Source organism: Kitasatospora sp. NPDC087271 (assembly GCF_044744605.1).
Taxonomy (GTDB): Bacteria; Actinomycetota; Actinomycetes; order Streptomycetales; family Streptomycetaceae; genus Kitasatospora.
Genome location: NZ_JBIUYQ010000005.1, coordinates 139,878 through 196,905, shown reverse-complemented (window position 1 = coordinate 196,905; position 57,028 = coordinate 139,878). Strand labels below are relative to the sequence as shown.

Here is a 57,028-nt window from a genome sequence, read left to right as displayed (position 1 = left end):
CCTCAAGCCGGTCGGACTGATGGGCCGGGCCGAGCGCTGGCGGATGCTCGCCTCGTTCCTGCCGTACTTCAACGTCATCCGGCGCTCGATCACGGTGCTGATGAGCGACTACTCGGCGCGCTTCCGGAGCCCGCTGCTGCGCGAGGCGTTCAACTTCGTGCTCTACGAGAAGCACCCCAACTTCCCGGTGCTGCCCACCTACTTCCAACTCGCCTCGCACGCAGGGCAGTCGGCCGGGGTGCCGGAGGGCGGTTCGCTCGGGCTGGCCCGCTCGATCGAGCAGCGCTACCGGCGGCTCGGCGGTGAGATCAGCTACAACACCAAGGTGGCCGAGATCCTGGTCGAGCAGGACCGGGCCGTCGGGGTGCGGCTGAGCGACGGCCGGGAGATCCGGGCGGACATCGTGGTCGCCGCCTGCGACGGACGCACCACCATGCTGGACCTGCTCAAGGGCCGCTACCTGAACGACACCTACCGCCGGTTGTACACCCGGACCATCACCGAGCCCGGCATGGTCTTCCCCGGCTACCTCACCGTCTTCCTCGGCCTGCGCCGCCCCTTCCCGGCCGGGGACCCGTGCACCACCTACCTGCTGGAGGACGAGGTCGCCGACCGGCTCACCGGCATCCGCCACCCCAGCATCAACGTCCAGTTCCGCAGCCGCCACTACCCCGAGCTGTCGCCCGCCGCGACGACCGTCGTCTACGCCAGCTACTTCTGCGACATCGCCCCCTGGCGGGAGTTGAGCACCGGCCCGGAGCAGGCGCCACGGTTGCGGCGGGGCGAGGAACTGCACACCCTGCCGGTGGGGCGCGGGCGCGAGTACCAGCGCGAGAAGCGCCGGGTGCGGGACGCCATCGTGGAGTTCCTGGACGGGCACCACCCCGGTCTGAGGGACGCCGTCGCCGTCAAGGACGTGTCCACCCCGCTCACCCAGGTCCGCTACACCGGCAACTACGACGGCACGGTGCTCGGCTGGCAGCCGTTCGTGGAGAGCGGCGAGACCCTGGAGGACGAGATCAAGCGCAACGGGCCCGGGCTGCCCGGCCTGGCGAACTTCTACCTCTCCGGCGTGTGGGCGACCACGGGGGGACTGATCCGGGCGGCCGCCGCCGGCCGGCACGTCGTCCAGTTCATCTGCCGCGACGACGGTCGGCCGTTCACCGCCGCCGTGGACGACAGCGCGCCGCCGCCCACCCTGGTCATCGAACCGGTCGGGCCCGCCGACCGGCGGTTTGGAGTCACCTCATGAGGGTCGAGAAGTGGGTCGTCCGCGAGCACGTGGACGGCGTGCCGGACGTCGAGCGGATGTACCGGAAGGTGGTCGAGGAGGTGGACGTCCGCCTCGCCGCGGACGAGATGCTGCTGCGGACCAGGTACGTCTCGGTCGACCCGTACCTCCAGGGGATCGCCCTGGACACCCCGATCGGCGACCACATGGGCGCGGACTCCATCATGGAGGTGGTGGAGGCCGGGCCGGACGCCGCCTTCGCCGTCGGCGACCTCGTGCAGGGCTTCGGCGGCTGGCGCACCCACGTGATCAGCAACGGCGCCCCGGCGTTCTGGCAGACCGGCACCTTCCCGATGGTCTTCCCCGCCTACCGGCGGCTGGACCGGAGCGACTACGACGACGCCCTGCCGATCTCCACCGCCCTCGGTGTCCTCGGTGGCCCGGGGATGACCGCCTGGGGCACGGTCGAGAAGTTCCTGGAGGTCCGGCCGGGGGACACCGTGCTGGTCAGCGGGGCGTCCGGGGCGGTCGGCTCGGTGGTCGGACAGCTGGCCCGGCACCGGGGGGCCCGGGTCATCGGCACCACGGCCACCCCGGCCAAGGCCGCCCGGCTGCGTGAGCTGGGCTTCGACGCGGTCCTGCTCTACCGCGACGGCGACGACCCCGAACGGCTGCGGGAGGAACTCGCCAAGCTCGCCCCGGCCGGCATCGACCGCTACTTCGACAGCCTCGGCGGAGCGCTCACCGACGCGGTCTTCTCCCTGCTCGCCGTGGACAGCCGGGTCGCGGTCTGCTGGCAGTGGGGCAGCCAGGTCGGCGGCGACTGGGCGGGCCCGCGGCTGCTGCCGATGATCATGTTCCCGCGCACCACCATCCGCGGCATCTTCTCGCTGGAGTGGTTCACCGAGGAGAACTGGTCGGCGCTGCGGCAGGAGCTGGGCGCCCTGGTCCGCAGGGGGGACCTCGGCTACCAGCAGACCGTCCACCGGGGCTTCGACAACATCCCGGCCGCCTACCGCAGCCTGTACGTGGACCGCTCCGCGAGCCGGGGCAAGGTGCTCGTCGAACTCTGAGCCGGGCGGTCGGCGGGGCCCGGCCGGGGCGGGCGGTTCGTGTGCCCGCCCCGGCCGGGCACAGGTCAGTTCAGGGTGAACCAGGTGGAGCGGGACTTCTTCCACTCCGGCTGGGCGAGGTCCTTGGCGGCGGTGCCGTCGCCGTACAGGTCGGCGGAGCCGTCGTCGGTGATCAGCTGGGCCCGGGCGCCGGGGGCGTCCAGGTTCGGCACGTCCGGGACGGCCTCCCAGGCGCCGGCGTCGCTGGTCGGCAGGTCGACCAGCTTGACCGGCTGGGAGCCCGGCTGCCCGTTCCAGCGGTAGAGGGCGTACGGGGCGGAGTTGTCCTCGGCGGACCAGGAGCCGGCCACGATCAGGTACTGGCCGAGGTCGTTGCGGCGCAGGTCGCGGATGGAGAGCCCGCCGAGGTCCAGCTCGACCGGCTCGCCGAAGGTCGCGTGCGAGGCCGAACCGGACAGCAGCGACGGGAGGTTGGTGACCGGGACGAGCAGCGCGCGGCCGCCGGTGACCGCCGGGGTCAGCGGCGCGCGGAAGCCGATGTACGCGGTGGTGGTGCTGCCCGGGGCGAACTCCAGCCCCTCGACGTTGAATCCGTCGATCTGCTTGGGCGCCTGCCCGTCCGCCGCGCCCGCCGCGAAGCCGTAGCGGTCGCCGTGGGCGCCGTCCCAGGCGATCAGGTCGTCGCGCAGGCCGTGGTACGAACCGGCCAGCGAGAGCTGGGTGTCGGCGCCCGAGCCGGTGACCTTCGTGGTGAACACGGTGTGCCGGTCCGGCTTGACCTTGCCGTCCTTGTTGTTGCCGAGCGAGCCCGTCCAGTAGATCGTGTCGCCGACCCGGGCCGCGGCCTCGATGTCGATCTCCTTGGAGACGCCGAGCGCGGAGCTGAAGTCCCAGGTGCGGACCGGCGCGCCGGAGGCGTTGCGGTCGTACAGCCGCAGCACGTTGGACTCGTCGTCGCCGACCAGGATGTAGCCGCCGCCCGCGTCCACCGCGGCGGAGGCGTCGCTGGAACCGGTCAGGTAGCGGCTGGCGGCCGGGAACCGGACGGCGGGGGAGGCCGCGTAGTGCAGGGTGCGGGTCGCGGTCTTGCCGCCCAGGCCGGTCACCTTGATGGTGAGGTCGGTGTAGCCGACGCCCTGCGCGGCGACCGCCAGGGTGCGGGTGCCGCCGGTGCCCGTCACCGCCACGTCGCCGGTCCGCGCGACGGCACTGCGGGTGCTCGCCGAGGCGGCGACGGTCAGCGCCGAGGCCGCGGCCCCGCTCTGCGCCACCGCCACGGACACCGTCGGATCGCCGGTGGCGCCGACCGCGCCGGACAGGTAGCCGGCCGAGAAGGTGATCGTCGGAGTGCCGTACGAGGCCGCGGCGGCCGGGACCACCGGCAGGGCGAGCACGGGCACCGCCGCGACGGCGACGGCCAGCGGGAGCAGACGGCGGGGGGAACGGGACACGGTGACAGCCCTTCGACGCACGGAGAGGAGCGGGGGCGGTGCGGATCCGGACCAGCCTGGGCGGCCGCGGCGAACGCCAACCCTACGCCGGAGAACCGGACGGCGAACAGCAGGCCTCCAACGCCGGGCGTGAGTCGGGGGAGCCCCGTTAGCCGCGGATTCCGGCCGCGTGCAGCCGGCGGCGGACCTCCTCCCACTCCGGGGTGACCGGCGCGGTCGACCGCGCGCCGACGCCCCGGTCCTTGAAACCGCTGGACGTCGACACGCACACCACCGACCCCTCGGCCTCCCCGAGGCCCTCGACGCCGCCGAGGCTGCGCAGCCCGGCGAGCCCGGCCGCCGCGGACAGCTCCGTCCAGAGCCCGGAGCGGGCCAGTTCGGCCTGGGCGGCCGCGAGTTGGCCGTCGTCCAGGGTCAGCACCCGGCCGCCGCTCTCGCGGACCGCGACCACGCCCCGGTAGCCGCAGACCGGGGAGGCGATCGAGTACGCCTCGCTCGGCCCCACCGTCACCCGGGCCGCCGGCAGGCCCTGGCGGACGGCCAGGGCGAGCGGCGCGCCGGACGCGGACTCGCAGGCGACGATGCGCGGCACCCGGTCGGCCAGGCCGAGCCGGTGCAGTTCGCTGAAGCCCTTCCAGACGCCGAAGAGCAGCTCCCCGTAGCCGGTGGGCACGAACACCGAGGCGGGCACGCCGATGTCCCGGAAGATCTCGTACGCGACGGTCTTGTAGCCCTCGGGGCCGTACGCGTGGCCGGTGTGGGTGGTGGTGAGGTTGCTGACCGGGTGCAGGCCCAGCCGGTCCACGACCTGCCGCAGCAGTGGCCAGCGGGCCTCCCACGGCACCGGCAGCACGACGGCGCCGTAGGCGTTGAGGAACGCGTCGACGGCCGGCGGCAGGTCGGGCCCGGTGATCACCACGCAGCGCAGCCCGGCCCGGGCGGCGTAGGCGGCGGCGGACGCGCCGTGGTTGCCGGAGGAGGCCACCGCGATCCCGGGCGCGCCGACGCCCACGGCGGCGCTGGTGGTGCAGCGGTTCAGCCGGTCCTTGTGGCTCCAGGTCGGGTTGCGGGCCTCGTCCTTGACGTACACCCCGGGTTCGAGCTCGACCAGCGGCGTGCCACCCTCGCCCAGGCCCGGCGCGAGCAGCGGCGGCAGCAGGGGGGCCCACCGCTCCAGCCCGCCGCGCGGCGCCCCGGCGTCCGCGCCCGGGGCGAACAGGGCGGCCGCGTCGGCCTCGCGGTAGGCGTAGTCGACCTCGACGGGGTAGGAGACGTCCTCGGTGCCGGTGCGGGGACAGCCCGCGGTGAGCGGGGGCCACAACGGGTAGTCGAGGGTGGGATCGCCGAGGGAGCGCTGGCCGGTTGCGAGGGAGCCGTCTGTCGCCATGTCAGGAGCCTAACCGGGCCTGCGCCGCCCGGTCCGGCGGATTCCGGGGCCCGGTGGGCCGCTCCTGGCTCCTGCGGCCGCTACTGGGCCTGTCGGACGGCCGAGACGTCGAACTCCAGGACGACCTTGTCGCCGACCAGGACGCCGCCGCCCTCCAGGGCCGCGTTCCAGGTCACCCCGAAGTCCTTGCGGCTGATCGTCACCGAACCCTCCAGGCCCACCCGCAGGTTGCCGTAGGGGTCGACGGCGTTGCCCGTGTACTCGACGTCGATGGTGACCGGGCGGGTGACGTCCTTGACGGTGAGGTCGCCCGTCACCCGGAACTCGCCGTCCCCGCGCGGCTCGACCGCCGTCGTGGCGAAGGCGATGGTCGGGAAGTTCGGCACGTCCAGGAAGTCGTTGGTGCGCAGGTGCTGGTCGCGCTGCTCGACGCCGGTGTCGATGCTCTCCGTCCGGATCGTCACCCGGGCGGTGGAACGGCCCGGGTCGGCGCCGTCCAGGTGGGCGCTGCCCTCGAAGGCGGTGAAGGAGCCGCGGACCTTGGTCACCATGGCGTGGCGCGCCACGAAGCCGATCCGGGTGTGGGCGGGGTCGAGGACGTAGTCCCCGGTGAGCTCGGACAGGGAGACGGTCATGGTCGGCTTACCTCCTGGGCGGGTGTGGGGCCTCTCCGGGGAATCGCGGGGGTCCTAGGGGGCCGCTGACGCCTGGGTCGGCCCCGGACCACGCTAGGTGCTGCGCCCCGTCCCCGCCCGTCGGGCCCGGGCCGCTGTCTTCCACGCGGGTGCCCCCGCCCGGGTGGACGGGGGCACCCGCGGCCGTTTCAGGGCACGGGCTCAGCGGTGGCTCGGGAACTGCACCACCTGCTGGTAGGTCGGACGGTTCTGCCAGGTGGTCTTGTCGTCCGTGACACCGCCGAGCGGGCGCTGGATGATCGTGTCGGCGCACCACTGGTCGCCGGCGGAGCAGTCCGCGTCGCCCGGGTAGACCTGGGCCGGGGTCTGTGCGGCCGCCCGCTTCAGGGTGTCCAGCAGCACGCCCCGGCAGGCCGCCAGATCGCCCCCGCCGCAGTACGGGCGGGCCAGCGGGCCGGCCACCTGGTCTCCCAGGACGGACCGCAGGTCCTTGTCCAGGTAGCTCCACCAGCCGTACTGGAAGGCCGAACCCTTGTGCGGGATCGCCTCGTTGGCGCTCACCGGGCCGCCGCTGCCGGGACCGGTCTGGCCGCCGGAGGGCGACTCGTTGATCTGCAGGGCGCCGGTCAGGGCCGTGAACAGCTGGTCCCCGAGGCCGGGCCGCATGACGCCCTCCGCGACCAGCGGCCACCAGGCGTCCAGGACGCGGATCGCGGCGGCGTCCGCGTAGCCGTGGCTGCCGGGCGACGTCTCCTTCCGCTGGGCGCCGCCCGCCAGCCAGGCCTCCAACTGCTGGAGCGCGGTGGCGGCGGCCGGATCGGTGACGGGGGCGCTGCGCAGCACCCGGATCAGGTCCGGCAGGACGTCCTCGGCGCGCAGGTCGGCCAGGGCGGCGCTCGCCATGGCCTGGGTGAGCGAGACCCGGCTCGCCTTGCCGCCGTTGCGCAGCAGCGCCTTGACCCGGTCGTCGAGCAGGTTGACGCGGTGCACCGAGCCGTTGCCGAACCCGGCCGAGGTGAAGCCGTCGGCCTGCTTGTTGTTCCAGGAGATGTAGTAGTCCTGGTTGACGGACTGCGGGTGCTCGGCCGCCGGGGTGTACCGGGCGGTGTTGGTCGCGGGGTCGAAGTCGGCCCACTCGTACGCCGGTTCGGCGCGCAGCGGCAGGCCGGCGTCGACCCCGGGGGCGCGCACCGGGTTGCTGCCGGAGTTGTAGTACGCGATGTCGCGGGAGTCGGCGTAGAACCAGTTGAAGGTGTAGTTGATGTCCTGCGCCGCCTGCTGGAAGCTCGCCGCGTCGTGCACCGCGCCCGGGTCGTTGAGCTCCTGGAAACCGATGATGGAGTCCGCCTCGTGCCGGTAGGTGGAGCGCAGCGAGGTGAAGGCCACGGGGGCGCCGCCGACCGTGCCGCGGGCGGTCACCAGGCCGTACCTGCTGCGGTACATGACCAGGGTGTAGGAGCCGGCGGCGGTGGAGTCGGCGGTGGTCGGGTTCCAGGTGTTCTTGCGTTCCAGCCGGTCGAAGGGGACGCACTGGCCGTGCCAGAGGTAGGAGTCGGCGGCGGTGGTGGCCGGGGAGCCGTCGGTGGTGCAGAGCGGGACGGCGTAGGTGTCGGTGATGTCCTGCCCGGCGGAGGTGGCGCTCCAGGCGTAGTCCTGGCCGCGGCCGAGCTGCACGTAGAAGCTCAGGCCGGCGAAGGCCGCGCCGCGCGCGCTGATGCCGGGGCCCTGGATCTCCTCCAGCATCAGCAGCTGCGGGGCGAAGTAGCCGGTCTGCGGGCCGAACACGGCGACCGGGTGGCCGTCGTCGGTGTGGGCGCCGGAGACCAGCAGGGCGTTGGACATGCCGTGCTTGGCGGTGAGCAGGTTGCCGGGCAGCACGCCCGGGGCGGCCGTCCTCGCGGCGCCGGCGCCCGTGCCGGTGGCATCGTAGATCATCCGCTCGGGCACCACCGAGCCGGGGTCGGGCAGTGCCTCGCCCTGCGGGGCGTCGGGGACGGGGGCGTAGGGGAAGCGCTGGCCGTCGTGCAGGGTCTGGACGGCCTCCGGGTCGTCGGCCTCGCGCAGCGACTTCCAGACCGCGTCCCCGGCGTCCTTGCCGTAGCGGGCCTCGGCGGCCGACTTGACCTGGGCGGAGGCGAGTTCACCGCCGCCGCCGGAGCCGAACAGGGCGCCGACCACGGAGGCCAGGGCGACCAGGTCGGTCAGCTTGAACGGCTCGATCGACCCGGCGTTGGTGATCGGGTCGATGTGCCCGGTCAGGTCGTACTCGCCGGGGAAGGTGCGGGCGTTGTAGGACTCCTTGGCATACTGGTTGATGCCGTCGAGGTAGGCGTTCGCGTCGGTGAGGGCCTGGGCGGCCCGGCCGCCGCGGGCCGCCAGGGCGTCGATCTGCTGTTGCAGTTCCGCCTCGGTGTACGGCGCGGCCTGCCAGAAGCTCTGCTCCAGCTGGCGGTTGGCGGCGGCGCCGCCGGCGAAGCCGGACAGCTGGCCGCGGCCCACGTGCCGGAACAGGTCCATCACCCACAGCCGGTCCTGGGCGGCGGCGTAGCCCGCGCCGTACTCGGTGCCGTAGCGGGTGGTGCCGGTGATGTGCGGGACGCCGGTGGCCTTGTCGCGGACGATGGTGACGTCGGCGCGCGGGCTGATGGTGCTGGCCACCTGGTCGGCGGGGACACCGAAGGAGGCGTCGTTGAAGAAGTCGCGCAGCTTGGCCTCGGTCAGGCCCGGGTAGCCGGAGGCGAGGGCGGCGTACGGGCCGAGCTGGTCGTCGGTGTGGGCGGGGCGGCTGCCGAACATCCGGTTGAGCAGGATCTCGGCGAGCGTGGCGTTGCCGTTCTCGCCGGGCGGCAGGATGTCCCGGCAGTGGCCGCCGCAGTAGTCGGCCGCGGTGGCGGTCGGGGCGGCGGGGGCGGCGGCGGTGGGGGTGGTGGTCAGGGCGGCGGTGACGAGCAGGGCCGACGCGACGGCGGCGGCCGGGAAGCGCAGGGGGTGGGGGCGTAGGCGCAAGGGGAGCTCCTCCGTCGAAGCCACGGGAGCTCGACGGTAGGGGCGTTACTGACCGGTTGGCTAGTGGCGTGCATGCCATTTCCGGTGGGGCGCGGCCGGGTTGGTGATCCGTCTGGCCGTCTACCGCCCGGCGGCGAGGCGGGTGGCGAGGTGGGCGGCGGCGGTGGCGGGGTCGGTGCGGGGGAGGCGGGGGTGGAGGTCGGCGAGGAGGTGGTGGAGGCGCTCGCGGATCGGGCCGGGGGCGGTGGCCACCGAGCCGGTGAGGACCAGGGGTTCGGTGGGGGCGGCGGTGGCGCGGGCGAGGGCGGCCAGGTGGTCGGCGGCGGTGTCGGCGATGGCGCGGGCGGCCGGGTCGCCCTGCGCGGCGAGCCGGGAGACCAGCGGGGCGAGGGTGGCGAGCCGGCGGGGCGGGCCGGCGTAGGCCCAGCGGAGCAGGGCGTCGGGGGAGTCGGCGGCGCAGCGGGCGCGGACGGCGGTGCCGAGCGGGCCGGCCGGGTCGGCGTGGGCGTGGCGCAGGGCCTCGCGGCCGAGCCAGAAGCCGCCGCCCTCGTCGCCGAGCAGCCAGCCGAGCCCGCCGGTGCGCGCGAGCGTGCGGGCACCGGCGAGCCGGACGCAGACCGCGCCCGTGCCCGCGATCAGGACGGTGCCGTGGCCGTCGGTGACGCCGCCGGAGGCCAGGGCCGGGACGGTGTCGGGGACGAGTCGCACCGGGTGGCGCAGGCCGAGGGCGGCCCGGCAGCGCTCGGCGAACGCGTCCGGGTCCGGTAGGGAGCGGTACCCGGCGAGGCCGATCAGGCAGGCGGCGATGCGGCCCGGGGCGCGGGCGTCGAGGGCGGCCGTGACGGCCGCCGCCAGCCGGTCGAGCGCCGGCTCCGGGCCCTCTCCGGCGGGGTTGGCGCCGGGGCTCTCGCCGCGGCCCCGGACGGCGCCCGCGGCGTCCAGGAGGACGGCGCGGGTGCGGCTGCCGCCGGCGTCGACGCCGAGGTGGAGGGTGGTCATCGGGCGGCTCCGGTGCGGGCTCGGCGGGTGGCCGGGGTGGTGGTGAGCGGTATCAGGTCGGCGGCCGGCGGGGCGCCGCGGACCTGCCCGAGCGGCTGCCGCCGGCCCTCGGGGCTCCGGAGGGGGCGCCCGTGGGCCGACCGGTCCTCAGCGTAGAGGGATCGCGGCGGAAGGGTGGGCGGTCGTCGCCGTCACGGCCGCGTGCGCGGCCGTGACCAGTGCGGGGAGGTGCTGCTCCTCGGTGAGCCAGGCCAGGTGCCCGTCGGGCCGGACCAGGGCGGCGGTGACGCCGCGCCAGGCGGGCCGCGACGCGGCGAGCGGCGCGCTGTGCACCGTCACGCCCGGGCTGGTGGCGTGGGCGAGGGCGGCGAACTCGGCGCCGGCCCGGTCGGTGAGGTCGAGCAGGACGTGGCGGCCCGGGCGCAGCAGCGTGAACAGGCCGGTGCCGTCCGCGGGCCCGGCGAGCCTCAGGTCGGGCGCCCGGGAGCCGGTCAGCGGGTGCGCCCCGTCGGCGGGGTCGGCCGGGTAGGCGGTCGCGAGGCCGGCCGCGCGGCCGGCCAGTTCGTCCGAGAACTCGTCGACGCCGGTGATGAGTTCGGCGAGCAGGCCGCGCAGGGCCAGTGTCGTCCGCGAGTGGTCGGTCATCAGCCCGGACTGGGCGTGGGTGGAGCGCAGCAGCTCCACGCCGACCGGGTGGCGCTCGGCGTGGTAGCTGTCGAGCAGGCCGTCGGGGGCGGCGCCGGTGATGGTGCGGGCGAGTTTCCAGCCGAGGTTGGCGGCGTCCTGCATGCCGACGTTGAGTCCGGGCCCGCCGGCCGGGAAGTGCGAGTGCGCGGCGTCGCCCGCCACCAGGACCCGCCCGTGCCGGTACCGGTCGGCCTGGCGGGAGGCGTTGCCGAAGGTGGAGATCCAGCCGGCCTCGCGCATCCCGAAGTCCGTCCCGGTGATCCCGCGGACCTTGGCGCGCAGCTGCTCGAAGGTCAGCGGGCCGGGCTTGGTGTGGACGGTCGCCGTGTCGTTGCCGACCACCCGGTGCACCCCGCCGGGCAGCGGGAAGACCATCACGGTGCCCTGCTCGTTGGAGACGGAGCGCCAGCGCGGTGGCGCGTCGAGCACGGCGTCCGCCATCCAGGCCCAGGCGGTGGCCGGGGTGCCGGGGAAGCCGATGCCCGCCGCCTCGCGCACGGTGCTGCGGGTGCCGTCGCAGCCGACCAGGTAGGCGGTGCGCAGCCGGTGGGGGCCGTCCGGGCCGTGGACGTGGACGGTGACCGCGTCGTCGCCTTGGTCCAGTCCGGTGACGCGGTGTCCGCGCAGCAGCCGGGCGCCGGTCGAGCGGAGGTGTTCGGCCAGCAGTGCCTCGGTGCGCACCTGGGGGAGTGCGAGCGTGAACGGGTACGGCGTGTCCAGCCGGCTGAAGTCCAACCGGGGCGGCAGTGCGGCGAAGTGCCCGCCGGGGATCCGGACGCCCTCGGCGAGGAAGGGCTCCACCAGGCCGCGGCAGGCCAGCAGTTCCAGGGTGCGCGGGTGCACGGTGGTGGCCCGCGAGTGCGGGTCGGGTTCGGTGCGGCTCTCCAGCACGGTGACCTCGATGCCCTGCAGCCGGAGTTCGGCGGCGAGCCAGAGCCCGACCGGGCCCCCGCCGGCGATGACGACCTGTTCCATGACTCATCCCTCTCTTGGTCAGTGACCAATGACTTGACTCCAGTAGACTAGGTCAGTGACCAAGAAGCAAGCCCCGGACGCCCCCCGGACCCGACTCGACTCCGACACGGTGGTCCGCGCCGCCCTCGACCTGCTGGACGACAAGGGCGCCGCCGCCGTCTCTGTGCGCGGCGTCGCCGAACGGCTCGGCGTCCGGATGAACACCGTGCTCTGGCACGCCAAGACCAAGGGCCGCCTGCTGGAACTCATGGCGGACGCGATCGTCGGTGAGATCCCGCTCGACGACCTGCCCGCGCCCTGGTGCGAACGGGCCCGCGAGCTCGCCCACCGCTACCGCCGGTGCCTGCTGGCCCACCGTGACGGCGCGGTCATCGTCGCCGGCACCTACGCCGCCGAGCCCGGCACCCTGCGCTTCACCGACGCCATGATCGCCGCGCTCCTCGACGGCGGACTGGACGAGCGCCACGCGTCCTGGGTGTTCTGGACCATCCAGTACCTGACCCTCGGCCTGGCCCAGGAGGAGCAGGCCCTGGCCGCCCAGGACGGCGTGCACACCCTCGGCCCGGCCCTCGCCGGCGGCGACTACCCGGCGCTCGCCCGGGTCGCCCCGCACCTGGAGGACGCCGCCTTCACCGAGCGCTTCGAGTTCGGCCTCTCCCGGATCCTCTCCCCGTCCGGCCCCACCGCCCCCTGAATTCCCGGCAGCCACCCCTCGTTGCCCCGGCCGCTCCACACGCCCCCCCTCGGGACCGCCTTTACCGGTGCTCGGCGAGCGGCGGGTGGGGCGGCCGATCGGCCCTGTGGCGGCAGGTATTCCACCGACCGGCGGCGATTTTCGGCCCTCCTCCCGCACCGGGCGATCCCGGCCGCGCCGCCCCGCCGGATGGGCCCCCGCCGTTCCCCGGCCCGGGAACCCGCTGGGCAGGCGCGAGATCACCGTTTGTGAGGCTTGCCTAACCTGCTCCCCGCCGCGACCGGAGGGCGCTGTCCGCTTCGGGGTGTTGGCCGGATCGGGCGGCACGCGGACTTCTTGACAGGCGGGAGCCCGTACGCCGAAGCTCATCGCAGTTGGCGAATTTCTCACCGAACTCCCGCTCCGCTTCGGCCTCTTCACGAGGCGTTTTTCTCAGCAGTGGCTTCGTCATGAGGGAAAGTGAGATCCGCTTGACGTTCGTGACCGCGGGAACCCGTGCGGAACCGGCCCGCCCGGTGAAAGCGAGACACCGGGACAGTGGCGTTCCGGACCACGGGCGGATGTACGGGCGGGCCGATGTCGAATTCCACACCACAGTGCGGGAATTCGGGTTTCCCGACCGCGCCGTCCCGGCGCGCCCCGTCCCGGCGTGCCCCGCGCACGTGACCGCACCTCCTCCGGCGACGGCCTGATCCGGAGGGCCCCGCCCGGTGCGGACGACCGCGCCGGGCCGCCCGCCCCTGCCCGTCCGGGACCTACCCGTCCGGCCCCGACCCGTCGCCGCCGTACCACCACCGCCGCACCACCGCCTCCGTACCACCGTGTCCGTACCACCGCACGGAAGGAACAGCCATGTCGCAGAACACCTGGGACAAGGAACCGCGCCCCGCCAGGCTGGAGGAACGCCTGGACGACGGCGTGGTCCGATGTCATCTCAGCCCCCGGAACTGCCGGATCCGCCCCGGCCAGCACGGATTCTGCATGGTCCGGGCCAACCGGGACGGCCGCCTGGTGACCCTGAACTACGGGCGCTCGGTCCACGCCACCGAGGAGACCATCGAGACCGAGGCGGTGTTCCACTACGCGCCCGGCGCCCGGATCCTCTCGATGGGGAACGTCGGCTGCATGCTCAACTGCGACTACTGCCACAACTGGAAGACGTCGCAGGCGCGCCACGTGGAGGACAAGGACGTCTACCACTACACGCCCGAGGAGGTCGTGGACATCGCCGTCCGGCACGGCGTGAAGGTGATCTCCTGGACCTACAACGACCCGGTGGTGTGGCACGAGTTCGTGGTGGAGACGGCCGCCCTCGCCAAGGCGGCGGGAATCGTCAACCTCTACAAGTCCGCGTTCTTCATCAGCGGCGAGGCGATCGAGGAACTGATCCCGGTGATCGACATCTTCTCGGTGTCGATCAAGTCCCTGGACCCGAAGTACTACCGGAAGATCACCAAGGGCTGGCTGGAGCCGGTCCTGGAGGGCACCGAGCAGGTGTTCCGGGCCGGGAAGCACGTCGAGGTCTCCACGCTGATGGTCACCGACCTCAGCGACGACGAGGCGACCGCCCGGGACATGGCGAGGTTCGTCGGCGAGCGGCTCAGCCCGGACGTGCCCACGCACTTCGTGCGCTTCCACCCGGACTACAAGATGACCAACACCATCCGCACCCCCGTCGACCGGCTGGAACGGGCCCGCAAGGTCGCCATGGACATGGGGCTCAACCACGTCTACCTGGGGAACGTGTACGACACGGAGTCGACCAACACCTGGTGCCACCGGTGCGGGCAGCTCCAGATCACCCGCTACGGCCTGAACGCCGACCTGGTCGGCCTGGACGCGGCCGGCGCCTGCGCCGGCTGCGGGGCCCGCTCGCCGATCGTCCTGCTGCCCGACGCCCGCCCGCGCGCCCGGGTGCCGGAACTCCCCGCCGCCGAGGGCCTGGACCTGGCCCGCTTCGACTGGCACGGCGACGTCCGCGCCCTGCACGTCCAGGTGCGCAACACCTCCGCCGCGCCGGTGCGGGCCTACCACCGCCGCTACGGCGACCCGGCCGCGGACCAGGGCTGGCAGGTCATCGACCTGGCCCCGCAGGAGAGCTTCCGGTACATCGCGGCCAAGAGCACGGCGGGCGAGGTCGGCGTCCAGGTGGCCGTACCGCCGCAGTGCACCTCCAGCCTCCACCAGGTCTTCGACCGCGCGCACTTCCCGACCGTGGAGGCCTCCGCCGGAACGCTGAACGAGGACGTCTCGCCGCTGCCGCTCTTCCAGCCCCGCGCCAGGTCATGACCGGGCCCGCGAGCGCGACGGAGCAGGCGGGTCCGATGCGGCACGGGACCGACTACCGCGTCCTGCCGTTCAGCGACGACCTGTCGGCCGTCCTCATCACCGGGAGCCACCGGCTGCTGCTCGCCCCGGCGGACACCGCCGAGCGGCTGGCCTCCGGCGTCGACCACCTGCGGCTGGACGAGCGGCGGGCGTGGGAGCGGTTGCAGGCCGGCGCCGCCACCGGCCGGGAGGCCAACCGCATCCGGCTCCGGGAGAGCGCGCTGTCCGACGGCGCCGACTTCGCGGTCAACGTCAACCTGACGAACGTGTGCAACCTCGCCTGCACGTACTGCTTCGCCGAGGGCGGGGACTACGGCCGGATCACCGAGGCGATGGGCGAGCACTCGATCGCCTGGATCTTCGACTTCATCCACCGTTACGCCGCGCCCGGGCAGCGGGTCCGCTTCGAGTTCTTCGGCGGGGAGCCGCTGGCGAACTTCACGGTGATCCGCAAGATCTGCGAACGCGCCCGCGACCTCGCCGGGCGCTCGGGCACCGAGTTCGTCCACCGGATCTCGACCAACCTCACCCTGATGCCCCAGGGCGTCGAGGAACTGTTCCGCGACCACCGGTTCATCGTCTCGGTCTCGATCGACGGCGGCCGCGACGTCCAGGACGCCAACCGCCCGTCCAAGAACGGGAAGGGCTCCTACGACCGGATCATCCGCAACCTGTTCCGGCTGCGCGAGGCGTGCGGCGACGACGTCACCCTGGTGGCCCGGATGACCATCGCGACGGCGCAGCCCAGCCTCACCGAGAGCGTGCTCGACCTGTGGGGGCTCGACCTCTTCGACTACTTCCAGATCTATCCGGGCGTCTACCCGGTGGAGCAGGGCACGACGGTGCCGATCGCCCTCACGCTGGGGGACCGGAAGCTGTCCGAGCCGAAGGGCATCCAGTACATCAACCACTTCCTCCAGCCCGGCATCGTCGAGCAGTTCAAGGACTTCCTGGTCCACTACCCGCGGCTGTTCGCCCCCGACAACCGGTTCAAGGGCGTCCTGGAGTACGAGCGGGCCGTGCAGATGGTCACCGAGGGCGCGGCGGCGCTGGCGTTCTGCTCGGGCGGCCGGACGTACTACACGCACTCCCCGGACGGCAGCGTCAGCCCCTGCCACCGCCTGGTCGGCGACCAGGGCTTCGACGTGGGCACCGGGGCCGAGGGCCTCACCCGGGACCACCCCGAGTGGCGGCGCACCGTCGACGAGCACCGGGTGTGCGGGTCCTGCTGGGCCCGCTACCTGTGCGGCGGGGGCTGCCGGCAGGAGAACCACGTGGCCTCGGGCGACGTGAACGTCCTCAACACCGAGTCCTGCCAGTACCAGTTGATGCTCGCGGAGGAGGTCGTCAAGATGCTGGCCCGCTCCGCCGCCGACTACCGCGAGCGGTCGCGGGCGCGCTACGACGACCTCTTCGTCTCGTGCGGGCGCCCGGTGGTCCCCAACGACCGGCCGGACCTCGACGCGGACGCCGACGTCCGTCCGTTCCAGGTCCTCTGCTGACGGCCTCCGCCCCCGGACCCGTCCACCACCACGCCAGGCCGGCCCCGACGAAGGAGCGACAGCAGATGGCCGAGAAGATCATCCGACGGAACATCCACACGTACCCGTTCAAATACCGGCACCACGAGTACGACGAGTACTTCCGCCCCGAGAACGCGGTGCTCTACCTGCACGTCCCGTTCTGCATCACCAAGTGCGGATTCTGCGACTACACCGTCTACATCAACCGGAACGAGCAGCACTTCGCCCAGTACGTCGACGTGCTCGAACGCGAGATCCGTGCCTTCGCCGCCAATCGGGCCTTCCCCGCGTTCCGGGTCGACGCGGTGTATTTCGGCGGCGGTACGCCGGGCATCCTCACCGGCGACCAGACGGCCCGGCTGCTGGACGCCTGCCGGGAATCGTTCGAATTCAACGAGGGCGCGGAGATCGGCCTGGAATTCGACCCCTCGACGGTCGACGAGGCCAAGATCGCGCGCATGCGGGAGGCCGGATTCACCCGGCTCAGCGTCGGCGTCCAGGCCTTCGACGACCGGCTGCTGGAGATCTGCAACCGCTCGCACGACCTCGCCACCGCCGAACGCGCCTTCCGCACCGTCGTCGACGGCGGTTTCACGCACACCAACATCGACCTGATCTTCCCGCTGCCCGGCCAGTCCGTGGACGACTGGAAGCGCAGCGTCGACCGGGCCATCGAACTCGAACCGGCCTGCATCACGGCCTACGGCCTGGAGATCTGGCCCAAGACGGCGTTCCACTCGCTCATCACGTCCGGGAAGATGGCGCTCCCCTCGGCGCAGGACGAGCGCCGGATGTACGAGTACGCCATCGACGCGCTGGAGGCGGCGGGCTTCGCCCGGCGCAGCTCGACCGGGTACTACCACCCCGACCGCTGCGCCGACTACTCGCGCTTCCTGGAGTACTACTGGCGGACCTGGCCGATGATCGGATTCGGCGTCTCGTCGAAGAGCGTGATCCACGACCGGCTGTTCGTCAACGTCAAGCCGCTCAAGAAGTACTACGAGATGGTCGGAAGTGGTCAAATCCCGCTGGATTTCGCCACGTACCTCACCAAGGAACAGGAAATGCGCCGCGTCATGATCCGCGGCCTCAAGATGTGCGAGGTCAACCGGCCGGACTTCCACGACCGGTTCGGCGTCACCATGGAGGCCGTCTTCGGGGCGGAGATCGAGCAGCTCGTCGACAAGGGATGGCTGGAGGAACGGGGCACGGACGTGTATGCGCTGACCAGGCTCGGTCAGTTGTTGTCGACCAATGTGTACGAGCTGTTCTACGCGCCGGAAGATCTCAGTCCCGCCGAAGGGGATGAGGTACGGTTCGGCATATCGGAGCTCGTCGAGTGACCTGATCGGCGGGTGTTGTGACGAGGGGCAGAGCGAATTGTCGCGCACGTGCTCGCACCAGGCCTTCCGCCGGGCCTTGAGCCGGGACTTCCACCGGGGCTTTCGTGGGGACTCCCGTGGGGACTTCCGCCCGGACTTCCACCGGACCGGAATGATCGCGGTGACCTGCGGGGGACCGCGGTGAATATCCTCCCCGCGTGGTTCGCCGGGCTCAGCCTCGGCTTCCTGGTCGCCCTGCCCCTCGGCCCCATCGGCCTGCTGTGCGTGCGCAGCGTCCTGCGCGACGGCTTCCCGACCGGCTGGGCGATCGGCCTGGGCGCGGCCCTGGTGGACATCGCCTACGCCGGCCTGGGCCTCGCCGGGGTCGGCAGGCTGCTGGACGTCCCCGCGCTGCGCACGGCCCTGGGGCTGGCCGGGGCCGCCGTGCTGGTGTACATCGGCGCGCGCTCGCTGCGCTCCGCCTTCCGGGTCCGGGCGGCCACCGAGGACGAGCGGAACCCCGAACTGGTCCGCCCGCTGGCGGCGTTCCGCACGGCGCTGGCGGCCACCGCCTCCAACCCGGCGACGATCGGCTACTGGGCCGCCGCCTTCGCCGCGGCCACGGCGGCGAACGTCACCGGGACGCTGCCCGCCTCGGTGTCCATGCTGGTCGGCGTCGGCTGCGGCACGCTCCTGTGGTTCACCCTGCTGAGCACGGGCGTGCTGGTGTTCCGCCGGCGCTTCAGCGCCCGGCTGCTGAAGGGCGTCGACCTGGTCGCCGGGATCGGGGTCATCCTCTTCGGCGGCTTCCTGGCCTACCAGTCGCTCGCCTGAACCGGCCGCGGTGACGGCGTCGGGCGGCGGCTGACCGAGGCCCTTCGCCGAACTCCCAGCTGTGTGGCGGGAGTTCGGTGGCGGGCCCCGGCTTCCGAACAGCCCGGTGTCCGCGCCGCCGCCCGCCTCCGCGCCCCGGGGACGGCAGCGGGCCGGACGCCCGTCCCCCTGGAGGAACCGATGGCGTCCCACCGTCCCCCTGGCGTCGATCCGAACGGAAAGCCCTGGCGGCTGGGGGAGTTACTGCCCAGGGCGCTGGTGTACCTGGCCGGCTGCGTGGTCTTCTCGACGGGCGCCCACTTCTTCATCCAGTCCGATCTGGGCACCGACCCGCTCGACGTCTTCTCGCTGGGCGTGCTCAAGCACCTGCCGCTCACCATCGGCCTGTGCCAGGCGGCCGTCGCGGTGGTGTGCATCGGCGCGTGGGCGGCGTGGAACCGCAAGCGCCCGGTGGTCTCGCCCTTCGTGACCTTCTTCCTGTGCGGCAGCCTGATCGACCTCTTCCAATGGCTGCGGCCTGCCGCCTGGTTGGGGCTGAGCAGCTACCCGCTGATGCTGCTCGGCGCGCTGCTGTGCGCCTACGCCTCGGCGCTGATCATCATGAGCGGTTTCGGCATCCGGGCCATCGACCTGCTGGCGATCACCATCCGGCACCGCTGGACCTGGCCGTTCTGGTGCGCGAAGGGACTGATCGAAGGGGTGCTACTGCTCTGCGGCTGGCTGCTGGGAGGCCCGGTGGGCATCGGCACGGTGGCCTTCCTGGTCTTCGTGGACCTGCTCATCGAGCCCTTCGTCCGGTTCAACCGGCGCTTCCTCGACATTCCGGACCACGGCTTCGCGGTCGCCCTGGCCGTGCCCTGACCGGCGGCGGTCCGGCCCGCTTCGGCGGCGGTCCGGCCCGCTCCGGCGTCGGCCGGTGGCGGACCGGTTGCCGGAGTACCGTGGGAGGGGTCGAGGCACCGCCGCCGCCGGCGGTTGCCGCAGGTGTCCTCGACCCGTGGCGAGCCCGGCGGCCCGGGCCTTTCGGAGGCGGTGGTGGCCGGTGACCGTCCACGGTGCAGGTGCGGCGGACGTGGTGCGACGTGGTGCGACGCGGGGACCGGAGGCGCCGGTGGCGCGAGAGAGCATGCCCGCGGTCGACGACTCCCGGCAGAGCCCGGTCGGAGCCGTCGGCAAGGTGACGGTGCCCATTCCGGCGGGCGGCCCGGGCGAGGTCCTGGTCGCCCTCCGGGGTGGTTCGGAGGTGTTCGCGGCCTGGTGCTCGGAGCCGGTCGGCCGGGACGTCCGGGTGGTCGTGGTGGACGCGATCTCGGCCCGCTCGGTGATCGTCGAGCTGTTGCCGCCCTAACCGCGGTTTCGGATCCCAGCTGGTCAGGTGGTCGGTCATGTTCTTCTGGCACGTTCCCGCACCCAACGAGGCGATGCTCATCTCCGGGTCCAAGCACCAGGCGCAGGACACCCAGTTCCGCATCGTCACCGGGCACGGCAGCCTCGTCCTGCCGGTCAAGCAGAAGGTCCGCATGCTCTCCCTGGCCCTGCGGGAGGCGGAGATCGCCGAGGACTGCGTGACCCAGCAGGGGATCCGGCTGACCGTGCGCGCGGTCTGCGTGTTCAAGGTCGGGGACGACGCCGTGTCGATCGCCAACGCGGCCCGCCGCTTCCTCTCGGAACAGGACCAGATGGAGGAGCTCGTCGGCCGGATCTTCGCCGGTCACCTGCGCTCGATCATCGGCGGGCTGACCGTCGAGCAGATCATCCGGGAGCGCAGCCGGGTCGCCCAGGAGGTGATGGCGGGCAGCCACGGCGAGATGGAGAAGCTCGGCATCGTGGTCGACGCGCTGCAGATCCAGGAGATCGAGGACTCGACCGGGTACATCGACAACCTGGCCGCGCCGCACGCGGCGGCGGTCGCCAGCCAGGCCCGGATCGCCCAGGCCAAGGCGGACCAGGAGGCCACCGAGCGGGAGCAGCAGGCGGCCGCACTGAAGGCCGAGTACGAGCGGAACACCGCGATCAAACGGGCCGGGTTCCTCGCCGAGACCGAGCAGTCCAGGGCCCGGGCCGCCCAGGCCGGGCCGCTCGCCGAGGCCCGGGCCTCCCAGGACGTCATCGAGGAGCAGACCTCGCTCGCCCAGCGCCGGGCCGCGCTGGCCGCCCAGCAACTGGAGGCCGAGGTGCGGCGCCCGGCGGACGCCGAGGCCTACCGGCAGCGGACACTGGCCGAGGCCGCGCGCGACCGGGTGAAGTTCGAGGCGGACGGCAGCGCCTACAGCGAGCGGGCGCTCGCCCAGGCGCAGGCGGACGCCAACACCGCCCGGGCCGACTCCCTGCGCGGCGGCAACCAGGAGCTCATCGCGGCCAACCGGATCGTGGAGAACCTGCCGGCCCTCGCCGACGCGGCGGCCCGAGGCATGTCGGGAGCGGAGCTCACCGTCCTCAACGGCAGCGACGGGGTCAACCAGATGGCGGCGGGCATCGTCAGCCAGGGCCTCGCCATCCTGCACTCGCTCCAGCACTCGACCGGCCCGTTCGGCGACGGCAAGTCCAAGCCCCGCTTCCCGGAACGGACCTGAGGCGCGCCGGGGCCTGCGGGCCGGGGCGTCAACGGGCGGCGACGAGGCCGTCCACCAGGGCCCGCAGGCCGTCCAGGTAGGTGTCGTCGGTGGTCAGCGCGGCCCAGCGGTCCGCGACCTGTGCGAGGCGGGGGAGTTCGTCCGGGTCGAGGCCGCCGAACACCTGCTCCCGGTAGGTGGCGCGCTCGTCGTCCGCGCGCCGCCGGGCCGCCGCCGCCCGGACCACCAGCTCGCCGGCGGTGTAGTACCAGATCGTGCGGTACCCCTGTACGGCGCGTTCCGGTGTGAGGCCGCACGCGGTGAGGCCGTCGACGATCTGCTCGACGAACCACAGCGCGGACGCGGACATCAGGTCGTCGGCGGTCAGCACCTCGACGATCCAGGGGCAGCCGGCCAGCGCCTCGTGGATCGCGGCGGCTGACCCGACGACGCGGTCGCGCGGGTCGGCGGGCAGCTCGGGCCGGCGCAGTGTCCGCGCCGCGTAGTCGTCCAGCAGCAGGACGAGCAGTTCCTCCTTGTCGCGCACGTGGTGGTAGAGCGCCATCGGCGTACTGCCGACCTCGGAGGCGAGGCGGCGCATGGTCAGCCGGTCCACGCCCTCCTCGGTCACGATCCGGCGGGCCGCCTCGACGACCTGCTCACGGGAGATGCGGGGCGGTCGGCCCGAGGTCCTGCGCGGTGCGGTCGGCATGGGTCCATCATTCCCCAGGGGTCGACAGCGGCGGTCGTGCGGGGTTAGTTTTCTTACGCGTATAGAAATTGCTGACCGGAAGGAACACCGCCATGACGCCCACCGTCGTCGACCTGTTCGCCTCGGCCCTGCACTTCCACCCCGACGGCGAAGTCCGAGCCGCCGGGCGGCAGATGGCCGGCGGCGCGCCGGGCACCTGGCACCTCGGCGCCTTCCACGTGGAGACCGACGCCGACGTCCACGCCGACCACTGGGAGATGCACCCGGAGGCCGACGAGGCGGTGTGCTGCCTCACCGGCGGCGCGCGGCTCCACCTCCGCCCCGCGGACGGGGACGGGGGCGGCGCGGGGGAAGGCGCCGACGAGATGGTGCCGCTGCCCGCCGGCAGCGCCGTGGTCGTCCCCCGGGGCCGCTGGCACCGCCTCGAACTCGACGGCCCCAGCGACCTGATGTCGCTCACCCTGCGCCACGGCACCCGGCTCGAAAAGCGCACCGACACCCCCTGACCGCGGGCGCGGCCCGGTGGCACCGCCGCCGGGCCGGTCAGGACTCCCCGCTCCACGACCGCCAGAGCGCCGCGTACCGCCCGCCGGCGGCGACCAGCTCGTCGTGGGTGCCCAGCTCGACGATGCGGCCCGCCTCCATGACGGCGACCCGGTCCGCGTCGTGCGCGGTCTGGAGCCGGTGGGCGATGGAGATGACCGTGCGGTCGGAGCGCACGGCCGCCATCGCCCGCTCCGCCTGCCGGGCCGTGGTCGGGTCGAGCAGGGAGGTCGCCTCGTCCAGGATCAGGGTGTGCGGATCGGCCAGCTGGACCCGGGCCAGGGTGAGCTGCTGGGCCTGCGCGGCGCCGAGTTCGGTCCCGCCGGTGCCCAGGAGCGAGTCCAGCCCGTCCGGGAGGTCGCGCACCCAGTCCGCCTCCACCAGGGCGAGCGCGGCCAGGACCGCCGCGTCCTCGGCGTCCGGGGCGGCCAGCGTCATGTTCTCCCGGAGCGTTCCCATGAAGACGTGGTGCTGCTGGGTGATGAGGACGACGCGGTTGCCCAGCTCGCCCGCCGCGGCGAGGTCCGCGACCGGCACGCCGCCGACCAGGATCCGCCCCGCGTCCGGGGCGTCGACGCCGGCGAGCAGCTTGCCGAGGGTCGACTTGCCGGCGCCGGACGGGCCGACCACGGCCAGCCGCTCGCCCGGCCGGACCACCAGGTCGACGTCCGTCAGCACGTCGTGCGAGCCGGTGTAGGAGTACCGCACGCCGACGGCCTCGATCCGGTCGTCGGCGGGACGCGGGCCGGTGGCCGGCGGCTCCTGCGACACCAGGCCGACGCCCTTGATGCGGGCGAACGACGCACCGCTGCTCTGCAGTTGCTCGACCCAGTTGAGCGCCCGGTCCAGCGGGTCGACGAGCTGCCACATGTAGAGGCCGCCCGCCACCACCGCGCCCAGCGTCACCGAGCCGTGGAGGTAGCCGAGGCCGCCCACCAGCAGGATGAGGGCCGTCGGCAGCGCGTGCGCGAACTCGGTGACCGGGAACAGCACGGTCCGCAGGAACAGGGTGCGCACCCGGGCCCGGTAGGCGGTGTCGACGGCCCGGTCGACCACGCCGTCCTGGCGCGCCCCGACCCCGTACGCCTCGATGGTCCGGGCGCCGTGGGCGGTGGAGTTGAGGACCTCGGTGACCCCGCCCGCCGCGGCCCCCTCGGCGAGGTAGGCCTCCCGGGCCCGGGACAGGTACCAGCGGCTCACCGCCCAGACGATCGGCAGGCCCACCAGGGCGCAGAGCCCGATCAGCGGGTCGAGCAGGAACGTCGCGGTGAGGATGACCAGCACCTGGACGACGGCGATGAAGACGTCCGGGGCCGCGTTGCGCAGGGTGGCGGCCACGGTGCCCACGTCCAGCGAGGAGCGGGTCACCAGGTCGCCGGCGCCGACCCGTTCCGCGTACCGCCCGGGCAGCGCGAGCGTCCGCTCGACGACCTCCTCGCGGAGCCGGGCCAGGGCGCGTTCGCCGAACCGGTGGGAGAGGCGGCGGGCGTAGCGGGTGAGCACCAGCTGGGCGAGGGCGAACCCCAGGACCGCCGCGGCGAAGCCGTCCACCTGGCCGACCGTCAGCTCGCCGTTCTCGACCCGGGTGACGATGCGGCCCAGCAGCCACGGCCCGGCGACGCCCGCGAGGGCGGCGAGGCAGGTGAGGGCGACGATCGCGCCCATCGCCCGGCCGTCGTCCGCCAGCAGGCGCCAACTGGCCCGGCGCACCGTCGCGGTGTCGGCGACCGGGAGGCGGTGGGGGGCGTGGCGGTCGTCGGGGCCGTCGGGGTCGTTGGGGTCGTTGGGGTCGCTCATCGGGCCAGTCCTTCCTCGGTGTCCGCGGCGACGCTCCGCGGGCGGTCGTCGGTCGTGACGCTCGCGGGGCGGTCGGCGCCTGCCGGGATGGTCCGCGGGCGCTCGTCGGCCGCGGCGCCCGCCGGGCGGGCGCCGGTGCTGCCGCGGAACACCAGCGCCGCGTAGCCGGGGTCGCGGGCGAGCAGCTCGCCGTGGGTGCCGGTGGCCCGGACCTTGCCGTCCACCAGGTGGACCACCTCGTCGGCGCGGCCGAGCACCAGGGGGGAGGTGCTGACGACCAGGGTGGTCCGGCCGCCGCGCACGGCGCCGATCCGGGCCGCCACGGCCGCCTCGGTGAGCGCGTCCAGCGCCGAGGTGGGCTCGACCAGCAGCAGCACCTCGGGATCGGCCAGCAGCGCGCGGGCCAGCCGCAGCCGTTGGCGCTGCCCGCCCGAGACGTTGCCGGCGCGGTCGTCGAGCGGTGCGTCCAGGCCGCCCGGCAGGGCGTCGACGATGTCCTCGGCCGCGGCGGCGTGCAGGGCGCGCCGCAGTTCCTCCTCGATGCGGTCGCCGCGGATCGACACCGCGGAACGGAGCGTGCCGCCGAACAGGTACGCGTCGTCGTCCGACACCAGGACGTGGCGCCGCAGCTCGGCGGGCACCCAGTCGGACAGCCTGGTGTCGCCCCAGGTGGCGTCCGAGTCGGTGTAGCCGGCCAGCCGTTCGACGACGGCCCGGGCCTCCTCGGGCCGGGCGGCGGCCAGCGCGGTGAGCCGCCCGGGCCGCAGCAGCAGGCCGGAGTCGGGGTCGCTCAGCACCGCCGGCGCTTCCGGCGGGTCCGTCAGTGTCCGGCTGCGCGTCGAATCCGGCCGCAGTGCCAGGATGTCGGTGACCCGGCGGGCGGAGACCAGCCCGCGCGGCAGGTCGTCCGCGCCCTCGATGAAGGCGGAGACGGGCACCAGCAGGGCCGCCACGTAGCCGTAGACGGAGACGAGTTCACCGACCGTGATCGAACCGGCGGCCGCCATCCGGGCGCTGAGCCAGGTCACCACGGCCAGGAAGACCACCGGCAGGCAGGCGCCGAGCGCCTGCACCCAACTGGTGAACGAGGCCACCCGGTAGCCGAGCGGCACGAGGGCCTGCGAGCGCTCCCGGTAGCGCCGGGCGAACATCGGCTTGCCGCCGATGCCGTTCAGCACGCCCAGCCCGGCGACCAGGTCGCCGGCCAGGGCCGTCAGCGCCCCCTGCTGCTCGCGGTAGCTTCCCTCGGCGCCGTGCAGCTTCCCCAGCAACGGGCCGACGGTCAGGGCCAGCAGCGGCACCCCGAGGAGGATCACCGCCGCGAGCAGGACGGAGATCCGGACCAGCAGGACGGCGGTGGCGAGGTAGGCGATGACCGCGCCGACGCCGGGCCCGGTGATGGTCAGTGTCTGCGCGATCCGGCCGATGTCGCCGGCCTGGAGGTGGGTCAGCTCGCCGGCCGACACCTGGCGCGGCAGCGTCGTCCCCAGCCGGTTGACGTGCCGGGCGATGACCTGGACGGTGCGGTACGCGGCGTCCACCCGGATGAAGGTCATGGTGCGGTGCCGCAGGATCCCGAGGACGGCGATGAGCGCGCCGACCGCGAGGACGGCCGACACCCAGAGGACCAGCGCGCCGCTGTCGCGGGCCCGGAGGCCCTCGTCGATCGTCCTGGACATCAGGTAGGGCGGCAGCATCAGGGCGCACATCCACAGGCTGCCCCAGGTCGCGCCGAGCAGTACGCGGCCGCGCTGCCTGCGCACCAGCCACCAGAGGAAGCGCAGCGGACTCCGGTGGTCCGGCACCCCGGGATCGCGGTAGGGGACCCGGCGCGCACCCGCGGGCAGGTCCGGTCCGGCGCCGGTCATCCTGCCTGCCCTCGGACGGGGCCCCGGGCCGCGAACTGGTCCAGGATTCGCTGATGTCTCATTCCCGGAGTCTGGCAGACCGCCCCACCACGGAACTGACGCACCCACAGGTCGGGGGGTGACGGGCCTGCCGCCCCCCGAAGTGCTCAGCCGGCGCCGGGGGCCGCCAGGTTGCGGGGCGGCAGGGCTCAGGCGATGCCGCGCGGGTTGAGGACGGTGAAGCGCCAGCCGCCGTCGGCGTCGCGGCGGGCGATGTTGGCGGTGGTGCCGGTGGGGGCGATCCGCTCGCCGTCGGGGCCGTCGATCTCCAGGGTCCAGTCGGTGACCAGGAGGGCCGTGTCCGCGCCGATGACCTTGTGCCGCGGGACGTTCGTCAGCCTGCCGCGGGCGGCGACGGTTCCGCCGATCTCCGCACGCAGTGCCTCGACGCCGGTGAGGAGCTCGCCGGCCACCGTGCGCATGGTGGCACCTTCGGCGAACAGGGCCAGCACGTGGTCGACGTCGCCGGCGTTCAGCGCGTCCTGGAACACGGTCGGCAGCTGCGTGGGGTCGGTGATGACAGGGAGCATGGTGAGGGGTCCTCAGGTCGGGAACGGGTGGTGGTGACGGCCCTTCGGCGCGGCGCCCGGTGTGGTGCTCGCTGTGCTGCCGGGCGTGGCGCCCGGTGCGGCGCTCGCTGCGGTGTTCGCTGCGGTGCCCGCCGTTCGGCCGTGACTCCACGATGCCGCCGCAGCCACCCCTCGGGCGAGGTAGAGTCGGGACTCGACATGGTCGAAAGTGGACAGCGCGACGTCGTCGACATCGCCTACGACAACCCCGACCGCTTGCGGACCGGTATCGAGGTGCTGACCTTCGACGCACTGAAACCGCGCCTGAAGAGCGCGGTCGCCCGCCGGCCGAGCCGCCTGGACTTCCACCAGCTCATCCTGGTGCGCGGCGGCGAGGGCACCGCCATGGTCGATTTCGTCACCTACCCGTGCACCCGCGGCACACTGCTGCACCTGCGGCCCGGCCAGGTACAGCGCCTGCCCTCGGACGCGAACGGCCGCCCCGCGGACCTTGACGCCGTCCTGCTGCTGTTCACCGCCGACTTCCCGCCGCCGCTGCCCGCGACGCAGCAGATGCTCGACGGGTTCGGCCCCGTCGCACGGCTCCTGCCGCCGGCCGAGCTCGACGCCTTCGACCGCGCCGTGACGGAACTGGACACGGAGTACCGGAGGCTGCGGGACGGGCAGGCCCCCGGCCCGACAGCGCCCGTCGATGTCGATGCCGATGCCGATGCCGGTGCCGGTGCCGGTGCCGGTGCTGATGTCGATGCCGAGCTGACCGGAGTGCTGCTGCGCCAGCTCCTCGGCGCGCTGCTCATCCGCATGGCGCGCCTCCCGGACCCGGCCGGACGCCCCGCCCTCTCCCCGCCCGGTGCCGGGGTCTACCCCGCCTTCCGCCGCGAACTGGAACGCTCCTTCGCCGCCACCCGCTCCGTCGAGGACTACGCCGCGCGGCTCGGCTACTCCCCGCGCACCCTGACCCGCGCCTGCCTGGCCGCCACCGGCCGCAGCGCCAAGCAACTCGCCGACGCCCGCGTCGCCCTACAGGCACAGCGGCTGCTCGCCCACACCGACCTGCCCGTGGCCGTGATCGGCCGCGCGCTCGGTTTCACCGAGGCCACCAACTTCGGCAAGTTCTTCGCCCGCGAGACCGGCCGCACCCCGGGCGACTTCCGCCGGGCCCAGCGATGATTCCACCCTGCTCAGCGGTGACGGGGCCTGCGATCCTCATGACCGATACACGGATGAGACGCGCTCCACACGGGAACCTGACGTGACCGATGGACGGATGAAACGCCTCCTCGACAGGAACCTGACATCCCGCTCCTACCGTGCGACGCATGCCACCTACCTATGGCCAGACCAGCAGTCAGCACAACCGGAACCACGACCGGGCCCGCGGTCGAGCGCGCGGCCGAGTCCTCCTGACCGCCCTCGTGGTGGCCGCCGGCCTCGCGCTGGCGGCGCCCGCAGGGGCCGCGCCGCAGGACGGGGCCGCCACCAGCCAGGTGGCCGTCCACCCGGAGGCGGTCACGCCCGCGCAGCAGCAGGCCGTCCTGGACTACTGGACCCCGGAGCGGATGGCCGCCCTGACCCAGCCGTCCTCCGGCAACCCGCCCAAGAGCGGCCCCGACGGGGCTCCGTGGACCGGCTCCGCCACCCTGAGCAAGACGGTGGGCCGGCTCTTCTTCACCGACCACGGCGAGGACGGGAGCTGCACCGCGACCGTCGTCGACAGCGCCAACCGCAGCACCGTCGTCACGGCGGCGCACTGCGTCAACAACACCGACCTGCTCGGTGAGAACAACGAGTGGCTGACGAACTCGATGTTCGTCCCCGGCTACCACGACGGCACCGCCCCGTACGGCACGTTCGTCGCCCGCACCGGGGTCGTCCACGCCACCTGGCTCCTCAACGACCAGCAGGACGGCAAGTACTCCGCCTACGACCAGGCGTTCCTGGTCCTGAACGGCAACGCCGAGGGCAAACGGGTCCAGGACGCCGTCGGCGCCGCGCAGCGCATCGGCTTCGACCGGCCGGGCAGCGCGAAGGTCCACCAGTTCGGCTACCCGCGTGCGGCGTCGGGCGATCCCGCGCGCCAGGGCCTGCCCGAGTACACCGGGGCCCGGCTCGCCTACTGCGCGGGGCAGACCCGCGAGCACCCCGGCTTCCCTGGCCACCCGGTGCCCCCGGGTGAGTGGGGCGCCCCCTGCGTGATGGGCGGCGGTTCCAGCGGCGGCCCCCGGATCGCCGACTTCGACCCGTCCTCGGGGATCGGCACCGTGGTGGGCGACAACACCCAGGGCCCGTCCTTCGACTCCTCGGGCCGGGTCTGCGACTTCGGCGACACCTCCTGCACCCGGTACCTGGTCGGGCCGCAGTTCACCTCCGCGATCACGAAGCCGCTGTACAAGGCGGCCGAAAGCGCCCGGATCGCCGGCTGACACCGCCTGGTGGGGGCGGTCGTGGAACTCCACCGACCGCCCCCACCAGGTCACCTTTGGGGTGCGGCGCCGTCCGCGCCCACCACCAGCCAGTGGGACGGAAGGTCGATCCGGCTGCCGTCGGGCGCGAACTCGGTGAGGAACAAGGGCAGTTCGCCGGAGGCGAGGACGGTGAGCCCGGCGGTGCGGAACAGCTCGCCGAAGGCCGAGTCGACGACCTCGGCGGGGGCGAGGCCGTGCTCGAAGACGGGGCGCAGCTTCGGGGGAGGGCCCTGCGGGCTCTGGGCGAGGCCGGCCAGGACGGCCTTCGCCGACGCGGACAGCTCGACGACGAACGCCCGGCCGCGATCCCCGACCAGGGTGGCGATGGCGTCGGCGACCGGCTGGCGGTCGGCCGGCTCGGACTGGTGGATCAGTCCGCGCACATACACGTTGGCATCGCCGAGCCGGGCGTGCAGCTCCCGGACGCCCGGCCCGTCGGTGGCATCGAGCTGGGCGAACTCGGCCCGCCCGTCCGGATGCTGGGTGCGGGCGAGCCCCACGGCGGCGGTGGACAGGTCGAACCCGAGGACGCGGCCGAAGCGCTCGGCGAGGAAGCGGGTCTGGGTGCCGTTGCCGCAGCCGACGTCGACGACGGGCAGCGCCGGGTCGGCGAGGTAGGGGTCGAACAGCGCGAGGTGCACGCTCGCGGTGAGCGCCGGCTCCGCGTCCCAGATCACCGCGCCGGCCTCCGCCGGTGCGTCGCGCCAGAAGCCCTCCCAGGCGTTCAGGTACCGACTCGACACGGGCATGGCGGAGAACCTCCCAGCTGGTGGAGCACGGTGTCGGGATCGGCCCCGGACGGTGAGCGGCGCGTGGGAAGTCCCACGGAGGCCTTCGACCCCCGGCTTTCCCTGAAACCCCCGAGCTGCGCGCAGCTCTGTCCGACCGGACGGCCGATGACGGTCAGTCACGCTAACGACCCCGGCGGGCGCGGCCGGCCGCGAGTCACCCGAATGCGGTAATTCCGAGGGAAGTTCGCCCGAACGGCCGCCCCGCCGTGCGAGCGCGTCGCGGTGACCCCGCAGGGGCGGTGCGGGGCTCAGCCGGTCGCGCTCGCGGCGGTGGCGGCGAGGTCGCGGACCGTGTCGGCGATGGCGTGGAAGTCCTTGCGCAGGATCTTGGAGTGGTTGCTCGCGACCTTCGTGCTGACCCGGATGTTCGGGTTGCGGGCGAGCACCGGGTCGAGGTTGGTGCGGATCTGTTCCATCAGCTTCGCCTCACCGCCCAGGTTGCCGCCCGAGGCGACCACGTACCGGACCGGTGCGGTCACCCGGTCGAAGACCGGGTCGAGGGCGGCGGGCGCGCAGAGCTCGTTGATTTCGAGGTTGATCTCGGCGTGCTGCTCGGCGCTCATCCGCGCGGCCATGCCGAGTCGGCGGGCGATCGGGAACAGCGGGCTCAGCCGGCGGAACAGCTTGCGGACCTGCTCCCGGGTGGCGTCGTCGAGCCACTCGTGCGGGAACGCGCCGTCCACGGACACCGCCCCGAGGACGCGGTCCGGGTGCCGGGCGGCCCAGTGCATCGCGAGCATCGCGCCGTAGGACCAGCCCACCAGGATCGGACGGTCCACGCCCCTCGCGGCGAGGACGGCGTCGACGTCGCGCAGGCACGCTTCGAACGAGTAGTCCGCCGAGCGCTTCGACTTGCCACGGGCGCGCTCGTCGAAGGTGATGTGCCGGTAGTCGTCGCCGAGGTCGGCGATGACGCGCCGCCAGTGCGACTGGTCGGCGTAGGAGCCGTTGAGGTAGACCACGGGACGGCCGGGCCCGCCGGTGTCGGTCACGGCCAGGGCGGTGTCGTCGACGGAGACCATGCCGGTCCAGGCGGGCTGCTCGATGGTCATGGTGTGCCTTCTTCCGGGTGCGGGTGCGGGTGCGGGGGTGGCGGGCTGCCGCGGGCCGCTCTGCTGCGGCTCGTTGTTTCTGATGATGGAAACGCTACGTTGCCTTCACGGATGACGGCAACCAGTTCGTTGCTCGTAATCAGCATTAGTGCAGGTAAAAACGCGATTATCGTTGCGGTGGCCTTGAATTTAACGCAACGTCAGCCACCGTGTTCGTTGCACTGGAATGGGAGTGAACGCTATGGTGAGGGCATTCGGGGAAGCGTGAAGGGAGAATCGCGGTGCCGGGAGGCAGGCTCACTCAGCAGGAACGCCAGCAGATCGCGCTGGGGATGGCCGACGGCCTCGCCTACGCGGAGATCGCCAGGCGCCTCGACCGCCCCACCTCGACGGTCACGCGCGAGGTGATGCGCAACGGCGGCCCCACCGCCTACCGTGCCGACCTGGCCCACCGGGCCGCCGAACGCCGCCGCGCCCAGCGGCGCAGGCCGGCCGCGCCCCGGGGGCCGGAGGCGCCCCCACAGGCCCACGGGCGCGACGCCGAGGCCGTGCGCGAGTACCAGGAGACGTACACCACCGTCCTGATGGCCTCCGGCATGCCCAAGATGACGGCCCGGGTGCTGGCCTGCCTCACCCTCACCGACAGCGGCAGCCTCACCGCGTCCGAACTCGCCCGGCACCTCCAGGTCAGCCCGCCGTCGATCTCCAAGGCGATCGCGTTCCTCGACGGCCAGGGCCTCGTCCGCCGGGAGCGCGACGAGCGCCGCCGCGAGCGCTACGTCGTCGACGACGACGTCTGGTACCAGTCGATGATGGCCAGCGCCCGCGCCACCGCCCACCTCGTCGAGGTCGCGCGGCAGGGCGTCGGCGTCCTCGGCCCGCAGACCCCGGCCGCCACCCGCCTGGAGAACATCGCCCGTTTCGTCGACTTCGTCTCCGAGAGCATCGTCCGCGCGGCGGAGCAGGCCCGCGAGATCCTCCACGCGAAGCCCGAGGCGACCCCGTCCGGACCGGCCGCTCCGCGTCCGGACCGCGGATAGCCGGCGGTCACCGGGAGGCGGCGCGGTAGGCGCGGCGCCAGGGGCCCGGGTCCGCGCCGAGGGCCTGGACGATGTCGGAGAGCAGTTCGACGTCCAGGCGTTGGCGTCCGCTGCGGAAGCAGTCGTAGACGGTGATCCGCCCGGGTGTGCGTTCCCCGGCCGGGACGCCGCGGGCTGCCCGGACGGAGCTGATCCGCCGGACGATGGTCGAGTAGGAGGGGCTGCCGGCCTCCTGCCTGAGCAGGGTGAGGGACTCGGCGAGCGCGTCCAAGGAGTGCGAACGGGCCAGCGTCGCAGCGGAGTTGACCTCGGCGGCCCGGCAGGAGCACGGGGCCGCCGTGGTGCGCATAGGTGACCAGGTCAACGCTCTGTCCTCCCCCCGCCGGGCCTGCGTGAACAGCCTCTTCGCGCCGGGGGTTCCTGTCAACTGAGGTGAATCAAATGGCGAAATCCATACACTCCCGTTTGTTCGGGATCGTTCGGAAAGCTGACCAGGCCCTCAACTCCGCTGCCAGGATGGCCGCATTCCGCAGTGACACGACGTCAGAGAGGGAGGTGTCGGACCTCATGAAGTCCGCCCGAAAGATCGTCTCAGCCCTGGCACTCGCGATCGGCCTGAGCGTCTCGTTGCCCGTCGCCGCCGCGCAGGCCGACCCCGCCAATCCGCAGCCCTACGCCTACGGTTACCTCGCCGCGCTCGCCCGCCCGGCCAGCGGCGGCCCCAACGGCACCTACTACTGCATGGACGAGTACCGGCAGACCAACGGCGACGGCAGGCCGGTCGTCCTGCGCCCGTGCGACGGCTCCTGGAACCAGTTCTGGTTCGTCTCGGAGGACGGCCTCATCCACAGCACCAACGACGGCCGCTGTCTGTCGGGCCACGTCCCGAGCGGCCCGTCCGACAGCCCGGGCGCCACGGCGGTGGGGTGCAACGGGGGTGACCCGAAGCAGCGTTGGACGTTCGGCACCGACCGCGGCGTGTGCAACGCCGTCGGTGCCTGCCTGACCTACGTCGGCAACCAGGGCCCGCGGAACTCCTACGGACTCTGGACGCTGGGGCGGAACGCGAGCATGGGGCAGACCCAGGAGTTCGACTGGCACCACTCCGACAGCGACCGTCCGATCAACCCCAACATCTAGACATCTGGGCCCTGTCCGGGGACCGGCGTGGCCGGGGTCGAGGCGGTGATCGCCTCGGCCCCGGCCGAACGGGGGCGCCGGTCACCAGACGCGGCGGTCGGCGGGGGTGCCCAGGCCGGTGCGGAGGTGGCGGACGAGGCTGCGCCGCAGCTCGCGGTCCTGGTCGGTCTCGACGGGGAGGTCGAGCTGGACGATGTCCACGCCGGCCGAGCGGAGCAGGCCGATGCGGGCGGCGACGGTGGCGGGGGAGCCGGCGTAGGCGGCGGTGAGCGAGCGGCGGATGTAGGCGGCGACCTGCTCGTCTCCCCGGGACGGGTCGGAGCGGCCGCGCTCGCGGTCGCGGTCGAGCTGGACGGCTTCCGTCCAGGGCCCGCCGCCGCCGGAGGTGAGGCGGAGGGCGTCGCGGCGCAGCCGGCGGACGCGGTCGCGGGCCGCCTCGTCGGTGTCGGCGAGGACGACGGTGACGTGCCGCCAGATTCGCAGGGTCCGGCCGTGCGCGGCGGCGGCGGTGCGGACCTGGGCTATCCGCCGACGGGTGTCCGGCAGCGGCAGCGGGCTGACGGCGTAGACCTCCGCGTAGCGGGCCGCCAGGTCGAGGCCCTGCGGTGACGAGCCGCCGAAGGAGAGCAGCTCGCCGCCGGGTCTGGGGTGCAGGCCGGGCCGGGCGGCGGACACGGTGTAGAACTCGCCCTTGTGGTCGATGTCCTGGTCGGCGGCGAGGTAGCGGGTGAACAGGTCGAGGTACTCGTCGGCCCTGCGGTAGCGCTCCTGCTTGTCCAGGAGGTCGCCGTCGCGGGCCGTGTCGTGGTCGCTGGAGCCGATGATGACGTGGGCCGCCGCCCGCCCGCCGGAGAGGCGGTCCAGGGTCGCGAGGGAGCGGGCGGCGACGGTCGGCGCGGTGGTGCCGACCCGGTGGGCGACCGCGATGCGCAGCCGTGTGGTGGCGGCCAGGGCCCAGGAGGCCACCAGCCACGGGTCGGGCCACGAACTGGACTGCACCACCAGGGCGCTGTCCAGCCCGTCCTCCTCGTTCTCCCGCGCGGTGCGGGCGACGTACGCGGGGTCGGCGGTGCGGTCGCGGCCGTCGGGGGCCCAGCGCAGGGCCTGGCGTTCCTGCGCGGTGTGGCCGGGAACGGGTGCGGCGCGGACCCCGCCGCGGATTTCGAGTGGCACGGCTCTCCTCCGGTCGTGAGCGTCGTGAGGGTGGCAGGGGATGGGGACGGGTGGGGCGCGACGGTCAGAGGGCGGCCGGCCCGAGCCGGGCCAGGGTGTCGAGCAGCTTGGCGCGGCTGACGAACACCTCGGGCGGCAGCGACACGTACAGCTGGATGGTGGTGACGCCGGGGCGGTGGTAGGCGAGGATGCGCTCCCGGCACTCCTCCGGCGAGCCGCTGATGAACAGCCCGTCGACGACCTCGTCGGGCAGCGCCTTCTGGGCGCCCTCCGGGTCGCCGGCCGCCCAGAGGCGGTGGGTCTCGGCGAGGAGTTCGCCGTGGCCCAGCCACTCGTGGAACTTGCGGTACGGCTCGCGGTTGAGGATCCAGGCGAGGAACGGGCGGCTGGCGCGGTGGGCGTAGTCGGTGTCCTCGGTGGGGCAGACGAAGACCTTGACGACCAGTTCCTTGCCGGGCGGCTGCGGGCCGACGGCGTCCAGGATCTTCGGCACGTCGTGCGGGAACAGCAGGTTGGTGATGGCGCCGTCGCCCTCGTTGAAGCCGAGCCGGAGCATGTTGGGCCGCAGCGCGCCCAGGATGACCTTGACCGGCTCGGTCGGCGGGTGAGGCAGCCGGTAGCCGGTGATGTCGAAGGTGTCGAACCCGCCGGTGACGTACTCGCCGCGCAGCGCCCGGGTGACGAAGCGCAGGACGTCCCTGGTCCGCTTGAACGGCTCGTCGAACGGGATGCCGTTGATGTCGGTGACGTGGGCGGGCACCGAGGCGCCGATGCCCAGCAGCAGTCGGCCCGGCGCGAGTTGGGCGAGCGTCGCGGCGGTCTGGGCGAGCACGGCCGGGCCGCGGGTGTGCACCGGGACGATGCCGGTGCCGATCCGCAGGGAGGGGGACCAGGCCGCCGTGGCGGCCAGCGGGGTGAAGGCGTCGGTGCCGCCGCCCTCGGCGCTCCACACGTCGGTGTAGCCGAGGTCGGGCAGCCGCTCGACCAGGAAGCGGTGCCGGTCGATGGTCAGGCCGGGCAGCGGGAGGGTGATGCCCCACTTGGGCGGTGCGGCGGGCACGGGGCCGTGCGCGGAGCCGGGCGGGACGGTCCCGGCGTGGTGGTGCGGTCGGTGCGGGTCGGTCATCGGGATGGCCGTCCTTCCTGTGGTGCGCGGTGCTCTTCGGAGCCGGGGGAGAGGCGGTGTCCGCGGGTCAGCGGACCCATACGGTGGTCAGGTCGAGGAACCAGGACTGCGGCTGCACGAGCCCCTGGACCTTCGGCGAAAGGGCCCGCGGATTGCGGTCGTTGACCACGAACAGCCAGGGCGCGTCCTGGGTGACCAGGGCGAGCGCCTTGCGGTACCCGGCCTGCCGGGCGGTCTGGTCGGCATTGGCGGCCGACGACGCGAGCAGCTCGTCGACCTGCGGGTTGGCGTAGTGGCCGGTCCAGAACGGGCTCTTGGAGCCGATGAACAGCGGGAGCAGCGCCTCGGACTGGAACAGCGTTGTGGACTGGGCGACGGCGTCCGAGCCGAGCGCCACCTGACCTTTGGCCTCGGCGCCGATCAGCGTGGTCCAGTCGGTGGTGCGCAGCTCGACCTTGATGCCGACGGCGGCGAGATCCCGCTGGAGGGCCTCGGCGATCGGCACCGGCAGCAGGTTGCCGCTGCCGCCGGTGGGCACGGTGACGGAGGTGCTGAAGCCGTTCGGGACGCCGGCCTCGGCGAGCAACTGCCGGGCCTTGGAGGGGTCGTAGGAGTAGACGTCGCCGGCGGGGTCGTAGGCGGCGGTGGCGCGCGGTGCGGTCTGGTAGGCGGGGTCGGCGGTGCCGTGCAGCAGCTTCTCGGCGATGGCCTTGCGGTCGATCGCGAAGTTGGCGGCCCTGCGGACCAGCGGGTTGTCCCAGGGTGCCTTCGAGGTGTCCAGGATCCAGTACCAGAGGTGGTCGTAGCTGTTCGTGGCGATCTGGACGCCGTCGGCCTTGAGGCTGTCGATGTCGTCCGGGTTCGGGTACTCGATCCAGTTCACGCCGCCGGAGCGCAGGGCGGCGGTGCGGGCCGCGGCGTCCGGCAGCGCCTTGATCACGAGCCGGTCGAGCTTGGGGGCGCCGCGCCAGTAGCTCTTGTTGGCGGCCAGCTCGATCTGCTGGCCCTCGGTCTGCGAGACGAACGAGAAGGGGCCGGTGCCGACCGGGTGCTGGGCGAAGTCCGCCGAGCCGGACTTGCGGACGGCGGTGGGGCTCGCTATCAGGACGTGCGCGAGGTCCTCGGGGAAGTGGCCGTTGGGCTCCTTGGTGACCAGCTCGACGTGGTCGGCGTCGGTCTTGCGGTACGAGACGATGTCGCCCGCGTACTCGGCGGCGGCGGCGCCGAGGGCGTCGGTGTACTCGGGGCTCTTCTTGTCGAGGTAGCGGGCCAGGTTGAAGACCACGGCGTCGGCGTCGAACGGGGTGCCGTCCTGGAACGTGACGCCCTTGCGGAGGGTGAAGGTCCACGTCCTGGCGTCGGCGGCGACCTGCCAGTCGGTGGCCAGGGCGCCGGTGACGGCCGGCGGCTTGTCGGTGTCCTTGAGCAGTTCGTACCGGGTGAGGCCCTCGTAGAGCTGGAAGGAGACCAGCCGCTTGCCCTCGAAGCCGGCGCCGCCGATCACGGTGTCGGGGTTGGGGAGTTTGCCGGTGGCGCCGATGACCAGGGTGCCGCCGCGGCCGTCACCGCCGCCCGCCCCCGCGGAGCCGCCGCCGTCGGAGCCGGCGCAGCCGGCCGCCGCCGCGAGCAGAACGGCGGCGGCCGGCAGGGCGACGGCTCTGGAGCGGATACGGCTGGTGCGCGTCATGGGGATTCCTCGTCGGTTCGGTGGTGCGGGGGGTCGGTGGTGCGGGGGTGCGGGGGTACGGAGGTTCAGCGGTGTGTCGGCACGGGGCTTCGGCGGCGGCTCACGCGACGCCGGTGGCGGCCTCCAGCAGCGCCCGGGTGTACGGGTGCGCGGGGGAGTCCCAGAGCAGACCGGCGGGGCCCTCCTCGACCACCCGGCCGTGCCGCAGCACCAGCACCCGGTGGGCGAGGTGCCGGACGACGGCGAGGTCGTGGGAGATGAACAGGTAGGCCAGGCCGGTGCGTTCCTGGAGGTCGGTCAGCAGGTCGAGCAGGCGGGCCTGCACGCTGCGGTCGAGGGCGGAGGTCGGTTCGTCGCAGACGACCAGGTCCGGCCCGGTGGCCAGGGCCCGGGCGACGGCCACCCGTTGGAGCTGCCCGCCGGACAGCTCCCGGGGGTAGCGGTCGGCGAGCGCGGGCTCCAGGCCGACCTGGGTGAAGAGCCGGGCGACGGCCGCGGCGCGTTCGGCGCGCGGCGTGCCGTGCAGGCGCAGCGCGAAGGCGACCGCCTCCCCGGCGCGCAGGCTGGGGTTGAGCGATCCGCGCGGGTCCTGCGGGACGAACTGGAGCCGGCCCCGCAGCGCCCGGTCGGCGCGGCCGCGCAGCCGGTACGGATCGCGGCCGGCGAAGCGGACGCTGCCGGCGTCGGGGGCCAGCACCCCGAGGGCGAGCCGGGCCAGGGTGGACTTCCCCGAGCCGGATTCGCCGACCAGGCCGACGGTCTCGCCCGGCGCGACGGTGAGGCTGACGGCGTCCAGGGCGGTCCGGTCGCCGTAGCGCTTGGTGACGGCGTCGACGACCAGGACCGGGCCCGGCGGGGCGTGGACGGCGTCCGGCCGGGCGTGGTCGACGGTGTTCATCGGCGGGCTCCCGGTTCGGCGGCCACCAGGGCGGCGGTGAAGGCGTGTTCCGGGTCGCCCAGCACCCGTTCGGCGGGCCCGAGCTCGACGATCCGGCCGGCCCGCATGACCGCCACGGTGCCGCCGATCCGGCGGGCCGCCGCGAGGTCGTGGGTGACCAGCAGCAGGGCGATGCCGCAGTCGGCGCGCAGGGTGGTGAACAGGTCGAGGATCCGCCCGCGGATCAGCGCGTCGAGCGCGGTGGTCGGCTCGTCGGCGATCAGCAGTTCCGGGCCGCAGCAGATCGCGACGGCGATGGCGGCGCGCTGGCGCAGGCCGCCGGAGAGCTCGTGCGGGTAGGCCCGGGCGACGCGTTCCGGGTCCGGGATGCCGGCGGTGGCGAGCAGCTTCGGGACGGCCGCGCGGGCGGCCCGGCGGTCGGCGGCGATCCCGTGCCGCCGCAGCACCTCGGCGAGCTGCGGGCCGATCCGGCGCAGCGGGTCGAGCGAGGCGGTCGGGTCCTGCGGCACGTAGCCGATGCGCCGGCCGCGGACGTCGGCCAGCTCGCGTTCGCCGAGCGCCCGCAGGTCGGTCCCGGCGAGCCGGACGCCTCCGGTGACGGCGGCGCCGTGCCCCGGCAGCCCGAGCACGGTGCGGGCGACGGTGGTCTTGCCGCTGCCGGATTCGCCGAGCAGCACCAGGGAGCGGCCGGCGGGCAGGGCGAGGGAGACGTCGTCGACGGCCCGGACCCCGCCGGGGTACTCGACGGTCAGGCCGTCGATCTCCAGCAGCGCGTTCATGCGCCCACCCGCTTCGCGGCCCGCGGCCGGGCCGAGCCGTCGGCCGAGCCGTCGGTGGAGCCGTCGGTGGAGCGGTCGGTGGAGCGGTCGGCGGACCGGCTCGCGGCGGCGGGGGCGGCGTGCGCCAGCAGGGCGGCGGTGTCGCCGACGCGGGTGCGCAGCGTCTCGCCGAGGGTGTTGAAGACGACCGAGACGGCGAGGATGACCAGGGCCGGCAGGACCGCCACCCAGGGGTGGGTGAGCAGCGAGGGCCGCAGCTCCTCCAGCATCGCGCCCCACTCGGCGGTCGGCGGGGCGACCCCGAGCCCGAGGAAGGACAGCCCGGCGGCGTACATGATGGCCAGCCCGACCAGCGAGGACGCGTACACCAGGACCACCGGCGCCACCACCGGGGCGACCTGGCGCAGGACCAGCGACCCCCAGCCGGCGCCGCTGACCCGGGCGGCCACCAGGTACTCGGCGGCCCGGACGCGCCGGGTCTCGGTGAACGCGACCCGCGCCACCGCGGGGGTGAGCACCACCGACAGCGCGAGCACGGTCGCGCCCAGGCCGGGTGTGAGCAGCGAGGCGATGGCGATCGCCAGCAGCACCCCGGGGAAGGCGTAGAGCACGTCCAGCAGGCGCAGCAGGGCCTGTTCGGTGACCCGGCCGCCGAGCCCGGCCACGACGCCGAGCAGGGTGCCGACGACGGCGGCGACCGCGACGGGGACGAGCCCGCCGGTGAGCGAGGCGCGCCCGGCCCAGATCAGCCGGCTGAGCAGGTCGCGGCCCTGGCCGTCGGTGCCGAGCGGGTGGCCGGGGCTGCCCGGGTCGAGCAGCCGGTCCGCCAGCCGCCCGGCGGCCGGGTCGTACGGGGCGACCAGCGGCGCGGCGAGCGCGAGCAGGACCAGCAGCGCGGCCAGGGCGGCGGGGACGGTCAGGCCGAGGTTCGCTCGGGCGAGGACACGTGACGTCACATCAGTTCCTTACTCGCGGGTCGATCGCCGCGTGCGCCGCGTCCACGAGGATGTTGACGCCGACGAACGCGACCGCCACCACCAGCACCCCGCCCTGCACCAGGGGCAGGTCGCGGGAGGTGAGCGCGTCGTACAGCAGCCGGCCGACGCCGGGCCAGGCGAACAGGGTCTCCACGAAGATCACCCCTTCCAGGAGGTAGGCGAGTTGCAGGCCGCCGATGGTCAGCAGTGCCGGCGAGGCGTTGTGCACGCAGTGCCGCAGCACGGTGGCCGGGCGCAGGCCGCGGGCGCGCAGCGAGTCGGCCAGCTCGCCGGCCAGCACGCCCCCCAGCGCGGCCCGGAACACCCGGGCGGTGAGCCCGAGCGGGACGAGCGCGGCGGCCACGGCCGGCAGGACCAGGTGGCGGGCCAGGTCGGGCAGGCCGCCGGAGCCGAACACGTCGTGGGTGCCCCCGGCCGGCAGCCAGCGCAGGCCCACGGCGAAGACGGCGATCAGCAGCAGGGCCACCGAGTACTGCGGGGCGGAGACCGCGAGGGCGGACAGCGCGCCGGAGATCCGCCCGCCGGGGCCGCGCGGGCGCAGCGCGCCGACGGCGCCGAGCGCCACTCCGCCGACCAGCACCAGCAGGAAGGCGGCCGCGGTCAGGGTCAGCGTCTGGCCGAGCGCCGGGAGCAGCAGGTCGGCGACCGGGCGCTGACCGGAGACGGAGGTGCCGAGGTCGCCGGTCAGCGCGTGCCAGAGCCAGGAGGCGTAGCGGACGGGCAACGGCTGGTCCAGGCCGAGCCGTTCGGAGAGCTCGCGGCGGGCCTCGGGCGGTGCGCCCGGCCCGAGGAAGAGGGCCACCGGATCGCCGGGGACGAGCGTGACGGTCGCGAAGACGACGGCGGTGACGCCGAGCAGGGTCGGTACGGCCAGCAGGAGGCGGCGCAGCAGGAAGCGGGTCACCCGGCCCTCCGTGGCGTGGCGCCGGACTGGCCGGCGGCGGGCCGGTTGGGCGGGGCGGGCATGGGGCTGGTGGTCCTTCCGGGAGGGGCGGTTCGGGAGCGGGTCGGGACGGTCACCAGCGGTAACCGGCAGTCACCGGCGGCGTCCCGGGGGCTGGAGCGCCGGACCGGGGCCGTGGGACGGGCCGTTCGCCGGGGGCGGATGCCGCGTCCGGGCGGGATCGGGTGCCGGAGCACGGGTCGGGCGGTCCGTGGGACGTGGGACGTCGGTGCCGCTCCGGCAGCTGCGGCCGCTTGAAGGAGCGTTGCGGACCGGTGGCCCGGACAGCCAGTCAGCACTTGATGCTGTTACTCCTGGTCACAGCATCCGGAGTGTCAGGACCGCCACTGCCCAGGGCGCTGAGCCCCGGTTCCGTCCTTGACCTGCACAAGGAACCGGACCTAGGGTTCCCCGCATGGCTATTCGGCGGACCGACATCACCCTGGTCGGGATCGGCGGCTCGTGGCACCGACGGTGTTTCGACGAGCTCTGTCGCCCGCGCGCTGCGCGCTGACCGCCCCGTTCCCAGTCGCTGCGGTCGGCGCCCCTCCCCAGTCCCGGATTCCGCAGCCGACGCCCGTGCGCGTCCTCGACGGATCCTCGCCGCAGCACCCGTGCCCACCGGGCCGGCCCGCCACCAGCAAGGGGACCGTATCGCCATGCCGTACCTCAGACGCCCTGCCTCCGCCCCCGGGGGTGCGCGATGGCCGCAGTGAGCAAGCTCGCCGTTCCGGCCGGCCCGCGCGGCCGCCGGCTTCCCGCCCGACGCGGCGCCTGCGGCGGCGCCACCCTGGTGGACGCCCCCGCCGCGGGCGCGCCGCCGGTGCGCGCCGCACCACCGGCGCAGGCCGAGATCGACAACCCGCTCGACCTGATCGCCGGTCACCAGCTGCTGGCGGAGACGGTGACGCCGCCACCCCCGGTGGGGCCGACCGCCAGCGGTTGCGGGTGCGGCCATCCGATGTGCGTGGAGGAGGACCGCGACCGCACGGCCGATGCCCGGGTGTTCCTGGTCGAGCGGCACTCGGTGGCCAGCGCCGGGCTGCGCAGCGTGCTGACGACCGTGCCCGGACTGGCCGTGGTCGGGTCCACCGGCGACCCGCTGCGCGCGGTGGCCGCCGTGCGCCGGGTCGCCCCCGACGTCATCCTGCTCGGCCGCGGCGCGAGCCTGGAGGCCGACCTCGCCGTCGTGGTGGCGCTGCGCGGCCCGGACGCGGCGCCCGACGCCCGGGTGCTGCTGCTGCGCCGGGCCGAGTCGACCGCGGAGGCCAGCCGGATGCTGCTGGCCGGGGCCAGCGGCTGCTTCCCGCTCGACCTGGCCGAGGACCGGATCATCAGCGCCGTCCAACTCGCCGCGGCGGGCGGGTCGGTGTTCCTGCCCGCGCCGCCGCCGGCCCGGACCCACACGGCGGTGCCCCCGCAGCACCTCGGCGAACTGCCGCCGCAGCACGCCGGACTGACGGAGCGTGAGCGGGAGGTGCTGGTCCAGCTCGGGCTCGGGCTGAGCAACGCCGAGATCGGGCGTGAACTCGCCCTGGCCGAGGCCACCGTGAAGAAGCACCTCACCCAGGCCATGCGCAAGATCGGGCAGCCCGACCGGCTGCGCGCCGCGCTCTACGCCCACCGGCACGGCCTCGCCGGGTAGTTCGTCTCAGTACAGCTTCGTCGCCACCCTCCGGAGGGCGGGCCCCGCAGCACGCGGGGCCCGCCCTCCGTCGTGTTCCGGCCGCCTCCCGCAGGTGACCTTCGGAGCATGCGCGAGGCGACGATCGGCGCCCTGAGCGGCGCCGTTCGGGGCTACCGGGGCGCCTGGCCCGCTCCGTAGCGTGGCGGGAAACGACCACCACACGAGACGGTCCGAAGGATCGTCCAGCCGAAGGGAGATGGCCCGATGGGGGGTGTGTCCGACAGGACCGGGGGCCCGACCGGTTCCGCCGGTGCGGCGGGTGCCGACGCCGGCCCGCGCACGGCGGTGCTGGCCGCCGCGAGCCACCGGAGCCCCGGCGCGGAGCAGCCGCGGTCCCCGTACCGCGCGATGTCGGACGCCGAGCGGTCCGCGCTCTGGCGCCAGCGGCTGCACGAGGCCGAGGCGGGCCTGACGCGGTACCTGGTGTCGCGCGGGAACGGGCTGCACCTGACCGACTGGTTCGTGCTGCAGTCCGAGCTCTTCGCCGACCTCCCCGCGCCGGACGCCCCGGCCCCGGAGTGGCAGCGGGTGTTCTTCCGCGACCAGGCGCTGATGGAACGTTTCCTCGTGCGCCGCTACGGCGAGGAGGGGCTGGGGGACTGGGCCCGGTCCAATGCCGAGGTGCACCGCGAGGTCGAACCCGACCACGGCCGGGGCGCCGCCGACCCGATCCACCGGATCGCCCGGCAGGCCGAACTGTACGGCTCGGAGTACGAGTTCGACGACGAGGAGCCGCCCGGCGCCGAGCACGCGGCGCTCACCATCACGCACTGCGCGATCTGGGACTACCGCGAGAAGGCCCGCCGCTCGGGCGTCCAGCTGACCCTCGCCTCGCCCTGCACCTACTGCACCGAGGCGCTGTCCGCCAACATCCGCGCCAAGGGCTACCGGCCCGCGCACCGCCTGACCAACGGCCCGACCGGCCACGGCTGCCGCTGGGAGTCGAGCGCCGCGGCCGGGCCCGCCGCCAACGACGAACCGGGGGAGTCCTGAGATGTGCGGTGTCACCGGCTGGATCGACTGGGACACCGACCTGCGCCACCAGGCGCGGACGGTCCGGGAGATGACCGCCACCCTGGCCTGCCGCGGCCCGGACGCGGACGGCGTCTGGCTCTCCCGGCACGCCGCGTTCGGCCACCGCCGGCTGTCCGTGATCGACCTGGACGGCGGGGCCCAGCCGCTCGCCGACCGCCCGGGGCCCGACGCCGGCGCCGTGCTCTGCTACAACGGGGAGCTCTACAACCACCGCGAGCTGCGCGCGCAACTGGAGGCCCTCGGGCACGTCTTCCGGACCCGCTCGGACACCGAGGTGGTCCTGCGGGCCCACCTCCAGTGGGGCAAGGACGCGCCGACCAGGTTCAACGGCATCTTCGCCTACGCCCTGTGGGACGCCGCGCGCGAGGAACTGCTGCTGGTCCGCGACCACCTCGGCATCAAGCCGCTGTACTGGCACGCCCACGCCACCGGGGTGCTGTTCGGCTCCGAGCCCAAGGCGGTGCTCGCGAACCCGCTGTTCCGCGCCGAACTGGACGCCGAGGGCATCGCCGAGCTGTTCGCGCTGCCCGCCGCGCCGAGCGCCGGCCACGGGCTGTTCCGCGGGCTGCACGAAGTCCGGCCCGGCCACCTGGTGGTCGTCGGCCGCGGCGCCACCCGCGAACTCCGCTACTGGCGGCTGGAGTCGGCCGAGCACCGGGACGACGCCGCGACCACCCGCGGCACCGTCCGGGACCTGCTCGCCGACGCCGTCGAACGGCAGCTGATCAGCGACGTGCCGCTGTGCACCCTGCTCTCCGGCGGCGTCGACTCTAGCGCCGTCACCGCGCTGGCCGCGGCCGCCCGCGAACGGGCCGGCCACGGGAAGATCGCCAGCTTCTCGGTGGACTTCCCCGGCAGCACCGACCGCACCCCGGACGCCTGGCGGACCACCCTCGACGCCCCGTACGTGCAGGCCGCCGCCGAGCACATCGGCACCCTGCACACCACCGTCCTGGTGCCCGACGACGACCTGCTGGACGCCCGCGACGCCGTCCTGCGCGCCCGGGACCGGCCCGGCTGGGGCGAGATGGACGCCTCGCTGCACCTGCTCTTCCGCGAGGTGCGGCGGCGCTCCACGGTCGCGCTCTCCGGCGAGGCCGCGGACGAGATCTTCGGCGGCTACCCGTACTTCCACGACGCGCAGGCCGTCGCCGCGCCCACCTTCCCGTGGCTGCACGGCAAGGCCACGCCGGCGGACCTGCTGCGCCCGGACGTCCGGGCCGAGGTGCGCCCCGAGGAGTACACCGCCGCCGCCTACCACCGCTCGCTCGGCGAGGTGTCGCGCCTGCCCGGCGAGTCGGCCGCCGACGCGCGGGTCCGCGAGGTCTTCCACCTCGCGCTCACCCGCTGGCTCCCCCCGCTGCTGGACCGGGTGGACCGGGTGTCGATGTCGGTCGGCCTGGAGGTGCGGGTGCCGTTCTGCGACCACCGCCTGGTGGAGTACCTCTGGAACGTCCCGTGGGCGCTCAAGGCGCCGGACGGGCGGGCCAAGGGCCTGTTCCGCGACGCCGTCCGGGACCTCCTCCCGCCGCAGGTCACCGACCGGCCCAAGAGCGGCTACCCGTCCACCCCGGCCGTCCGCTACACCGAGGTGCTCACCGCCCGGGCGCACGAGCTGCTGGCTGACCCGAACGCGCCGGTCTTCGAGCTGGTGGACCGCGAGCCGGTCCGCCGGCTGCTCGCCGAGGGCCGCCCGCTGCCCAGCCCGCGCACCGCGCCGAACCCGGTCGGCGGCCTCGACCACCTGGTCCAGGTCGACGAGTGGCTGCGCGCCTACCGGGTGGGGCTGCGATGAGCGGCCCCGCGGCGGCCGTGACCACGGCGAAGGCCACCGAGGAGGCCTTCCGGGCCGCCTCCCGCGGCTGGACCACCGGGGTCGCGGTGGTCACCACCCGCGCGGACGAGGAGGTCTTCGCCAAGACGGTCTCCTCCTTCAGCACCCTCTCCCTCGACCCGCTGCTGGTCACCGTCGCGGTCAGCCGCCACAGCCCGCTCGTGGCCGCGGCCCGCGCCGCCGGACGGTTCGGCCTCTCGGTCCTGACGGACGGCCAGTCGGCGGTGGCCCGGCGCTTCGCCACACCCGGGGCCGGGCGCGCGCTCGGCGGCTTCACCGCGGTGCCGATGCGGACGGCGGTCACCGGTGCCCCGCTCGTCGACGACGCCCTGGCCTGGTTCGACTGCCGGCTGCACGGCACCCTGCCCGGCGGCGACCACACCATCCTGGTCGGCCGGGTCGCCGCCGCGGACCGCGGCGACGGCGACCCGCTGCTCTACCACGACGGCCGGTACCGCGTGATCGACCCGAAACCCTTGAACCCTTGAACCCTTGACATCAAACGGAGTTGGCGCATGACACTGCTGGGCACCATCACCGGCCGCGGCGCACCCGCCACCGCCCGCGGCCTGCTGACCGGCGACCGGTACCGGGCCGAACTGGACGACGGCCGCGAGCTCTACCTCGACGGCAAGCGCATCGCGAACCCCGCCGAGCACCCCGCGTTCCGCCCGGCCGTGGACGAACTGGCCCGCCTGATCGACCTCCAGCACGACCCGGCCCACCGCGACCTGCTCACCTGGGAGGACCCGGACAGCGGCCTGCGGCTCGCCCGCGCCTACCAGCCCCCGCGCACCCTGGAGGACCTGCGGCTCCAGCGCCGCAGCGCCGAGCTGTGGCACGCCGAGGCACTGGGGCAGCAGGGCCGCTCACCCGCCTTCATGGCCTCGATCGCCGTCGGCGTCTACGACTTCCGGCACCGGCTGGCCGGGGCCGACCCGCGCTTCGGCGCCAACGCCGAGGCGTGGTACCGGCACTGCGCGAGCAACGACCTGGTCCTCTCGCACGCCCTCGGCGACCCGCAGATCGACCGCTCCGCCAACCCGCTCGACGACCCGGACCTCGCCCTGCGCGTCGTGGAGGAGAACGACCGGGGCATCGTGGTGCGCGGCGCCAAGCAGCTCACCACGCTCGCCCCGATCGCCCACGAGGTGCTGGTCTACCTCTCGGCGTCGTTCACCGAGGGCCGCGGCGAGCAGTTCGTGACCTGGTTCGCCCTGCCGCTCAACACCCCCGGCCTGATCACCCTCGCCCGCGAGCCGCTCGGCAGCGCCTCCTGGGGGCACGCCCACCCGCTCGGCGCGCGGTTCGACGAGCAGGACGCGATGCTCTTCTTCGACGACGTCCTGGTGCCCTGGGACCGCGTCTTCCTGCTGCGCGACGCGAACCTGGCGCGCACCGGCCTCGGCCGGATCAACGCCTGGAGCGCCTACGTCGGCCACATCCGCTACCGCGAGCGGCTGCGGACCCTGCTGGCCAGCGCCACCCTGGTCGCCGAGTCGATCGGCGTGGACGGCTTCCGCAACATCCAGGAGGACCTGGGCCGCCTCGCCGGGTACGCCGAACTGACGGAGTACTTCCTCGACGCCGCCGAGGCGCGCGGCGGCCTCACCGACGGCGGCCTGTTCGCCCCCGGCGACACGGCGGCCTCCCGGGTCTGGTCGGCCGAGGTGGCCGGCAGCGCGGTCGAGATCGTCCGCAGGATCGGCGCCTCCGGGCTGCTCATCCAGCCCACCGCCGGGGACCTCGCCAACCCCCGGCTGCGCCCGCACCTGGACCGCTACATGCGCGGTCGGGACATCGACGCCGAACGCAAGGCCCGGCTCTTCCGGATCGCCTGGGAGCTGACCGGCGACGGCTTCGGCCAGCGCCAGGACCTCTACGAGTACGTGCACCGGGGCGACCTGGCCCGCAACCGGATCAACCTCTTCAAGCGGTACGACCAGAGCGCCGCCCGCGAACGGCTGCTGCACCTGGTCGACCAGGGCGTCGCGGAGCAGCCCGCCGCCGCACAGCCGTCCGCCGCACAGCCGCCGACCGAGCAGCCGCCGACCGAGCAGCCGTCCACCGAACAGCCGTCCACCGTGGAGGAGAACCAGCCGTGAGCACGTCCGCCGTCGAGATCCAGGCCCGTACCCTCGCGGGGTACGCCGACGCCAGCCGGCTGCGCCAGGTCCAGGACCGGGACTGGGTGCTCGACCAGGTCACCGGAGCCCCCGAGTCCCTGATCGACCTCGGCAGCGGGATCGGCCAGTTGCTCCAGGAAGCCTTGGAGCGCTTCCCCTCCCTGCGGCGCGCCGTCGGCCTGGAACGCTCCGAGCACCGCATCGCCGAGGCCGCCGCCCGGCTCCAGCCCTACGGCGAGCGGGTCGCCCTGCACCGGGCCGACCTCACCGTGCCCGAGCCGCTGCCGTTCCGGGCCGACGTGATCACCCAGACCTCGGTGCTGCACTGGCTGTACCCGGACGAGGAACGGATCTTCGCCTGGGCCGCCGCCCACCTCGCCCCCGGCGGCCGCTTCCTGCTCACCACCTACCACCCGGCCCGGGACGAGCGCGGCCTCGGCGGTGAGGACGAGCTGGTCCGCGAGGCCCTGGTCGCCCTCGGCACCCCGTACGACGAGGTGCCCGGCGTCCTGGAGCGCGCCGGGGTGCTGCCGATCGCGACCCGGACCAGGACCGTCGACGAGCTCGAGGCGGTGGTGGGCCCGCACCTCGCGGTGGCCGGCCACCTGGAGCGCGACGCCGTGGTCACCGTCGACGGCGCCGCCCAGTACGAGCACTTCCACGCCGCCACCTTCGGCGACTACTACAGCCGTGCGGTGCCGGCGCAGCAGCGGCCCGCCTTCTTCCGCGCGGTCGGCGAGAGCGCCTGGCGCCGGCAGCAGGAGCGCGGCCACGTCAGCCACATGCCCGTCCGGCTGTGGCAGCTGACGTCTCGTTAACAACATGTGTAGCCCGCCGCTCACCCCTGGGGTGGGCGGCGGGCTGCGTCTACGCTGGTGGCAGCCCACACCCCCGCATTCGACGGCACCGACCAGGGCCGAGGAGCCAACCGTGTCAACTCCCCCCGCAGGCAGGGAACTCGGCGCCTTCCTGCGCGCCCATCGTGAGCTCCTCAAGCCCTCCGACGTCGGCCTCACCGCCACCACCCGGCGCCGCACCCCCGGTCTGCGCCGGGAGGAGGTCGCCTCCCTCTCCGGCGTCGGCCTGGCCTGGTACACCTGGGTCGAGCAGGGGCGGGTCACCGCCTCCCGGCAGGTGCTGGAGGCGATCGCCCGGGTGCTGCGGCTGGACGCGGCCGGGCTGCGGCACGCCATGCGCCTGGCCGGCTACCACGAGCCGACGGCGGCCGCCGCCTCGGAGGACGGCGCCGACCGGCTCGCCGCGGCCATCCGGCCGGTCCTGGACTCCTGGCCCACCAGCCCGGCCGTCCTGCTCGACCGGCACTTCGACCTGCTCGGCTGGAACGCCGCCTGGGTCGCCCTCTGGGGCTCGCCCGAGTTCGTCCCCGCGGACCGGCGCAACCTGATGTGGGTGATGGCCGCCGACCACCGGGTGCGGGCCGTGTTCCGCGACTGGGAGCCGCTCGCGATGAACGTCTTCCAGCAGTTCCGGGCGCAGGCCGGCCCCGCCCTGGCCGACCCCCGCACCGGCGAGGTCTACCGGCACCTGGACGAGGACGCGCCCGAGTTCCGGCACTGGTGGGGCTGCCACTCGGTGGCGGAGCTGACCGTCCGCACCGTCACCGTCGAGCCGGCCGGGCTCGGCGCGGTCCGGCTGACGCTGTCGTCCTTCCACCCGGTGGACGACCCGACCGCGACGGTGCTGCTGTTCACCCCGCACGGCGCCGCCGACCGGGCGCGGATGACCGAACTGGTCGATCATCCGTTGCGCGCGGTCGGCGGCGTGGAGGGGGAGCGCCGGGTCGGCTGAGCCGCCGGTCGCCGGTCCCCCGGGGAGGCCCGGCCGTTCCGGCGGGGCCTCAGGTGCCCGATGCGGTGGACCGGCGCAGGCCGAGGCTGACCGCCAGCGCGCCCAGGGCGGCCACCAGCGCGAGCCCGGTGCCGATCAGTAGGGTGCCGTCCGCGACGTTGCCGAACGTGCCGATCGCCCAGGCGCCGAGGCCGGTGCCCGCGTACATGGTCGAGGTCAGCCACGCGCTGGAGGTCGCCCGCAGCTCCGGGGCGATGGTGCCGGCCAGCGTCTGCTGGTCCGTCACGAAGCCTCCGGAGGCCAGGAACCACACCACCACGCCGGCCAGGGCGAGGACCAGGCCGGGCCCCTTGGCCGCCAGCGCGACGCCCGCCGCCAGCAGCACGCCCCACAGCGGCAGCAGCGGCAGGTCGGAGCGCCCGGCGGTCCTGGCCCGGTCCCCGAGCCGGCCGCCCAGCAGCGAGCCGACCAGGCTGCCCGCGCCGACCAGCACGCCCACCAGGCCCAGGGCCTGCACCGACAGGTCGAAGCGCTGCACCAGCACCGCGCCGAGGAAGGTGTAGGCGCCCAGGTTGGCCGTGTTGAACACCGTGTTGACCAGCAGGGCGCGGCGCAGCGTCGGGTCGGCCCAGCCCGCCAGGATCGCCCGGACCGCCCCCACCTGCGGCGCGGCCGCCTGCGCCGAACGGCGCTGGACCTGGCTCAGCAGCAGCGGCACGGCCGCCGCGGTGCCGATGGTCAGCGCCCAGAACGCCGACCGCCAGCCGGCCAGTCCGGCGAGGAAGCCGCCGAGCGGCACGCCGATCACCTGGCCGCAGGAGAACAGCGCCATGCCCAGGCCGAGGGCCCGGCCGCGCACCGCCTCCGGCGCGGTCTCGGCGATGTGCGCCCAGATCGCCGGCCCGGCCGCCGCCGCCGCCAGCCCGGCCACCGCGCGGGAGACGACCAGCAGCGTCAGCCCGGTGGAGAGGGCGGCCGCCGCGTTGGACACGACGAACAGCACGGTGCCCGCCACCAGGGTGCGGCGGCGGCCGAACCGGTCGCTCAGCAGCCCGAGGAAGGGCGCCGCGACGGCGTACACCAGCACGTAGGCGGTGACGCTGGAGGCGGCGGCCGCCTCGGTGGTGTGCACCGAGTCCGCGATGGTCGGCAGCAGCGGCGACACCAGGAAGGTCTCCGTGCCGAACAGGAACAGCAGGAGGAACACTCCCGCGTAGCGCCACCGTTCGAAGGCCTGGGCCGGCGCCAGGGGCGGGACGTCCTCGGCCTGTTCGGGTCGGGGCGGGTCGGAGATGCTGCTCACAGCGATCACCACCTTGTCGTGCGAGGGAGCGGCCGGGCCTTCGGACGGCAGGCGCGAGCGGCCGCGACGGGAGGGCAGGAGTCCGATGCGGCCATCCTGCGGACGGCCCTCGCGGCCAGCCAGACAGGCGGTCATCCTGTGACCCCAGGTCACAGGCTGCCGCCCTGGCCCGGCCGGTGACGCGGTCGGTGACGCGGCCTGCCGGTGGTCTGTCGGTGGTCTGTCGGCGGTCCGGCGGTCGCTCGCCGGTCGTGTCAGCGTCCTGTGAGCGACCTGTCGGCCGCCGTGGCGAGACTGGCGGCACGACATCGACTCACGGGAGGTCCACCATGTCGAGCACCACGTCGAACAGCACCCGACCGCACCACTCGCGCACCACCTCGGTCCTGATCTCCGGGGCGGGGATCGCCGGCACCGCCCTCGCCTACTGGCTGGAGCGCTACGGCTTCCACGTCACGGTCGTCGAGCGCGCCCCGGAACTCCGGGGCGGCGGACAGGCGGTGGACGTGCGGGGCAACGCCCTGGAGGTCATCGAGCGGATGGGCCTCCTGGAGGAGGTCCGGGCCCGCAGGACCGGACTGCGCGGCATGTCCCTGGTCGACGCGGACGGCCGCGAGCTCAAGCGCACCACCGAGTGGACGGCCACCGGGGGCGCCGTGGACGGCCCGGACGTGGAGATCCTGCGCGACGAACTGGCCGCCCTGCTGGCGGGGGCGGCCCGGCCCGGCGTCCGGTACCGCTTCGGCGAGTCGATCGACACCCTCGTGCAGCACGAGGAGGGCGTCCAGGTCCGCTTCACCAGCGGCGACGAGCAGTCCTTCGACCTCGTCGTGGGCGCCGACGGCCTGCACTCGAACACCCGCCGCCTGGTCTTCGGCCCCGAGCCCGACTACCTGCACCCGACCAGCATCTACATCGCCGGCTGGAGCGCCCCCAACCACCTCGGCCTCGACCACTGGGAGGTCATCCACCAGCCCAACGGCCAGGCCGCCTGGGGCTGCATGGCGATGACCGTCCGGGACAACAGCGAGCTGCGCGTCTTCGCCGTCTTCACGTCCGACGAGCCGGTCGGGGACCTGCTGCCGCGCGACCTCGCGGAGCAGCGGCGGCTGGTGGCCGAGCGTTGCGCCGGGATGCGCTGGGAGGTGCCGCAGTTCCTCAAGTCCCTGGGGGAGGGGGACGCCTTCCACTACGACGTGGTCGCGCAGATCCGGATGGACCGCTGGTCGCAGGGCCGGGTCGCCCTGCTCGGCGACGCCGGGTACTGCTGCTCCCCGGCCACCGGCCAGGGCACCAGCGTGGCCCTGACCGCCGCCTATGTGCTGGCCGGGGAACTGCACGCGGCCGACGGCGACCACGAGGCCGCCTACCAGGCCTACGAGCAGCGGCTGCGTGGCCATGTGGCGGCCAATCAGGCCATCCTCGACCACACCAGGGGCCGGTTCGAGACCACGGAGGCCGACCCCGAGGGGGTCGAGGGCTTCGACCGGCCCGGACCCGAGCTGGGCGAGGCCTTCCGCGCGGCCACGGTCTTCGACCTGGCCGAGTACTGACCGACCCCGCCGCCCGCGCCGACCCCGCTGCCCGCGCCGACCCCGCCGCCCCGCAGGTCGGCCGCGGGTGGTCGCGATCACCAGGTAAGTGAGGTTAGGCTAACCAAACTTGATGGACGGTCGAGGGTGAGGGCGGTGCCGGGGATGCACAGTCAGGGTGAGCCGGGGCGGGCGCGGACACGGGACGGCCGGGAGCTGTTCTACATGCGGCGGCCGGGGCCCGGCGGCGAGGGCGCGCCGACGGTCGTGCCGACGGTCGTGCTGGAGGGCGGGCTCGCCTCCAGCCGCTCGTACTGGGCGCCGGTGCAGCTCCGGCTGGACGGGGTCGCGGCGACGGTGGCGTACGACCGCAGCGGGTTCGGCCGCAGCGCTCCGGACCCGGCGCCGCGCCCGCTGCGCCGCCTCGCCGAGGACCTCGACGAGCTGCTCGACCACCTCGGCGGCCTCGGCCACGGGCCGTTCGTCCTGGTCGGGCACAGCTGGGGCGGGCCGATCGTCCGGATCGCCGCCGCGGCCCGCCCCGAGCGGATCGCGGGCCTGGTGCTGGCCGACCCGACGGACGAGTCCTGTGACCTGGTGTTCGCGCCCTCGGTGCGCCGCCAGGAGCGGATCGGGCAGGCGGTCAGCATGCTGCTGGCCCGCACCGGCCTGCTGGCCCGGGCCTTCCGCCCGATGCTCGACGCCCTGCCGGCGGACGCCGCGGCCGAGATGCGCGAGGAGGGCTTCACCGTCTCCACCATCCGCACGAGGGGCGCCGAACTCGCCTCCGTCGTCGCGGACTTGGCCGACCTGAAGGAGAACCCGCCGGCCCTCGGCGGCATCCCGCTCACGGTGGTCTCGGCCGTGCGGACCTCCACCGGCATGGGCCCGAAGGTCCGGGAAGCCGTGAACGCCTCCCATGCTTACCGCGTCGGTCGGGCCGAGGTCGGCCGCCACGTGCTGGCGGCCGACGCCGACCACATGGTGCCGACCAGCGACCCCGACGCCCTGGCACGCGAGATCCGCCGGATCGTCGAAGGTAGTTCTACCTAGGACTTGACTGATCGTCAGGTCCTGATGATCTCCAGGCTGGCGGCGGTGCCCGGAACGCCGCCGGGGTAGGTGTTGCCGCCGAGGTAGAAGGTGTGGCCGTCCGGGCCGAGTGCCAGTCCGGTGGCGAGTTCCACCTGCTGCGGGTTCACGGTTTCGGCGGGGACGAGCGCGTGGGCCTCGGTGTCGTAGGAGAGGATCGCGCTGCGGTTGTGGTAGCCGGGAGGGGTGGGGCCGCCCGGGGTGATGAAGACGGACCAGGTGGAGGCGAAGTAGAGGCGGCGGCCGTCCGGGCTGACGACCGGGTAGCCGAGGCCGGTGCTGCCCGGTGCGAAGTGGAAGTTCTCGGTGACGGTGTCGGTCGCGGTGTCGACGAGGTAGTCGCTCTCGTAGCCGCCGATGCCGTACAGCGTGCCGCCGTCGGGGCTGAGCACCGCGCTGCCGGAGGCGCCGTGGCCGGCGGTGAAGGTGCGGACGGTGGTGAGCGAGGTGGGTGTGGCGGCCAGGTGGACCAAGCCGTCCCCGGTGGTGACGTACAGATCCTCGCCGTTGGGGCGCAGGACGATCGAACCGACGGCGAAGCTGGTGACGCCGACGGAGGCGGTGAAGGCGCCGGCGGCGGTCGAGTACGCGAGGACCCGGGCGGGCTGGAAGCCCCAGCGCTGCCGCGGCCCGTTCTGGGCCAGGTAGACGTCGGCGCCGTCCGGACTGACCACGAGGGAACTCGGTGAGCCGTCCACGTACCCGTCGGGGTGCGGCTGGATCGGGAGCAGGACGTCGGCGGTCACCGTGTCGCTGCCGGTGTCGACGGTGACCAGGTGCTGCGCCCCCACGGTCGCGTACAGCCGGGTGCCGTCGGGGCTCATCGCCAGCGCGCCGACGAAGGAGTTCGCGGCGGTGGAGAGGGTGAGCCGGGCGGTGATCCCGCCGGTCCGGGTGTCGACGACCTTGACCGCAGGCGTGCCGCGAGGGTCGTCGGTCACCCCGACGTAGGCCTTCGTGCCGTCCGGGGTGACGGCGGTCGTCGGGTACGCGTACCCCACCGGGACGACCTGGGGGGTCACGCCGGTAGCGGGCTGTGCGGTGGCTACCCCGGTCCCGGCGGTCAGCAGCAGGCCGACCGATGCCGCGGTGCCCAGCCAACGGGCCTTTGCCATGAGCGACTTCACGAAATCCTCCCCTGTGACACACGATGCGTCCGCATCGGCGGGAGCCAGAGTATGGGGCGGGGAAGGCGAGTTGGGCGCCAATGGCGCAGTCGACGACTCGGGGTGGACGCCATGGCGCCCATGCCTACGGCACATGACGGGGCGCGTGACGGGGCACCTGGCGGGGCGCGCGGGGCCGCCCGATCGGCCACGTGGTCGAGGAGCAGTCCATGGGTTGGCGGCCGGGGCCGGGATCAGGGGGCGTCCGGCGCTTGCGCCGCGCAGGCGGCCAGGGCGGCCAGGCGGTCCACCTCGACCCATTCGTCGAGGTGGAGGCCGATCAGGTGGTGGCCCCGGCTCCACGGGTGGTCCGCGGCGGGAGGGGAGGGCGGCGGCGTGGGGGAGTCGGCGTGGTGGAGGTACCAGGAGCTGAGGCGTTCCAGGGCGGCGCGGCGCTCGGCGGTACCGGTCTCGGCGGTGCAGCGTTCGGCGGCGTAGAGGCGCAGGAGGTCGTTGAGCCGGTAGCGGTGGCGGTCCTCGTGGGTGAGCAGGTGGGCGGTGGCCAGGTGGTCGAGGACGGGCCGGACGGCGGCGGTGGGGGTGTCGGTCAGGGCGGCTGCCGCGCCGGAGCTGACGCCGACGGCCGGGGCCAGGGCGAGCAGCCGGAGCAGGGATCGGGCCTCGGCGGGGAGCGAACGGTAGGAGAGGTCGAAGGCGGCGCGGACCGCCGAGGTGGCGTCACCGTCGATCTGTAGGGCGCTCAACCGGTGTTCCGCGTCGAGGAGTTCGGCGGCGTGGTCGGCGAGGCTGCGGCCCGGGAAGGCGGCGAGGCGGCTCGCGGTGATGGCCAGGGCGAGGGGCAGTCGGCCGCAGGCGGCGGTGAGTTCGGCCGCGGCGTGCGGCTCGGCGCGGGTGCGGTGCTCGCCGGCGATGCGGGCCAGGAGGCGGAGGGCCTGATGGGCGGGCAGGACATCGAGCACCAGGGGGCGGGCGCCGTTGCGGGCGGTCAGGCCGTCGAGTCGGGTGCGGCTGGTGACCACCGTACGGCAGTCCGGGGCACCCGGCAGCAGCGGGCGGACCTGTTCGGCGTCGCGGGCGTTGTCGAGGACCACGAGCAGTCGGCGGTCGGCCAGCAGGGAGCGGTAGAGCGCGGCCGCCTCGTCCGGCGCTGCGGGGATCCGGTCGCCGGGCACGCCGAGGGCGCGCAGGAAGCGGGCGAGGACGGTGTGCGGGTCGAGGGGCGCGGCGACGGAGTAGCCGTGCAGGTCGGCGTAGAGCTGGCCGTCCGGGAACCGGTCCCGGGCGCGGTGGGCCCAGTCGACGGCCAGGGTGGTCTTGCCGACCCCGGCCGGGCCCGAGAGTGCGCACACGGGGACGGCTGCGCCGGTGGCACCGGTCGCGGGCGTCGTGAGCAGCGAGTCCAGAACGCGAAGCTCCGTGCCGCGTCCGACGAAGGTGGGAAGTGCGGGCGGGAGTTGGGCGGGCGGCGGCGCCTCCACCGGGGGTGCGGCCGCTGGGGGTGCCGCCATGGGGGGTGCGGCCACGGGGGGTGTGGCCACCGGGGCCGCTGCGGTCGGCGCCGCCTCGGGGCGGACCGGTTCGGTGGCCAGTAGTTCCAGGTGCAGCGCCCGCAGCTCCGGCCCGGGGTCGAGCCCGAGCTCGTCGGCCAGCCGCTCGGCGAACCGGCGGTAGGCGGTGAGCCCCTCGGGCGCGCGCCCGGAACCGTGCAGTGCGCGCATCAGCTGTCCGGTGAAGCGTTCCCGGAGCGGGTGGTCGACCACCAGCGCGGTCAGCTCGGGGACGGCCGCGCGGTGCCGGCCGAGGGCGAGCTCCAGATCGAGGCATTCCTCCCAGGCGGTCAGTCGCAGTTCGTCCAGCGCGACCGCGCCCGGGGCGTCCGCGTCCACGGCGAGTCCGTCCAGTGCGGGGCCGCGCCACAGGGCGAGCGCTTCGCGGAGCCCGTCGACCGCCGCCGGGGATCGTCCGGCGGCGGCCTCGCGGCGGGCGAGGGCGAGTCGGTCGGTGAAGGCGCGGGCGTCCAGGCGGTGGCCGGTGAGCGTGATGCGGTAGCCGCGGCCGTCGGTCAGCAGCACCGGCGGTGCGTCCGGGTCGGCTTCGGCGAAGCGGCGCCGCAACACCCCGGCGAGGTTGCGGACCTGGCGGGTGGCGGTGGCCGGTGGCCGCTCGTCCCAGACGGCGTCGACCAGACGGGCGACGGGAACGGAGATGTCCGCGTTGAGCAGCAGGGCGGCGAGCAGTCGCTCCTGCCGGGAGCCTTCGGAGGGGACGCGCCTCCCGTCGCCGGTCCACACCTCCAGCGAGCCGAGGATCCTGAACTCCAAGTGTCCCTCCCTGGGATCCGCGGGCCGGGCCGGACCGTCGCTGCGCGTGGATGGGCACGGGCGGTGATGGATCAATGACCAGATCATGCCAGTTGTGTGCGTCCGGTTGAGACCTTTGCTGTGCACCGGCCGAAACGAGCCGGTCGCCTGACGAGACGCCTCGAACCAGGAGCAGTTGATGAACCGTCTGAAGAAGGTCGTCGCCACCGCGACCGCCGTCGCCGCAGCCGCCCTGATCCCGCTGTCCGCGGCCCCGGCCGAGGCCGCCACCGGACCGGGCACCCACCTGGGGATGACCTGGTCCGTCGTCGCCTACGGCCCGGAGGGCACCGTCCAGGTCGGCGGCCCCGGGGGCAGCCCGAGCAACGCCTACAACGGCGACACCGCGCCGTCGGTCTCGCTGCCCGTGCTCTGCCTCAACGTCGACGGCAGCCCGGCCCCGTCCGGGATCAGCATCGGCTTCTACAACGGTTGGGCACAGGGCACCGTCGCCCTCAGCCAGCCGGTCAAGGGCGCCCGGCTCAACAGCCGGGCCGCGGCGGACAGCCTCTGCCAGGCCTCCTTCGGGGCCGGCTGGCGCGAGGCCGAGTTCCACGACGGCCACTTCGGGTCCGACCTGGCGCAGACCGGTGGCTGGACCTTCTGGGCCTACGGCAACATCCCCAACAACACGCGGTTCTGGACGGCCATCAACGACCAGGCGGCCAACCCCTGGAACTGACCGGCGCCTGGAACCTCCGGGACTGCCGGCAGAAGGGCGGGGGGGGGGGGCCCCCGGGGGGGGGGGCGCCCCCCCCCCCCGCCGGGGGCCCCCCCCCCCCCCCCCCCCCCCCCCCCCCCCCGGGCCGCCCCCCCCGCCCCCCCCCGCGCCGCCGCGATCGGGG

48 protein-coding genes (1 of these 48 running past the window's edge) are annotated in these 57,028 nt (G+C 74.1%); 25 read left to right on the top strand and 23 right to left on the bottom strand.

Annotated features, from left to right (window positions below):
* Nucleotides 1-1,252, top strand: partial view of a phytoene desaturase family protein gene (locus ACIO9K_RS11400; RefSeq protein ID WP_400328666.1) — the 3' portion only. Its footprint begins 434 nt before the window's first position; only the last 1,252 of its 1,686 coding nucleotides appear in the window; its start codon lies beyond the left edge, outside the window; it ends in the stop codon at nt 1,250-1,252.
* Nucleotides 1,249-2,304 carry an NADP-dependent oxidoreductase gene (locus ACIO9K_RS11395; RefSeq protein ID WP_363581836.1) on the top strand — a complete coding sequence of 352 codons (1,056 nt, stop codon included), beginning with the start codon at nt 1,249-1,251 and terminating at the stop codon, nt 2,302-2,304. Before ACIO9K_RS11400 ends, ACIO9K_RS11395 begins: the two co-directional genes overlap by 4 nt.
* A gap of 65 nt (nt 2,305-2,369) precedes the next feature.
* Here the strand turns inward: ACIO9K_RS11395 and ACIO9K_RS11390 are convergent, their stop codons facing one another.
* From ACIO9K_RS11390 to ACIO9K_RS11365, 6 genes are all read right to left on the bottom strand, one after another.
* On the bottom strand, nt 2,370-3,755 hold the full coding sequence (locus ACIO9K_RS11390; protein WP_400328663.1) for a hypothetical protein: 1,386 nt from the start codon (nt 3,753-3,755) through the stop codon (nt 2,370-2,372).
* Nucleotides 3,756-3,903: 148 nt separating this feature from the next.
* A complete protein-coding gene (locus ACIO9K_RS11385) occupies nt 3,904-5,142 on the bottom strand; it encodes a pyridoxal-phosphate dependent enzyme (RefSeq protein ID WP_400328660.1) in 1,239 nt (412 codons plus the stop codon).
* An 80-nt stretch (nt 5,143-5,222) separates the two neighbouring features.
* On the bottom strand, nt 5,223-5,777 hold the full coding sequence (locus ACIO9K_RS11380) for a YceI family protein (protein WP_350880788.1): 555 nt from the start codon (nt 5,775-5,777) through the stop codon (nt 5,223-5,225).
* A 201-nt stretch (nt 5,778-5,978) separates the two neighbouring features.
* Nucleotides 5,979-8,783, bottom strand: a complete 2,805-nt coding sequence (locus ACIO9K_RS11375) for a penicillin acylase family protein (RefSeq protein ID WP_400328657.1) — start codon at nt 8,781-8,783, stop codon at nt 5,979-5,981.
* A 120-nt stretch (nt 8,784-8,903) separates the two neighbouring features.
* On the bottom strand, nt 8,904-9,782 hold the full coding sequence (locus ACIO9K_RS11370) for an N-acetylglucosamine kinase (protein ID WP_400328654.1): 879 nt from the start codon (nt 9,780-9,782) through the stop codon (nt 8,904-8,906).
* A 147-nt stretch (nt 9,783-9,929) separates the two neighbouring features.
* Complete coding sequence (locus ACIO9K_RS11365) at nt 9,930-11,444, bottom strand: FAD-dependent monooxygenase (protein ID WP_400328651.1); 1,515 nt, start codon at nt 11,442-11,444, stop codon at nt 9,930-9,932.
* A gap of 55 nt (nt 11,445-11,499) precedes the next feature.
* Between ACIO9K_RS11365 and ACIO9K_RS11360 the strand changes: the two genes are divergently transcribed.
* The 8 genes from ACIO9K_RS11360 (at nt 11,500) to ACIO9K_RS11325 (ending at nt 20,718) form a co-directional block, all read left to right on the top strand.
* Nucleotides 11,500-12,138 carry a TetR/AcrR family transcriptional regulator C-terminal domain-containing protein gene (locus ACIO9K_RS11360; protein WP_363624698.1) on the top strand — a complete coding sequence of 213 codons (639 nt, stop codon included), beginning with the start codon at nt 11,500-11,502 and terminating at the stop codon, nt 12,136-12,138.
* An 852-nt stretch (nt 12,139-12,990) separates the two neighbouring features.
* On the top strand, nt 12,991-14,427 hold the full coding sequence (amrS, locus tag ACIO9K_RS11355; protein ID WP_400328648.1) for an AmmeMemoRadiSam system radical SAM enzyme: 1,437 nt from the start codon (nt 12,991-12,993) through the stop codon (nt 14,425-14,427).
* A gap of 35 nt (nt 14,428-14,462) precedes the next feature.
* Nucleotides 14,463-15,968: a radical SAM protein gene (locus ACIO9K_RS11350; RefSeq protein WP_400328645.1), complete on the top strand. Its 1,506-nt coding sequence runs from the start codon at nt 14,463-14,465 to the stop codon at nt 15,966-15,968.
* 65 nt (nt 15,969-16,033) lie between these two features.
* Nucleotides 16,034-17,332, top strand: a complete 1,299-nt coding sequence (locus ACIO9K_RS11345; protein WP_363624702.1) for a coproporphyrinogen-III oxidase family protein — start codon at nt 16,034-16,036, stop codon at nt 17,330-17,332.
* 180 nt (nt 17,333-17,512) lie between these two features.
* Nucleotides 17,513-18,145, top strand: coding sequence for a LysE/ArgO family amino acid transporter (locus tag ACIO9K_RS11340; protein WP_400328642.1), 633 nt, complete (start codon nt 17,513-17,515; stop codon nt 18,143-18,145).
* 180 nt (nt 18,146-18,325) lie between these two features.
* Nucleotides 18,326-19,006, top strand: coding sequence for a YitT family protein (locus ACIO9K_RS11335; protein ID WP_208869047.1), 681 nt, complete (start codon nt 18,326-18,328; stop codon nt 19,004-19,006).
* Between the two features lie 250 nt (nt 19,007-19,256).
* Nucleotides 19,257-19,493: a hypothetical protein gene (locus tag ACIO9K_RS11330; RefSeq protein ID WP_350880803.1), complete on the top strand. Its 237-nt coding sequence runs from the start codon at nt 19,257-19,259 to the stop codon at nt 19,491-19,493.
* 37 nt (nt 19,494-19,530) lie between these two features.
* Nucleotides 19,531-20,718 carry an SPFH domain-containing protein gene (locus ACIO9K_RS11325; RefSeq protein ID WP_363581854.1) on the top strand — a complete coding sequence of 396 codons (1,188 nt, stop codon included), beginning with the start codon at nt 19,531-19,533 and terminating at the stop codon, nt 20,716-20,718.
* Nucleotides 20,719-20,746: 28 nt separating this feature from the next.
* Here the strand turns inward: ACIO9K_RS11325 and ACIO9K_RS11320 are convergent, their stop codons facing one another.
* The gene (locus ACIO9K_RS11320; protein WP_363624706.1) at nt 20,747-21,409 is read right to left on the bottom strand and encodes a TetR/AcrR family transcriptional regulator; all 663 of its coding nucleotides are present in this window, start codon (nt 21,407-21,409) and stop codon (nt 20,747-20,749) included.
* A 92-nt stretch (nt 21,410-21,501) separates the two neighbouring features.
* On the opposite strand from ACIO9K_RS11320, the gene ACIO9K_RS11315 reads away from it, so the two are divergent.
* Complete coding sequence (locus ACIO9K_RS11315) at nt 21,502-21,915, top strand: cupin (RefSeq protein ID WP_363624707.1); 414 nt, start codon at nt 21,502-21,504, stop codon at nt 21,913-21,915.
* A gap of 37 nt (nt 21,916-21,952) precedes the next feature.
* Here ACIO9K_RS11315 and ACIO9K_RS11310 read toward each other — a convergent pair whose 3' ends face one another.
* The 3 genes from ACIO9K_RS11310 to ACIO9K_RS11300 all read right to left on the bottom strand — a co-directional run bounded on the left by ACIO9K_RS11310 (nt 21,953) and on the right by ACIO9K_RS11300 (nt 26,186).
* A complete protein-coding gene (locus ACIO9K_RS11310) occupies nt 21,953-23,749 on the bottom strand; it encodes an ABC transporter ATP-binding protein (RefSeq protein ID WP_400328635.1) in 1,797 nt (598 codons plus the stop codon).
* Nucleotides 23,746-25,617, bottom strand: a complete 1,872-nt coding sequence (locus ACIO9K_RS11305) for an ABC transporter transmembrane domain-containing protein (protein WP_400328632.1) — start codon at nt 25,615-25,617, stop codon at nt 23,746-23,748. The genes ACIO9K_RS11310 and ACIO9K_RS11305 overlap by 4 nt, the downstream gene beginning before the upstream one ends.
* Before the next feature lie 188 nt (nt 25,618-25,805).
* Nucleotides 25,806-26,186, bottom strand: a complete 381-nt coding sequence (locus ACIO9K_RS11300) for a nuclear transport factor 2 family protein (RefSeq protein ID WP_363624713.1) — start codon at nt 26,184-26,186, stop codon at nt 25,806-25,808.
* Between the two features lie 198 nt (nt 26,187-26,384).
* On the opposite strand from ACIO9K_RS11300, the gene ACIO9K_RS11295 reads away from it, so the two are divergent.
* Nucleotides 26,385-27,356, top strand: coding sequence for a helix-turn-helix domain-containing protein (locus tag ACIO9K_RS11295; protein ID WP_400328628.1), 972 nt, complete (start codon nt 26,385-26,387; stop codon nt 27,354-27,356).
* A 149-nt stretch (nt 27,357-27,505) separates the two neighbouring features.
* Nucleotides 27,506-28,609, top strand: coding sequence for a hypothetical protein (locus ACIO9K_RS11290; protein ID WP_363624717.1), 1,104 nt, complete (start codon nt 27,506-27,508; stop codon nt 28,607-28,609).
* A gap of 50 nt (nt 28,610-28,659) precedes the next feature.
* Here ACIO9K_RS11290 and ACIO9K_RS11285 read toward each other — a convergent pair whose 3' ends face one another.
* Together ACIO9K_RS11285 and ACIO9K_RS11280 are read right to left on the bottom strand one after the other, a co-directional pair.
* Nucleotides 28,660-29,400 (bottom strand): class I SAM-dependent methyltransferase, encoded by a 741-nt coding sequence (locus ACIO9K_RS11285; protein ID WP_400328624.1) that lies wholly within the window; start codon nt 29,398-29,400, stop codon nt 28,660-28,662.
* Between the two features lie 290 nt (nt 29,401-29,690).
* Nucleotides 29,691-30,494, bottom strand: coding sequence for an alpha/beta hydrolase (locus ACIO9K_RS11280; protein WP_363624721.1), 804 nt, complete (start codon nt 30,492-30,494; stop codon nt 29,691-29,693).
* 281 nt (nt 30,495-30,775) lie between these two features.
* Between ACIO9K_RS11280 and ACIO9K_RS11275 the strand changes: the two genes are divergently transcribed.
* Nucleotides 30,776-31,534 (top strand): helix-turn-helix domain-containing protein, encoded by a 759-nt coding sequence (locus tag ACIO9K_RS11275; RefSeq protein WP_363624723.1) that lies wholly within the window; start codon nt 30,776-30,778, stop codon nt 31,532-31,534.
* Nucleotides 31,535-31,541: 7 nt separating this feature from the next.
* Here ACIO9K_RS11275 and ACIO9K_RS11270 read toward each other — a convergent pair whose 3' ends face one another.
* On the bottom strand, nt 31,542-31,898 hold the full coding sequence (locus ACIO9K_RS11270) for a hypothetical protein (RefSeq protein WP_363581876.1): 357 nt from the start codon (nt 31,896-31,898) through the stop codon (nt 31,542-31,544).
* A 203-nt stretch (nt 31,899-32,101) separates the two neighbouring features.
* Between ACIO9K_RS11270 and ACIO9K_RS11265 the strand changes: the two genes are divergently transcribed.
* On the top strand, nt 32,102-32,674 hold the full coding sequence (locus ACIO9K_RS11265) for an RICIN domain-containing protein (protein WP_363581878.1): 573 nt from the start codon (nt 32,102-32,104) through the stop codon (nt 32,672-32,674).
* Nucleotides 32,675-32,755: 81 nt separating this feature from the next.
* Here the strand turns inward: ACIO9K_RS11265 and ACIO9K_RS11260 are convergent, their stop codons facing one another.
* The 7 genes from ACIO9K_RS11260 to ACIO9K_RS11230 form a co-directional block, all read right to left on the bottom strand.
* Nucleotides 32,756-33,847, bottom strand: coding sequence for an LLM class flavin-dependent oxidoreductase (locus tag ACIO9K_RS11260; protein WP_363624725.1), 1,092 nt, complete (start codon nt 33,845-33,847; stop codon nt 32,756-32,758).
* A 64-nt stretch (nt 33,848-33,911) separates the two neighbouring features.
* Nucleotides 33,912-34,973: an LLM class F420-dependent oxidoreductase gene (locus tag ACIO9K_RS11255; RefSeq protein ID WP_400328617.1), complete on the bottom strand. Its 1,062-nt coding sequence runs from the start codon at nt 34,971-34,973 to the stop codon at nt 33,912-33,914.
* A 67-nt stretch (nt 34,974-35,040) separates the two neighbouring features.
* Nucleotides 35,041-36,660 carry an ABC transporter substrate-binding protein gene (locus ACIO9K_RS11250; RefSeq protein ID WP_400328614.1) on the bottom strand — a complete coding sequence of 540 codons (1,620 nt, stop codon included), beginning with the start codon at nt 36,658-36,660 and terminating at the stop codon, nt 35,041-35,043.
* A gap of 100 nt (nt 36,661-36,760) precedes the next feature.
* Entirely contained in the window at nt 36,761-37,558 is a 798-nt protein-coding gene (locus ACIO9K_RS11245; RefSeq protein ID WP_363581886.1) for an ABC transporter ATP-binding protein, read from the bottom strand.
* Nucleotides 37,555-38,337: an ABC transporter ATP-binding protein gene (locus ACIO9K_RS11240; RefSeq protein WP_363624731.1), complete on the bottom strand. Its 783-nt coding sequence runs from the start codon at nt 38,335-38,337 to the stop codon at nt 37,555-37,557. Before ACIO9K_RS11240 ends, ACIO9K_RS11245 begins: the two co-directional genes overlap by 4 nt.
* A complete protein-coding gene (locus ACIO9K_RS11235) occupies nt 38,334-39,293 on the bottom strand; it encodes an ABC transporter permease (RefSeq protein WP_400328609.1) in 960 nt (319 codons plus the stop codon). The genes ACIO9K_RS11240 and ACIO9K_RS11235 overlap by 4 nt, the downstream gene beginning before the upstream one ends.
* Before the next feature lies 1 nt (nt 39,294).
* Nucleotides 39,295-40,239 (bottom strand): ABC transporter permease, encoded by a 945-nt coding sequence (locus tag ACIO9K_RS11230; protein WP_350880832.1) that lies wholly within the window; start codon nt 40,237-40,239, stop codon nt 39,295-39,297.
* Nucleotides 40,240-40,981: 742 nt separating this feature from the next.
* On the opposite strand from ACIO9K_RS11230, the gene ACIO9K_RS11225 reads away from it, so the two are divergent.
* The 7 genes from ACIO9K_RS11225 to ACIO9K_RS11195 all read left to right on the top strand — a co-directional run bounded on the left by ACIO9K_RS11225 (nt 40,982) and on the right by ACIO9K_RS11195 (nt 48,769).
* Nucleotides 40,982-41,923: a LuxR C-terminal-related transcriptional regulator gene (locus ACIO9K_RS11225; RefSeq protein ID WP_400328606.1), complete on the top strand. Its 942-nt coding sequence runs from the start codon at nt 40,982-40,984 to the stop codon at nt 41,921-41,923.
* A gap of 255 nt (nt 41,924-42,178) precedes the next feature.
* Nucleotides 42,179-42,958 (top strand): hypothetical protein, encoded by a 780-nt coding sequence (locus ACIO9K_RS11220; RefSeq protein WP_363589405.1) that lies wholly within the window; start codon nt 42,179-42,181, stop codon nt 42,956-42,958.
* Between the two features lies 1 nt (nt 42,959).
* A complete protein-coding gene (gene asnB, locus ACIO9K_RS11215) occupies nt 42,960-44,795 on the top strand; it encodes an asparagine synthase (glutamine-hydrolyzing) (RefSeq protein ID WP_400328603.1) in 1,836 nt (611 codons plus the stop codon).
* Nucleotides 44,792-45,322: a flavin reductase family protein gene (locus tag ACIO9K_RS11210; RefSeq protein WP_079135392.1), complete on the top strand. Its 531-nt coding sequence runs from the start codon at nt 44,792-44,794 to the stop codon at nt 45,320-45,322. Before asnB ends, ACIO9K_RS11210 begins: the two co-directional genes overlap by 4 nt.
* Nucleotides 45,323-45,349: 27 nt before the next feature.
* Nucleotides 45,350-46,939, top strand: coding sequence for a 4-hydroxyphenylacetate 3-hydroxylase family protein (locus tag ACIO9K_RS11205; protein ID WP_400328600.1), 1,590 nt, complete (start codon nt 45,350-45,352; stop codon nt 46,937-46,939).
* Nucleotides 46,936-47,778: a class I SAM-dependent methyltransferase gene (locus ACIO9K_RS11200; protein WP_400328597.1), complete on the top strand. Its 843-nt coding sequence runs from the start codon at nt 46,936-46,938 to the stop codon at nt 47,776-47,778. Before ACIO9K_RS11205 ends, ACIO9K_RS11200 begins: the two co-directional genes overlap by 4 nt.
* A 112-nt stretch (nt 47,779-47,890) precedes the next feature.
* Nucleotides 47,891-48,769, top strand: a complete 879-nt coding sequence (locus ACIO9K_RS11195; RefSeq protein WP_363624745.1) for a helix-turn-helix domain-containing protein — start codon at nt 47,891-47,893, stop codon at nt 48,767-48,769.
* 49 nt (nt 48,770-48,818) lie between these two features.
* On the opposite strand, the gene ACIO9K_RS11190 is transcribed toward ACIO9K_RS11195, so the two are convergent.
* On the bottom strand, nt 48,819-50,072 hold the full coding sequence (locus tag ACIO9K_RS11190) for an MFS transporter (RefSeq protein ID WP_363589397.1): 1,254 nt from the start codon (nt 50,070-50,072) through the stop codon (nt 48,819-48,821).
* A gap of 329 nt (nt 50,073-50,401) precedes the next feature.
* On the opposite strand from ACIO9K_RS11190, the gene ACIO9K_RS11185 reads away from it, so the two are divergent.
* Nucleotides 50,402-51,625, top strand: a complete 1,224-nt coding sequence (locus ACIO9K_RS11185) for an FAD-dependent monooxygenase (protein ID WP_400328592.1) — start codon at nt 50,402-50,404, stop codon at nt 51,623-51,625.
* 144 nt (nt 51,626-51,769) lie between these two features.
* Nucleotides 51,770-52,657, top strand: coding sequence for an alpha/beta hydrolase (locus ACIO9K_RS11180; RefSeq protein WP_400328589.1), 888 nt, complete (start codon nt 51,770-51,772; stop codon nt 52,655-52,657).
* 14 nt (nt 52,658-52,671) lie between these two features.
* On the opposite strand, the gene ACIO9K_RS11175 is transcribed toward ACIO9K_RS11180, so the two are convergent.
* Together ACIO9K_RS11175 and ACIO9K_RS11170 are read right to left on the bottom strand one after the other, a co-directional pair.
* Nucleotides 52,672-53,811, bottom strand: a complete 1,140-nt coding sequence (locus ACIO9K_RS11175; RefSeq protein WP_400328586.1) for a hypothetical protein — start codon at nt 53,809-53,811, stop codon at nt 52,672-52,674.
* Nucleotides 53,812-54,056: 245 nt separating this feature from the next.
* Nucleotides 54,057-56,144 carry a BTAD domain-containing putative transcriptional regulator gene (locus tag ACIO9K_RS11170; protein WP_363589387.1) on the bottom strand — a complete coding sequence of 696 codons (2,088 nt, stop codon included), beginning with the start codon at nt 56,142-56,144 and terminating at the stop codon, nt 54,057-54,059.
* Nucleotides 56,145-56,322: 178 nt separating this feature from the next.
* Between ACIO9K_RS11170 and ACIO9K_RS11165 the strand changes: the two genes are divergently transcribed.
* Complete coding sequence (locus tag ACIO9K_RS11165; protein ID WP_363589385.1) at nt 56,323-56,865, top strand: hypothetical protein; 543 nt, start codon at nt 56,323-56,325, stop codon at nt 56,863-56,865.
* Nucleotides 56,866-57,028 lie beyond the last annotated feature (163 nt).

Coding starts and splice junctions, on each gene's coding strand:
- ACIO9K_RS11395 (WP_363581836.1), top strand. CDS start 1,249: ATGAGGGTCGAGAAGTGGGTCGTCCGCGAGCACGTGGACGGCGTGCCG.
- ACIO9K_RS11385 (WP_400328660.1), bottom strand. CDS start 5,142: ATGGCGACAGACGGCTCCCTCGCAACCGGCCAGCGCTCCCTCGGCGAT.
- ACIO9K_RS11380 (WP_350880788.1), bottom strand. CDS start 5,777: ATGACCGTCTCCCTGTCCGAGCTCACCGGGGACTACGTCCTCGACCCC.
- ACIO9K_RS11370 (WP_400328654.1), bottom strand. CDS start 9,782: ATGACCACCCTCCACCTCGGCGTCGACGCCGGCGGCAGCCGCACCCGC.
- ACIO9K_RS11365 (WP_400328651.1), bottom strand. CDS start 11,444: ATGGAACAGGTCGTCATCGCCGGCGGGGGCCCGGTCGGGCTCTGGCTC.
- amrS (WP_400328648.1), top strand. CDS start 12,991: ATGTCGCAGAACACCTGGGACAAGGAACCGCGCCCCGCCAGGCTGGAG.
- ACIO9K_RS11350 (WP_400328645.1), top strand. CDS start 14,463: ATGCGGCACGGGACCGACTACCGCGTCCTGCCGTTCAGCGACGACCTG.
- ACIO9K_RS11345 (WP_363624702.1), top strand. CDS start 16,034: ATGGCCGAGAAGATCATCCGACGGAACATCCACACGTACCCGTTCAAA.
- ACIO9K_RS11335 (WP_208869047.1), top strand. CDS start 18,326: ATGGCGTCCCACCGTCCCCCTGGCGTCGATCCGAACGGAAAGCCCTGG.
- ACIO9K_RS11325 (WP_363581854.1), top strand. CDS start 19,531: ATGTTCTTCTGGCACGTTCCCGCACCCAACGAGGCGATGCTCATCTCC.
- ACIO9K_RS11320 (WP_363624706.1), bottom strand. CDS start 21,409: ATGCCGACCGCACCGCGCAGGACCTCGGGCCGACCGCCCCGCATCTCC.
- ACIO9K_RS11315 (WP_363624707.1), top strand. CDS start 21,502: ATGACGCCCACCGTCGTCGACCTGTTCGCCTCGGCCCTGCACTTCCAC.
- ACIO9K_RS11310 (WP_400328635.1), bottom strand. CDS start 23,749: ATGAGCGACCCCAACGACCCCAACGACCCCGACGGCCCCGACGACCGC.
- ACIO9K_RS11305 (WP_400328632.1), bottom strand. CDS start 25,617: ATGACCGGCGCCGGACCGGACCTGCCCGCGGGTGCGCGCCGGGTCCCC.
- ACIO9K_RS11300 (WP_363624713.1), bottom strand. CDS start 26,186: ATGCTCCCTGTCATCACCGACCCCACGCAGCTGCCGACCGTGTTCCAG.
- ACIO9K_RS11295 (WP_400328628.1), top strand. CDS start 26,385: ATGGTCGAAAGTGGACAGCGCGACGTCGTCGACATCGCCTACGACAAC.
- ACIO9K_RS11290 (WP_363624717.1), top strand. CDS start 27,506: ATGCCACCTACCTATGGCCAGACCAGCAGTCAGCACAACCGGAACCAC.
- ACIO9K_RS11285 (WP_400328624.1), bottom strand. CDS start 29,400: ATGCCCGTGTCGAGTCGGTACCTGAACGCCTGGGAGGGCTTCTGGCGC.
- ACIO9K_RS11280 (WP_363624721.1), bottom strand. CDS start 30,494: ATGACCATCGAGCAGCCCGCCTGGACCGGCATGGTCTCCGTCGACGAC.
- ACIO9K_RS11265 (WP_363581878.1), top strand. CDS start 32,102: ATGAAGTCCGCCCGAAAGATCGTCTCAGCCCTGGCACTCGCGATCGGC.
- ACIO9K_RS11255 (WP_400328617.1), bottom strand. CDS start 34,973: ATGACCGACCCGCACCGACCGCACCACCACGCCGGGACCGTCCCGCCC.
- ACIO9K_RS11250 (WP_400328614.1), bottom strand. CDS start 36,660: ATGACGCGCACCAGCCGTATCCGCTCCAGAGCCGTCGCCCTGCCGGCC.
- ACIO9K_RS11245 (WP_363581886.1), bottom strand. CDS start 37,558: ATGAACACCGTCGACCACGCCCGGCCGGACGCCGTCCACGCCCCGCCG.
- ACIO9K_RS11240 (WP_363624731.1), bottom strand. CDS start 38,337: ATGAACGCGCTGCTGGAGATCGACGGCCTGACCGTCGAGTACCCCGGC.
- ACIO9K_RS11225 (WP_400328606.1), top strand. CDS start 40,982: ATGGCCGCAGTGAGCAAGCTCGCCGTTCCGGCCGGCCCGCGCGGCCGC.
- asnB (WP_400328603.1), top strand. CDS start 42,960: ATGTGCGGTGTCACCGGCTGGATCGACTGGGACACCGACCTGCGCCAC.
- ACIO9K_RS11210 (WP_079135392.1), top strand. CDS start 44,792: ATGAGCGGCCCCGCGGCGGCCGTGACCACGGCGAAGGCCACCGAGGAG.
- ACIO9K_RS11205 (WP_400328600.1), top strand. CDS start 45,350: ATGACACTGCTGGGCACCATCACCGGCCGCGGCGCACCCGCCACCGCC.
- ACIO9K_RS11185 (WP_400328592.1), top strand. CDS start 50,402: ATGTCGAGCACCACGTCGAACAGCACCCGACCGCACCACTCGCGCACC.
- ACIO9K_RS11180 (WP_400328589.1), top strand. CDS start 51,770: ATGCACAGTCAGGGTGAGCCGGGGCGGGCGCGGACACGGGACGGCCGG.
- ACIO9K_RS11175 (WP_400328586.1), bottom strand. CDS start 53,811: ATGGCAAAGGCCCGTTGGCTGGGCACCGCGGCATCGGTCGGCCTGCTG.
- ACIO9K_RS11165 (WP_363589385.1), top strand. CDS start 56,323: ATGAACCGTCTGAAGAAGGTCGTCGCCACCGCGACCGCCGTCGCCGCA.